This is a genomic window from Vibrio sp. zbq_1 (assembly GCF_043102935.1).
Lineage (GTDB): Bacteria > Pseudomonadota > Gammaproteobacteria > Enterobacterales > Vibrionaceae > Vibrio > Vibrio parahaemolyticus.
On record NZ_JBICJH010000009.1, the window covers coordinates 1 to 57671 of the forward strand.

The window sequence follows — 57671 nt, forward strand, 5'->3', positions numbered from 1 at the left end:
ACCAACGATAGCCGTATTGTTTTCATTAACGATAAGTTTCGAGCAAAGTATTTTAAGGTTTATTTCTACCACTTTGGTTTCATTCGGGATGATTAGCTTTTTAACGTATTGGCTGGTGTTAGGTGTAGAAGAAAAGAAAATGATAAGACTAAAGGTATAAGAGCATGACAGCGAAAAAGTTGGTGATGGTTGGCTATACACATGACACAAACCTTGGTGATCAAGTGATAGCAGATAGTGCAGAATATCTTATAAAGAAGAATATTATAGATAATGAATTCTCTGTTGAAAGGTTTAACCTAAATTATTCAAACGAATTTAATAGTTTTAAAAAATTAAAAAGAAAAGTAATAAATAAAATTTTAAGCAGACTATCTTCTAGCTCATCGTTTGATTATAAAGTTGGCTGTTATAAACGAGATTATAAAAATAAATTTAATGATGCGTCTGCAATTGTATTTGCCGGCGGAGGAATGATCAAGTTTAAGTACCAAGATTGTTGGGCGCATATTTCTGCTTTAGTTGACACGGTTGCGAATAAGCCATGCCCGATTTTTTTCAACGCTGTGGGCGTCGAAGGTTATGACCAAAGCAACTACAAATGTCGATTGTTAAAAGAAAGTCTGAATCATAGTGCTATAAAAATGGTTACGACACGTGATGATTTGAGCTTGCTCAATGATGGCTACATAGAAAACGGGTACGTCAAAACCGCTCAAGTAGCAGATTCAGCAGTTTTCAGCTCAGAAGTTTATGGGATACAGAAAAAATCGCGAGATGTTGTCGGGCTTGGATTGGTGCGTGCAAGGATCTTCAAAGATAACGGTATTGATCTGGATAGAACGCAAGTTATCGAGCTATATGCCTCGCTTATTTCAGAACTGGAAGCTCGAGGGCAATCTTATCAGCTATTTACTAATGGCTTGAAAAGCGACGTAGATATTCTAGAAGATCTGGAGACCTATCTAGGGAAGCAACTAAACGTTATTGAGCCACAAACGCCAAGAGAGCTGGTTGAGCTTATTTCAACATTTAAATGCACAATCGCCGCTCGACTTCATGCCTGCATTATTTCTTATTCGTTGACTGTTCCTGTTGTAGGGCTTGTTTGGAACAACAAAGTCAAAATGTTCGGTGAGTGTATAGGTTATCCAGAACGTTTCTTTTCTCATCAAGATTTTGATGCAAATGAGATCATTGATCGCTTAACCCTGTCTGTCGCGGAAGGTTACGAACCTAATCACTATGAGCGATATAGAGAGACTGTGAACACTAGCATTAACAAAATGATATCTATGATTTAGGAGTGAATTATGAATGTTGCCTTGATTTTTGCTGGTGGTGTCGGAACCCGAATGCAAAACAGCACTAAACCGAAGCAGTTTTTAGAGCTATATAACAAGCCAGTAATTATATACACACTTGAGAAGTTTGAAGAGAACAAAAACATTGATGCCATTGTTGTGGTTTGCGTTGAACCGTGGATCGATTATTTACGCAAACTGTTGTTCAAATTTGATATTCAGAAAGTGAAGTTTGTTATTCCCGGTGGTGAAACTGGCCAGGAGTCTATATTTAACGGCTTATGTAAGATAGAAGAAGAATTTGATCATAACTCTGTTGTTTTGATTCATGATGGCGTTCGACCTTTAATCAATGACGAAATTATCAACCGAAATATCGAAGCGGTCAAAAGTCACGGTAGTGCGATCACTACTTGTCCTCCAGTAGAGACCTTTGTCCTTGTCGACAATGAAGACGTCGTGAAAGACGTTCACGATCGTTCGTTATCTCGATTAGCGAAAGCGCCACAAAGCTTTTATTTGCGCGATATTCTTAAAGTACATCGTCAAGCGCGTGAGGACTGTTACACCGAAGCGATCGATTCATGTTCGTTGATGACAAAGTACGGATACGATGTCCGCCTAGTCTCTGGCATTTCTGAAAACATTAAAATCACGTCACCCATCGATTTCTTTATTTTTAAGGCAATAATCGATACGCAGGAAAATCTACAGGTTTTTGGTTAATTATATGAAAAATAATCGGATTAACATCATCAGTGATGATAACGAGCAATTGTACTTGAGCCAAAAGTCATGGGGTTCGTTGCGAAATAAAACTGTACTTGTTACGGGTGCGACAGGAATGCTTGCAGCTTGTATGGTTCGCTTTTTTGTTTATCTCAATAGAAAAGATCAACTGAACATCAGAGTTTTGCTGTTAGCCCGTAGTGAACAGAAAGTTCAAGACTTATTTGGTGAGCTGACCGGTGAATTTGAATGTTTTTACCAAGATGTTTGCCAGCCGATTGAGTTTGATGACGAAGTCGATTTCGTTATTCATGCGGCGAGCAATGCAAGCCCATATCATATCAAACATGATCCTGTTGGGATTATTCAGGCCAACGTTGTTGGAACCATGAATTTGCTTGAGCTCGTTAAAAACAAACGAGTAAAAAACTTTTTGTTCATGTCCACTCGTGAAGTGTATGGAAACTTAGAGAGTCAAGAGCTGATCCGCGAAAGGGACTTTGGCAGCTTTGACCCATTGGACTCAAGATCTTGCTACCCAGAGAGTAAAAGAATGGCTGAGACATTGTTACAAAGCTACGCCATTCAGCATGACGTTCCTTTCACTGCAGTGAGAATCGCTCATTCTTACGGGCCAGGTATGTTCCTAAATGATGGACGCGTGATGTCAGATTTAGTTGGTTGCGTGATAGATAATCAACCAATAGTGCTGAAAAGCGATGGAAGTGCGCTGCGCTCATTTTGCTATGTCACAGATGCTGTATCAGCAATGCTTTTGGTGTTGTTAAAAGGTGAGGTAAATACTGCGTACAACATTGCCAATGAAACGGAAGAAGTTTCGATATTGCAACTGGCAAACCTTCTTTCGGACCTAGGTGGTGGCATTTCTTCTGTTAAGCATGAAATATCTAACGACAATGCGTATTGTCAATATAAAAGAACCAAGTTGTGTACGGAGAAAATTGAAGCTCTGAGCTGGAAGCCAAGGGTTGATCTGAAATCTGGTCTAGAGAAAACCATCGAGTTTATTAGGTAAGTTAAATTGAAAAAACTAACATTTGAGCAGCTCAGAAGCATACAGATGTCTATTTTAGATAGAGTGCATCTGTTTTGTGAGCGTCACGATTTGGAGTACTCGCTGGCGGGTGGAACGCTGTTAGGGGCGATACGCCACAAAGGTTACATTCCTTGGGATGATGACATCGATATTATGATGCCAAGGGAAGATTACGAATACCTGTTGCAAAATTTTGCCAAAGAGTATCCTGATTTCACGTTTTTCAATTTGGACACCAAGCACAATCCTTATCCGTTTTTGTTCAGCAAGCTATCTCTGAATGATTCTGTTATTTCGAACGGGCGAATTAAAGGCGTCGGGATCAATATTGATATATTTCCTATTGATAGCCTTGGTAAAGAGAAGGGGGCAGCAAAGTTACGCTTCTCATTAATGAAAGCGATCAACTTTTTCGCTCGTATTCAACGTTCGAGACATGATAGGGCAAACCCAATAGTAAATATCGCATTCCGGTTGTTTCAAAAGTGTTTAAAGCTTTTGCCTAAAAAATGGTTTCTATCAGCAATCAAAGGGTTGTGTTCAACATGCTCAGTTAATGATGATGGTTATGCCGTGAGCATTGGCAGCAGTTACCTTGCTAAAGAGTTTACGGAGTCATCGCTTTATCATGATTATACTTCGTGCCCATTTGAAGATCGTCAATATAAATGCATCGCTAGATACGATGATTACCTATCCATGATTTATGGTGACTACATGCAGTTGCCAAAAGAACAGGATAGAGAAAACCACGATAACGTAGGTTTTATCAAAGAGCACTTGCTTCCTATGTAGTCTCGTTATGCCTAGCTTCTCTACAAGGTTAGGCAATAACACAACAATTTATCCTTGTTAAAGTTGCGTACGGTCGACTGTTATTGGTATTACAGATTGATAAAAGCTAGAATTGGCGCCTTTATTTTGTCATAGCAGACTTAACACTCATGCATCCGTCACTTCGATACATTCAAGGCTATCCTCAGAACATCGTTGAGCAGGTGAGCTCATTGGTCGACAATAGAAAACTGATCCCTTGGTTCGAAAAGCGCTATCCAGATAGACACCAAATCAAAAGCGAGAAGGCTCTCTACGAGTATGCAATAGCGATTAAAAACCGCTATATGAAGAAAGCCTCACCAATCAGTAAAGTAGTCTACGATAAGAAAATTCATGCGGTGAACAACGCGCTGGGGCTTCATAGTGTGATCAGCCGAAATCATGGCGGGAAGCTAAAGTCAAAAAACGAAATTCGCATTGCGAACGTTTTTAAAGATGCGCCGGAGGCATTATTGCGAATGTTAGTGGTGCATGAGCTGGCTCATACTCGCGAGAAGAATCACGATAAAGCGTTTTACCAACTGTGTTGTTACATGGAACCTGAGTATCACCAACTCGAATTTGATGCTCGTCTGTTTATGATTTACCTCGATTTAAAAGCGAATTCGAATGAAGAACAATAGCCACAACGCGAAACAGGCTCCGTCTAAAGCAGCTAAGCCAAAGCATGATAACGACGTTAACAAGGCCAAGCCGAAGCGTGTAAAAAAGAAAGCAGCAGTGAAAGCGAAACTATCGGCAGAAAAGAGAGATGTGGATTTCGTCAAGATTGCTAAAAGTGGCTTGCATGAAAGTAATGCGCATCGTGGTCGCTATGATTTCAAAAAGCTAATCGCCAGTGAGCCTGCGCTGGCATCGTTTGTTATCAAGAACCCTAAAGGCGAGGATTCAATCAACTTCTCTGACCCGAATGCAGTGAAAATGCTGAACAAAGCGCTTCTTGCTGCTTATTACGACATTGATTTTTGGGATATTCCTGAGCACTATTTATGCCCACCAATTCCTGGTCGAGCGGACTACATTCACCGAGTGGCAGAACTGCTTGATGGTGAAGTCAAAGGGAAATACCGTCATCAGAACGTACGCGCGTTGGATGTGGGTGTTGGAGCAAACTGTATTTATCCGATCGTCGGTGTTACTCAATACGGCTGGCACTATACGGGCAGCGATGTAGACCCGAAATCCATAGAGTCAGCCACCGATATCGTTGAACGCAACGTCGCGTTAAACGGGAAAATTGAACTCGTACAACAAATGAGCGAGTCACACATCTATCGCGGTGTAATTCAGCCAAATGATCGCTTTGAGGTGACGACCTGTAACCCGCCGTTTCATCGTTCAGCAGAAGATGCGGCGATGGGCAGTCAGCGTAAACTCGACAACCTAAAAGCAAACCAGCGCAAAAAAGGGGTCAAGCCGCAAAATAGCCCAGTGAAGCAGGGCAAGCCAACGTTGAACTTTGGTGGTCAAAACGCCGAGCTTTGGTGTGAAGGTGGAGAAGCGGCATTTATTCGTCGAATGGCCAATGAAAGCCAAGCATTCAGCTCTCAAGTGCTGTGGTTTACGACGTTGATTTCGAAAAAAGACAACGTGCGTCCGATGCGTAAGCAGCTAGAAAAGCTAGGAGTTAAAGCGATTCGTGTGGTGGAAATGAGCCAAGGCCAAAAGATCAGTCGTTTTATGGCTTGGTCATTCATGGACAAGCAGCAAAGAAAGACTTGGATTGAGCTGAAATAATTTTATCTAGTTGTATTTGTTCAGCAGAATAGATAAGAAAAGCCCGCAATTTTCAGCGGGCTTTTTGATCAACGTTTGGTGACTGGTTCACAATTCAGTGCTGTTAGTGGCACAAACTGGTCTGTTTTCGCGTAGAACAGTCCGCAGGTTGTACCGCGAATCTGCAATGTGTACTGGTCAGGAAAATCGGTATAGCTACCGTCTAGTAGCACGTTATCCTTGCCTTTAACTCTGCCTTTCTCAATCAACAAGTGCGGAGACGATTCAAATACGTTGCTTGCGATTCTCGGTGCTGGCGTACCTTGAATTTGTGCAATCGCAGCTTGTACTTCCGTTACGGCCTCCGTCGTGGTTTTAGTGCTTAAGGCTTCAACAGGTTCTCGTGACATTGCTTCACACCCCAAAATCGGTAGTGTTAGTCCAAGGCAAGCACAAAGTCTTATAGCTGTTGCGCGCCTTGATCTAGTTGATCTCAACATGAATAGCCTCTGTTCTTAGTGGTGAACGGTGATCCTTAAGTGCTGGAGAGTCGCTGTTAAGTGGCATTGTGTTGAAACTCGCAGGCGACACTTGTGGACAAGTTCCTGTATCCATGTAGTTGAGTGCGGCAGATAGCATGCGCTCGGATGTATCGCCTAGCGGCTTCGTTAAGTCGTCATCTACCCAACAACCTTCAACTCGATTATCTAAACCAAGGTTGCTGCTAATTTGGCTCTTAGGTGTTGGAACAAAACCGTCGGCAAAGTCGCCAAATTGTTTTTCGTTCGCAGATTTAAACTGAATGGTGTAGTACATGGTGCCACAGTTCTGCTCGGGTGCGAATCCATAAGGTTTACCCATTGTGGTTGAGCCAATTTGGATAACATTAACATCAATACCGCGCAGTGCATTCATCAGTAATTCACTTGAAGAGGCAGTACCGCCAGAGGTCAGCACATAAACTTGCTGCTTGCCTAGAGTAGGCAACATTTGGTCTGAGAACTTGCCTGCTGCCCAGTCGATGGCTACGTTAGTAAATGGGTATATATTGTCGCCATTAGGTATGGTTTTCATGATCTTATCGTTGTGAATAAGCTCACTAAAGACACGATTTTTATCCGCGCCGCTGAGCATGTATCCAACTTGAGAAGATTGCAGCACTAAACCGCCGCCGTTGTATCGTAAATCGATAACAATTTCATCAACCTGAGCTTCTGCCAATTTATTAAAGGCGTTAATGAGCGGTGTTTGTGCACTTGGCTCGAACGAGTTGTATTGCAGGTAACCGACTTTTTTACCGTTGTGCTCGATGACTTTCGTATTACGAACCGGAGAAGTCGCAACATCTGCGGCTTTCAGTATTACAGACTTTCTGTATCCATCTACGGTTTCAAATGTAAACGAATACTCTTTATTTATTTCTGGACTAAATAGCGTGGTATTAATCGTGTTAATTTCTGCGTTGTTTGAAGTATTAACCACATCGATTGAGCCAATCTTTATTAACTTATCTCCACGAACAATACCGTTTAATGCGGCTGGAGAGTTGTCTTCCGTATAAGAAATACGAACGTCTCGAGGCTCCGTCGCTTGAATGAACGACCAATTAAATCCAAACCCAGCAACCAATCCCGATTGTGAGGATTTCATTTCATCTTCATAAGGAATAGCGAAGTGAAAGCGATCTTTCGTTTTTCCCGTTGCGGTTGTTTCAGAACTCACGAGTGAGTGGAAATAAGCGATGACACTACTGTAAAAGCTTGGGTTTCTATCCGGTACTTCATCGTACCAAAGGTAGGTTTCATTGGTAAAAGCACGTAAAAAGAGTTTTTCTTGCAACGCTGAACCTGCTTTGTCTGGGTATGGTTGGTAACCCGCGTACGGATCTAAGCCCGTTCTTGGCGTTTCACATCGGTTGGCAAATTCGTTAGAGGTTTTACTGTAATCGCCTTGCGTCCATGCCGAATTGGTTGACGTATTGATGGATGGAGAAGCGCCGTCGCCACCACCACAGCCTTGTAATAACGCTAGAGTAACTGCCGTTGCAATAGAATACTGAAATTTCATATTTGTATGTCCCTACAAGTGATGATTTTATAATTATTTAATCTGCTTATTTTTATTTCCTTAGCATTGATGAATGTATAAATTTCAACTGTTTATGCGCAAATTTATATTTAAATATTGTGATAGGTTTAACGGAAGGTAGGTTAGTGTTTTAGCAGTATATTTATATGTGGATATTTAAATGACGTGTTTTAACAGAATTTAATGTCAATTAAATGGATTGGTTTGAACAAGTATACTGACTTGTTCAATTTATTTTAAGTTTGGAATTAATATTGGTATGTGCGATTTAATTTAAATACGTTGATTGAGCTGAGAAACATACTTTAATAAATCCCCATCAATATTGGGTAATCCGTCAGAGAAAAATATTTGTGTTCCTGGAGTACAACGCATTAAAACGTTAGTCAACTCGCCATCTTGGTTGGAGGTATTGAGCGCATTGAACTTGACCAGCTTATTGTAAACATCATCTTCTAACTGCAATCGCTGCGCTTCGGTCAGACGAATACGGCCAATACAAATACCGGGGCTGACTTCATGCGAAAGCGATTCTTTCTGAAAACGTTCACGAAATAGAGAGTCGAGATCTGAGCCTTCTTCCATCAAAAATCGGCGGCCGGAACGATAAAACAAACCATCACCAAAATCTTCCACATAACCGAGAATCTCCGCAATGCGGAGATAAAAACGCAGGCTTGTCTCTGTTAGGTTGTACATTTCCGCAATCTTTTTCGGCTCAAGATTTCGAGATGTTACCATATAGATGAAGTCGAGGAGGTAAGGGTGTTCGAGAAAGAGTGCACTTTGTTCATCCGTCAGCATTTGTTCGTTTTCATGCTGGAGTTGGTTGGCTAAATTGGCTAGCTCGATCAGGTCAGTATTTAGGTAGTTTAGGTAGAGGAGAATTTTATCCAATCCGAGAGAGGGATTGTGAAGGTGGCGTTTAATACTCGAGAGAGGAATGCCACTTTTCTCTGATAAAGAGCTGTAACACAGCCCTTCGTCTTTTATTTTTTGTCGCAGCGCCGCCAACAGAAATTTAGGTCCAACATTCATCCGTGATTCCCCTAAATTATCTGTTTAGTTATTTGGGCTCTGTCTTTCTAACAGCAAGTTACGAATAGCTGTACCTGCTTCTAGAATGTGTTTTTTCAGCAGATATTTTGCGCCATCAATATCTCTGTTCTGGCACATTTCAAACAAGGTCAAATGTTCTTGTTCTGCTTTTTTAATGCCTGTGGTGAATAACAACTGCATACGAATGTAGCGATCGCATTTGGTATTTAAGTTGTAAATCACATCCATGGTTTCTGGCATGTTGGCAGGTGCGTATAACGCTTTGTGGAATTCGTAGTTATAGTTACTCCATTCTTCCACTTCGTCGCCACTATTTACCACCGCTTCAAAACGTTCACGAACTTCACGAGCGCGTTCTAGATCTTCATCCGTCATGTTTTGAATCGCACGTTCCAGAATGTGGCATTCCACAACCGCACGCAGTTCAAATAGCTCATCGATTTTATCTGGAGACAGTTCAGTCACTGTCGCGCCTTTATGTGGCTCGAAACTGACTAAACCCTGCGCTTCCAATTGTACTAGTGCTTCACGCACAGGAATTCGGCTGACATTGAACTCTTTTGCTAACGCATCCTGACGTAAAGGCTGACCAGTTTTTAACTCGCCCTTCAGGATCTGAGTTCGAATTGCTTCTTCAACGAGCTGAGTACGCGTCTTAAAAACAGGTTTTTGTGACATTGAAGGCTCCCCTCAAAAATAAATATTGTATCCAATCCATTTAACTCTAGTAGTTTATTGTTTTTCCGGCTTAAGCCAACTACGAAATAAGGTTTTGAGAAGTAGAGTGAATTAAAAGGCACCAACTGGTGCCTTTTTGAACCATTTAGCTAAGAGTATGTTGCCTGTTATGACGTTTTACCGTCGATAGCGCGTTGGATGTTTAACGGGTTAGACGTTTTTAATGAATCGGGCAACAAGCTTTCTGGCAACGCTTGGTAAGCGACCGGGCGTAACCAACGGTGAATGGCCTCTGCTCCGACAGAGGTTGATGCCGCATGGGTTGACGCAGGATACGGCCCACCATGAACCATCGCATAACCAACCTCTACGCCAGTTGGCCAGCCATTGAACACCAGGCGTCCGGCAATTTCTTCCAGGCATGGAATCAACTGCTCAGCGAGTGATGAATCTGCTTCAGTCGCGTGGATGGTAGCGGTGAGCGTGCCGCTCAGTGTTTCACTTAGATCGAGTAAGTCCTCGAAGTCCTTACAGACAACAATCACTGATTGAGGGCCGAAAATCTCTTCTTCCCATTTTAGGTTTGTGCGCCAGTTTTGGCTGTCGGTGACAAACAGCGCAGAGGCGACATTTGGAGAGTCAGCCTGAGAGTAAGTCACGTTAATACCCTGATCAGCGGCCCGCTTGACGACTTCGTTCTCATAGGTTTCTCGGATACCTTGAGTGAGAAGCGTAGAAGGGGACTGTTGACGAATCAAAGCCTGAGCGGTTTCGATAAAGGCTTGTGTTTCTGGAGTATTCAACGCGAACACTACTCCCGGTTTTGTACAAAACTGGCCGCAGCCCATGGTCATTGATGCGACAAACTGCTCTGCAAGTGAAGCGTTGTTCTTCATCGCTTCTGGGAGAATAAAGGTTGGGTTAATGGCGCCGAGTTCTCCATAAAAAGGGATCGGCTCAGGTCTCTGTTGAGCAAGGTTGAATAAGGCACGCCCTCCACTAACTGAGCCTGTGAACCCAACGGCTTTAATCTTTGGATGTGTCACTAACGCTTGGCCAAGTTCACGTTTGTTACCTTGAAGCAAAGTAAAAATAGCTGAAGGCAGGTCTTCTTTATTCAGTGCGTTTTCAATACATTCGGCGACGATTTGGCTCGTTCCCGGGTGCGCGGTATGACCTTTAACAATAACCGGACATCCAGCCGCAAGTGCAGATGCGGTATCGCCACCCGCGGCTGAGAATGCCAGCGGAAAGTTCGAAGCACCAAAGACGGCAACAGGGCCAATGGCAATTTGTTGGCGACGAATGTCAGGCTTTGGTAGAGGTTGGCGTTCAGGATTTGGCGTATCGAAGATGGCTTGATGATAACTGCCAGATTTTACAACCTCTGCGAACAATCGTAGCTGGTTAGCCATTCTGCCGACTTCTCCCTCTAAACGTGCCTGTGGAAGCGCTGTTTCTAAATGCGCACACGCGACAATATCTTCACGTCTTGCTTCCAACTCAGACGCAATAGAGCAGAGTAGGTTGGCGCGCTTTTCGTTGCTGAGGCGGCGAAAGCTGCGTGCAACTTTATCTGCTGCTTCTGCAGCTTGGTTAACTTCCATCTCTCCATGGACGGGAAACGGCGTCGTTAATCGTTCACCGGTAAAGGCGTTGGTGGCGTAAAACACCTGTGAGTTTTGCGAATTCATTGTTCTTCCTTACTGTCCTTATTTCACTTCAAATCCGTACGCGTACGGGTCTTCGTCATCGACCCAAATGGTGTTGTGGCCATACACTTGTGCCCAACCTTCAATGCTCGGCAAAATCGCCGTTTGCCCGTTTACTTCGGTGATGCCCTCAATACGGCCGTTAAATAGGCTGCCGATGATGCTTTCATGCACGAAATCTTCGCCTGATTTGAGTTTTCCTTTCGCGTGCCATTGCGCCATGCGTGCGCTCGTGCCGGTTCCACATGGCGATCGGTCGAGCGCTTTATCGCCATAAAAAACGGCATTGCGAGCCGTTGCGCCGTCTTGCGTTGGTTTCCCTGTCCAAAGTACATGGGAAACGCCGCAAACCGTGGGATCATTTGGATGGATGCATTCCACTGCATTAGAAACGGCGGTGCGCACTTTGGGGGAGAGCATTAAAATCTCATCAGGGGAGTAGTGTTCGAGTCCCGCATAATTTTCTTGTGGATCAACAATGACGTAGTAGTTGCCGCCGTAAGCGACATCTACCGTGATTTCTCCCAAACCTTCGATTTCAACCGTGACATCTTGATGCGCAAGATAAGCTGGAACATTAAAAATCTTTACTGACGTGACCTTGTCACCTTTGGTTTGGTAGTGGACTTCTATCTGGCCGGCTGGCACGTCGAGGATCAAACGTCCTTCTTTTTTCGGCGTAATCAAACGATTTTCAATGGCGGTGGTCACGGTGCCAATGGTGCCGTGTCCACACATAGGCAGGCAGCCGCTAGTTTCAATAAAAAGGATGGAAGCATCTGCATTGTCGCTGCAAGGCGGTAAAACAATGGAGCCCGACATGATTGAGTGGCCACGCGGTTCAAACATCAGTGCTTTTCGAATCCAATCATAATGCTCTAAGAAATACTGACGCTTTTCACTCATCGTGTTGCCCTCAAGTGGTGGAACACCACCAGCCACCAATCTCACTGGGTTTCCACAGGTATGGGCATCGATACAGAAAAAGGTTCCTTGTCTCATTTTTCTCTCCTTGCTGAAGAAATGGGTTGAATCGAACGAGCTTGATGTTATCGTAATGTAAAATATATTGTATACAATCTGCTTTTTCAAATGTGACTTGGAGCATATTCATGTTGGGTAAGGAAGAACTCAGAAATCAAAGCATCGCGGTTATAGGGGCGGGGATCATCGGTTTGTCGATTGGCTTAAAACTGCAACAGCAGGGGTATCACGTCACCATTTTTGATCCGAATGGGGTAGGCAACGGTTGCTCGAAAGGAAATGCAGGCCACATCGCAACCGAGCAAGTTTTTCCTCTTGCCACGCCGGCCTTGATCCCTCAATTACCCAAGATGTTATTGAGTTCGACAAGTCCAGTTTCTATTCGTTGGCAAGACTTGCCCAATACCGTCGGTTGGATGATACGTTTTTTATTGAAAGCGAAACCTTCAGCGGCAGAAGCTTCCACGCAGGCGATAACAAGCCTTAACACGCGAGCCGTTCAGAGTTGGAATCTGCTATTAGATTCGATCGGAAAAAGTGGGCTGATTAAGATGGATGGTTCACTGCTGACGTTTGAAAGCGAAAGCTTGTTTGAAGGTTATCAAAGTACGCTTGATGCGTTAGCGGAACAAGGTGTTCGGTACGAGCTTTGGACGCAAAACGAAATCCGACGTCGGCTTCCTGAACTCAGCAGAAAGGTTCGGTTTGGCGTCTTTTTTCCAGAAACAGGCCATACAATAAATCCTTATGCACTCTGCGTTGAGCTAAGTGATGCATTTGAAAAACTCGCAGGTTCACTTGTCCATGAAGAAGTAGACGCAGTAAGTAAAAACGGCGATGTCTTGGTCAATACTCAGCGAATGTCTTTTGACAAAATTGTGGTCGCAGCGGGTGTTCATTCTAAAGCTTTGGTTCGCCAGTTAACTGGTGTGAATGTCCCGATGCAAGCTGAGCGAGGTTACCATCTCATGATGAATGACAAGCGTGAGTCCTTGCCGTTTCCTATCAGTTCTGCCGACAGAAAGTTCATTATGACGCCTATGTCTGAAGGCTTACGTTTGGCGGGAACGGTCGAGTATGCCGATGTGAAATCGCCACCAAACATGAAGCGCGCAGAGATGTTGTATCAGCAGGGGAACGCGATGTTTGAGTCCGGTTTAAATCCGTTGAAACAGCAGGAAAAATGGATGGGAAATCGACCTTCAACAATCGACTCGTTGCCGGTAATCGACCAGTGTTTTAATGGCAAGATATTGCTGGCATTTGGTCATCAGCACTTGGGATTGACTCAAGCGGCGATCACTGCAGACCTAATCTCTGAGCTCGTTGCAGATAAGCCAACATCGGTGAATATTGCGCCGTTCACACTACAACGATTTGCCTAAAAAATTTTAAAATTAAATATTGTATAAAATATATTTAATGCCAGTGTTAACGAAAATTTAACAAAAAGTGGTGTCCAACAGCCGTAACGGATACCTCCAGAAAAACAACCAAAGGAGTAAACCATGTCACGAATGACGAAAACACCACTGGTGATGTTGATTTCGGGAATGCTGTTGGGTACCTCGGCATACGCTGAAGATAAACTAACGGTCGTCTCATGGGGTGGCGCGTTCACCAAAAGCCAAGTAGAGGCTTACCATAAACCATTCATCCAAAAGACTGGTGTTGAGATCGTATCGGAGGATTTCAGTGGCGGTTTGGCGGAGATAAAAGCGCAAGTAGAAGCAAACAACGTGCGTTGGGATTTGGTCTCGCTGGATAAACCAGACATTGTTCGAGGCTGCGCGGAAGGGCTTTTGGAACCCGTCAACCCGAGTATTCTGCCTCCCGGCGCTGACGGGACACCAGCAAAAGAGGATTTCATCGATGGGGCGATCCACGAGTGTGCGATTAACACCATCGTCGTATCGACCGTCTTAGCGGTGAACGAGGATGCTTTCAAAGGCAAAACGGCTCCAACCAAGTTGACGGACCTTTTTGATTTAACAAACTTTCCCGGTCGACGAGCACTACAAAAGCAACCTCAAGGTAACCTTGAATGGGCATTATTGGCCGATGGCGTTAAACCTGACGAAGTTTACCGCCTACTAGAAACTGAAGAGGGGCGAGCACGTGCCTTTGCCAAACTCGACACCATCAAACCGCAAGTGCTTTGGTGGACGACAGGTGCGCAGCCACCACAAATGTTGGCAGATAAAGAAGTGGTAATCGCGTCTGCTTTCAATGGCCGGATACACAACGCGCGTAAAGATGAAGGCCAACCATTTCGCATCATTTGGGATCACCAAATGGGTTATATGAACGGCTGGGCCATTCCTAAAGGAAGCGCGAATACCAAACTTGCCCTCGATTTCATTGCTTTTTCTTCGGGTACTAAGCCTTTGGCAGATCAAGCTAAATACGTCGCGTATGGCCCAACTCGTAAGTCTTCTTCCGCAGAAGTAAGCCCAGAGATTCTGGCGAACCTGCCGACTGCGCCTCAGAACTTTAAAACGGCGTTTTTGATTAACGACGAATGGTGGTCTGATTATGCCGATGAGTTGAATGAAGAGTTCAATACTTGGCTGCTTAATTAGGCGTTAACTGTAGGGGTTTATTTATCGATTGATGAGTTAAACCCCAAATTGGAACTCAACGTACCTATTTTGGAGAAGTGATGAAAGTCATCGATGCACAACAAGTTGCGCAAAGTTTGAGTATGCACTCTTTGATTGAAACCATGCGAGACATCTATGCGCAGCCTGCCACGATTCCGCAGCGCAGAGTGATGTCATTAGAAGAGGGGAAGTATGAAGCTTTTGCTTTACTGCCCGCATGGAACCAAGAACTGATTGCCGTTAAGGCATTTACTTACTTTCCTGAGAATCCTCTGCAAGGCAAAGATACTTTGGCATCTAAGTTGTTGGTCTTCAAACGCGGAGATGGTGAACCTATCGCGCTGGTGGACGGTAAAGTCTTAACTTTTTGGCGCACAGCTGCCGCATCTGCTTTAGCCGCCGATTACTTAGCGCGAAAAAATGCCTCCCGCTTGTTGATTTGTGGTACTGGCAACTTAGCCCCTTATTTTGCGTGGGCTTACGCGGCGATTCGACCACTCAAACAAGTTTATGTTTGGGGACGAAACCCAGAAAAGGCTGCCGCAACGGTGGATCAGATTCTGTCTTCCTCTGAATATCAATCACTGCCAGAAGCGCGCCAGTTCTCTGTGTCTGTGGTCGAAAACGTTGAGCAAGTGATTGATCAAGTCGACATCATCAGTTGCATTACTGCGTCTGCTCAGCCTTTGTTTAATGGCTCTGATGTGCCGTCAGGAACACACATTGATCTGGTCGGTAATCACGACTTAGACAAGCGTGAATGCGATTCTGTCTCGGTGCAAAGAGCGAATGTGTATGTCGACAGTCGCATTAATGTGTTGGCGGAAGCGGGAGATTTGCTGATCCCAATACAAGAGGGTGTATTCACACCTGAAGACATTTATGGGGAGTTGCCTGAGCTTTGCGCTCAGCAAGTGCAAGGGCGTCAAAGTGACGAGGTGATTACCTTATATAAATCGGTTGGCAGTGCCTTGGCTGATTTAGCCGCAGTAAAAGCGGTGTTGTTAAAACATGGCGTTGAAAGCCAAATTTGAGCATTTTCGCTCGTCTTTATAAATTGCATACAATATACATAAAGGAAAGGAAGTTCATGAAAGTAGATTGGAAAGGTGTTTATCCGGCGGTCAGTACGCAGTTTCGTCAAGATCAATCCATTGACCTAGACGCAACACAAACCGTTATCGATAACCAAATTAAAGATGGTGTGAACGGCATTATTTGCCTTGGTACGGTCGGTGAGAACTGCGCGCTATATCCGGAAGAAAAGCGTCAGGTGCTACAAGCTGCCAAAGAAGTGGTTAATGGTCGTGTCCCTCTTATTGCTGGTACGGCAGAGTCAATTACCACTGCGGCTATCGATTACATGCAAGACGCGCACAAAATTGGTATCGACGGGTGTATGGTGATGCCTGCGATGGTTTACCGCACGTCTGAAAGCGAAACATATGATTACTACCGCACGCTGGCAGAAGCGACACCAGAGATGCCTATTATGATTTACAACAACCCTGTTGCGTACGGCGTCGATGTAAATCTCGATATCATGGCGAAGCTGGCTGAGTTTGACAGCATTGTTGCAATCAAAGAGTCGACTACCGACACGCGTCGTATCACTGAGCTTTACAACAAGTTCGATGATCGTTTTACCGTGTTCAGCGGTGTTGATGATATTGCGCTTGAGTCGCTGATGTTAGGAGCGACAGGCTGGATTTCTGGCTTAACCAATGCGTTCCCAGAAGAATCCGTTGCAATTTACAAACTGGCGAGCCAAGGCCGTTATGCAGAAGCGTTAGAAATTTACCGTTGGTTCTTACCGCTGCTGCGTCTCGACACCATTCCTACGCTGGTTCAGTGCATTAAGCTTGCTGAACAAGTGTGTGGCCGTGGTTCAGAGCAAGTTCGTGCACCGCGCCAACTGCTTAAAGGTGAGGAGCGTCAACAAGTGATCCAGATGGTGGAGCACGCGCTTGCTACCCGCTTAGACCTATCAAAATACAATCTGTAATTGAGCTAGTGAGTAGGGCGCTTTGTGGCGCTCTACTTATTTTCGCTATACAAAAATGAACGGAGGGATGTCATGAGCACTGCAAACAAGGATTATGTGAGCTTTCAACATGTTAAGAAAACCTACGACGGTGCAAACTTGGTGGTTAAAGACTTCAACTTAGACATCGCACCCGGAGAGTTTGTCACCATGTTGGGGCCTTCTGGATCAGGCAAAACAACGTGTCTGATGATGCTGGCGGGTTTTGAAACGGCAACAGGCGGAGAGATTTACATTGATGGCGTTCCGGTAAACAATCTCGCGCCACATAAACGCGACATCGGAATGGTATTTCAAAACTACGCGCTGTTTCCTCACATGACGATTGCGGAGAATCTCGCTTTTCCTCTAAAAGTGCGTAAGCTCGATAATCAAACCATTCAAAATAAAGTACAGAGCGCACTGGACATGGTCGAGTTGGGGCACGTTGCCAGCCGTTATCCAAAGCAGTTATCTGGCGGGCAGCAACAACGTGTCGCGTTGGCGAGAGCGCTTGTGTTTGAACCGAAACTCGTCCTGATGGATGAGCCTTTGGGCGCGTTGGACAAACAACTTCGTGAGCAAATGCAGATGGAGATTAAACACCTGCACGAAAAGCTCGGCATTACGATTTTGTATGTCACGCATGACCAAGATGAAGCGCTCACTATGTCTGACCGAATCGCAGTTTTTAATCAAGGCGAAGTGCAGCAACTTGCCCCGCCAACGGAGCTGTATGAATCTCCGAGTAACGCGTTTGTCGCTCAGTTTATTGGTGAAAACAATCAGCTTTCTGGTGTGGTAAAAGAGTGGCAATCAGAGCGATGCCAAGTCCAGGTCGGCCCCGCTCACTTCGTTGCCAAACCGGTTCGAGTGACCCAAAACGGCGAGCGCACCACCTTGTCTATTCGACCAGAGAAAATTTCCATCCAGCCTGATGACGAATCGTGTGATAACCAAATTGAAGGCGTACTGCGTGAGCTAATTTATCACGGTGATCATTATCGGTTAGTGGTCGACGTTGAACTGGTTGGTCAGTTTGTTGTGAAAGTGCCGAACGACAACCGAACGCATCTGAACCTTATTCCGGGAAAGGTTTGTCGAATTGGGTGGCAAAGTACAGATTGCCATGCGCTAGATGCGATTCAACCAGAAACCGAAGAGGTGGCGGCATGAGTCGAGAGCTAACCTCGTTAGATTCGGTGCTGGAAATCGAACGACATGTGAATCACCAAAAGAGCGATCTCAGAGCCCAACTGCAAAAAGCGGAGCGCAATAAAAACCTACGCTCAATCATGCTGACGTTGCCGTTGGTATGCTTTATTTTGCTCACATTTGCGTTCCCTATTTTAGAAATGCTTTATCGCAGTGTCGACAACCGAGATATTCCGCAGGCCTTGCCGAAAACAATCCAAGCGTTAGCGCATTGGGATTATCAAGGATTGCCAGATTCCGAAGTGGTAGAGGCATTTTCGGTTGAGCTGCTGGCACTGTATGAGGCCAAAGCTCTTCCTAAAATCGCCAATCGCATGAACATAGAAGTCTCTGGCATGCGCAGCTTGATGATGAAAACGGGACGAAAATTGTCTCGTTTAGAAGTGCTTCCTACGTCAATAAAAGAACTGAGTAGGCTCGATAAACGCTGGGCGGATGCAAAACATTGGGTTGCTTTTAAGAACCTGAGCGGTGCGATAACCGTCAACCATTACCTTTCGGCATTGGATATGCAGGTGAACGAAATGGGCGAGATTGAAGCGCAACCAGAAAAACGGCAGATCTACGTTGACCTTTTCTTTAAAACCTTTTGGATGTCGATCTTAATTACCGTGATTTGTTTGTTGATGGCTTATCCCGTTGCGTATCTGTTAGCAAACTTGCCAGACAAACGCGCCAACTTGCTGTTGATTGTGGTGCTACTGCCTTTTTGGACGTCACTATTGGTCCGTACGACCTCTTGGATTGTGTTGTTGCAAAATCAGGGGGTGATTAATGATTTACTGATTTGGTCTGGTTTAACGTCTGAGCGAATTCAGATGATACACAATACCTTTGGTACGGTTGTTTCTATGGTACACATCTTATTGCCTTTTATGATTCTGCCGCTCTACAGTGTAATGAAAGGCATCAGTCCAACGTATTTCCGCGCTGCTCGTTCCTTAGGGGCGTCCCCTCTTGTTGCATTCGTCAAAGTCTACATGCCGCTTACTTTACCGGGTATTGGCGCTGGAGCGTTGCTCACGTTCATTCTTTCGATTGGTTTTTACATTACGCCAGCACTCGTGGGTGGAAGGAGTGGGCAAATGATCTCCAATATGATTGCGTACCACATGCAAACCTCGCTCAACTGGGGAATGGCGGGGGCGTTAGGTGGGCTGCTTTTGTTTGTCGTGCTCGCGCTGTTTTATGTGTTTAACCGTGTGGTTGGCATAAATAACATTAAGGTAGGAGGATAACCATGGCACTACCAAACTACGCTTCAAAAAGTGAGAGAATGGCTTACGCAGGCTACTTGGTATTTTGTGGACTGGTGCTGTTCTTTCTCATTGCGCCTATTCTGACAATCATCCCCTTGTCGTTTAATGCCACCCCTTATTTTACGTTTACAGAAGGTATGCTGAACTTGGACGCAGACGCCTATTCTGTACGCTGGTATCAAGAAATGTTCACCAATGAGCAGTGGTTATTAGCACTCAAAAACAGCACGTTTATTGCGCTCATGGCTACCTTGATCGCGACGGGTTTGGGTACGTTAGCCGCATTGGGACTAGCCAACAGCAATTTGCCGTTTAGAAATGCCATTATGGCGTTGCTGATCTCTCCAATGATTGTGCCTGTGATTATTTCTGCCGCTGCGATGTATTTTTTCTACACTCGGTTGGGTTTATCTCAGACTTATTTTGGCATTATCTTAGCGCATGCCGCGCTAGGTACGCCTTTTGTCGTGATCACAGTGAGCGCGACGCTGAGTGGTTTTGATCAAAGCCTCGTCAAAGCGGCGGCCAGTTTGGGCGCAAATCCGGTTTATACCTTTAGGCACGTGACTTTTCCGTTGATCCGTCCCGGCATGATTTCCGGTGGATTGTTTGCGTTTGGCACGTCGTTTGATGAAGTGGTCGTGGCGTTGTTTTTAACGGGCGCAGAACAAAAAACCGTCCCAAGGCAGATGTGGTCAGGGATCCGAGAACAAATCAGCCCGACAATTTTGGCTGTTGCAACCTTGCTGATTTTTATGTCCGTGTGTTTGCTCGTGACGTTGGAGATCTTACGCAGACGCAATGTCCGTATTCGTGGGATTCAAGAATAAATAAGCCTTTTTCGGTTGCTCAGAGCTTTCTCGTCCAGGAATTACTCACCCTTTGACCGAACGCGCCTCCTTGTGGGCGCTTTTTTACGTCTGCGGCTCGATAGGGGGGCTATTTGATTTGTTGAATTTCTATTCCCGCTTGCTCAAAACGGGCGAATACAGGCTTGTGATGCTGCTGATACCAACTCGCTGGCATGTTGGGTTTAAGTTGTAGCTTCTCCTGTTTGCTGATCACCACATGGTGCAAAAACGCGTTAAGCGTAGCCGTCATTACATCAAACGTCATCTCTCCATCTTTGCTGATGGCTTTGAGCAAACCAACCACGGTTTCTTCAGGAATTAAAGGCTCAATAACCGCCTGTTTACGAGTTTTAAGGCTGATAGAGGCTGGCAACACATCACGGGCGGTTTCCCAACAAACCTTGTTGTTTTTATTTACTAAATTGTTTTTATAGCAGTAGTAACTGAATAAAAAACGGGACACATTTTGCCAGCGTTGCGTTTGGATTTCTAACCACAGGTGCTGAAGTTCGATATCGGCATCGGTCATAGATTTCATTCTAAATATGTTGGGAGAGCGACAGTGTAGCTTGGTTTTTTCATAACGCCAAAATCCTTCGTTGTAGCGTCTTTAAGTGCTAGTTCATCAAAGTCTATTGAGCAAATCGATTTTAATAAAGTTCGTAGTGTGGCGAATTGGGTACTAAAAAGTGATACCGCTAAATTTGTTTGTTAATGAATTGTTTATTTTAAAGCTCAATCAGATTTATATGAGGGTGCTCTTCGTTGGAAAAGAGCACGAAGTGATGTCACGTGGTATCGGCATTTAAGGAACACATGATATAGAAGAACAAAGATGGAACTGAAAACCCTCAGCGTCGCGATTGCGGCAACCTTGAGCAGCACTGCTGCGTTCGCAATGAGCGAGCCAGTAGCGCAAGTCACAGAGAAAGTTGAACATCATCAGCACGAACATGGTGTAGAAACGGCGCAGCCTGAGTATGCACCGACTGAATTGTTACCACAGCTACCGAAACAGACGTTACGTACGCGGGCTACCCAATCGGTTGAAGCGGCAAGCGTGGTTTGTGACGTAGAATCGTTCACAACCACCAACAGCAACGACTTGATCAACGCGATAAAAACTCAAGGTGCAAATTGCATCAACGAGCTGTTCTCTGCTCAAAGCAGAGTGCAAGAAGCGGCGTTTGATTCTGACCACATGTACAACGTGGCAAAGCATACGGTGACTTTGGCAAAAGCCTATACTGGTGGCGGTAGTGATGAGCTTGAAGCCTTGTACTTGTATTTGCGCGCTGGCTATTACGCCGAGTTTTACAACAACAATATCTCGTTTGTTTCTTGGGTCACGCCCGCAGTGCAAGAGGCGGTAGACGCGTTTGTAAACAACGCTAATTTTTACGAAAACAGCGACCCGCACGGCAAGGTATTAAGTGAAGTGATCATCACGATGGACAGTGCGGGGCTGCAACACGCTTATTTACCGCAAGTGACGGAGTGGCTGACGCGCTGGAATGACCAATACGCTCAAAACTGGTACATGCGCAACGCGGTGAATGGGGTGTTTACCATATTATTTGGTGGTCAGTGGAACGACCAATATTTGCAAACCATCGGTAACCAAGCCGAACTTGCAAAAGCATTGGGCGACTTTGCGTTGAGAGAGTCCTCGATAGGAGCGAGCGACGAGTTTATGGTGGCAAATGCGGGTCGCGAATTGGGGCGTCTGACCAAATATTCGGGCAGCGCTGCCACAACGGTGAGTAGCAAGTTAAAAGATATTTTTGCTCGCTACGAGATGTATGGAAAAGGGGATGCCGTTTGGCTTGCTGCTGCGGATACGGTCTCGTACTACGCCGAATGCAGCGAGTACGGAATTTGTGATTTCGAAACCAAGCTCAAAGGTTTGGTGTTATCGCAAACCTACACTTGTAGCCCAACCATCCGTATTTTGTCGCAAAACATGACGCAAGAGCAGCATGTGGCCGCTTGTAGCAAAATGGGATACGAAGAAGGGTATTTTCATCAATCTTTGGAAACTGGCGAGCAGCCAGTCGCTGATGATCATAATACACAGCTTCAAGTGAATATTTTTGATTCCAGTGACGACTACGGAAAATACGCGGGGCCAATCTTTGACATCAGTACCAACAACGGCGGCATGTACCTTGAGGGTGATCCGTCCAAGCCGGGCAATATTCCTAACTTTGTCGCTTATGAAGCGTCTTACGCCAACCCTGACCATTTTGTTTGGAACTTAGAACATGAATACGTGCATTACCTAGATGGCCGATTCGACCTTTATGGCGGTTTTGGTCATCCAACTGAAAAGGTAGTGTGGTGGAGTGAAGGCATTGCAGAATACATCGCAAACGAAAAAGACAATCAAGCGGCGTTAGATACGATTCGAGACGGCTCAACTTACACCTTGAGCGAGGTTTTTGAAACCACGTACGATGGCTTCGATGTTGACCGAATTTATCGCTGGGGCTATCTGGCCGTTCGATTTATGTTCGAGCGACATAAAGATGATGTAAACCAAATGCTGGTGGAAACACGCCAAGGTAATTGGAGCAATTACAAGGCGACCATCAATCAATGGGCAAACCTATACCAGAGCGAGTTTGAACAGTGGCAACAGTCATTGGTTTCAGGTGGCGCTCCTAATGCAGTAATAACCGCAAACAATGAGGGAAAAGTCGGTGAAAGCATTACATTCAGCAGTGAGAACAGTACGGATACAGACGGGCAAATCGTCAGTGTGTTGTGGGACTTCGGTGATGGCACGACCAGCACACAAACCCAGCCGACGCACCAATATGGGAGTGAAGGTCAGTACACGGTCAGTTTAACAGTGACAGATAATGACGGTTTGACAGCTACCGCGACCCACAATGTGACGGTTTCGGCGACTGGCGGTAGTAGTACGCTTCCGCAAAATTGCGCGGTACAAAGCAAAGTGAGTGGTGGTCGTTTAAATGCTGGCGAGCCTGTCTGTTTGTCAAATCAGCAAACCATTTGGCTGAGTGTGCCGGCAGTTAATGAACATGCGAATATTGCTATCTCAACTGGCAATGGCACGGGTGACCTCAAAATTGAATACAGCAATCTAGGCTGGCCAGATGGTTCAAACCTACATGGTTGGTCAGACAATGCTGGTAACAAAGAGTGCATAACCGTTTCAAACCAAGCCAATTATTGGGGCTATATCAAAGTCTCTGGCAGTTTTGAAAATGCCGCGATTGTTGTAGATTTTGACGCGGAAGCTTGCCGAGAGTAACGCGCATTTTGACACAAATAAACGCCCTGTCATATTGGCAGGGCGTTTTTGTATCTGGTCATCGGCGGAGCGTATTTAGTGCTTTCTGTGACGACTAATGAGTGTTAATCATATTTATTTGTGCAAAGAAAAGCTTTCAGCAACAAGAAGAGGTGCGCACATAGGCGGATAAAAAAAGCCAACCCGAAGGCTGGCAATCAAACAGGGAGTTTGAAATGAAAATGAAATCGGGAGATAGGGCGGTTTGTCTAAAGCTCTACAAACTGAGTTGCGCGCTGAAGCCAAGCTTTGTCGTGCTCATCAAGAGATGGGCTGAGTGCTTGGTAGACGCGAGAGTGGTATTGATTTAGCCAGTTAATTTCGTCATGGCTTAGCAAAGAGACATCAAGCATGTTCGTGGCGATTGGTGCCAGCGTAATGGTCTCGAAGCCATAAAAAATACCGAACTCATTTTGCTCGACTTCAACCACTTTCATGATGTTTTCGATCCGAACACCGTATTCACCTTCACGGTAAACACCGGGCTCATTGGTGATCACCATACCAGGTTTTAGCTCAACTTCGCGGTGGCTTTGCGAGAAGTTTTGTGGCCCTTCATGGACATTCAAACAAATACCCACACCATGTCCTGTACCGCATTTGTAATCAATACCATGTTGCCACAGCACACCTCGCGCCATGATGTCGAGATTGGCACCCGTAGAGCCTTTCATAAATCGAGTCTGAGTCAGTCGGATGACCGCTTTCAGCACTAACGTGTAGTCTTTACGCTGTTTAATGGTCGGTGATCCGAAGTGGAAAGTACGGGTGATGTCTGTTGTGCCGCCAAGGTATTGACCGCCAGAATCTACAAGGAAGAAATTGCTTTCATTGACAACGGCATTGCTTTCTTCATCGGCGGCGTAGTGCATTTTCGCGCCATGTGCGGCGAAGCCTGCAATCGTGCGGAAACTGTCGCTCACATAATGGCGAGTTTGACGGCGATAGCTTTTCAATTGAGCCTCGGCTGACAGCTCAGTAACAAGCCCGCTTGGGACTTGGTCTTCTAACCAGCTCATGAACTTCACGACAGCCACACCATCGTCCGTCAATGACTGTTCGAGATTGGCTAACTCGGTCTGATTTTTGATGGCTTTCATGTCGGTGACGGGGCGAGCCATTGGCTTTAATGAAAGGTTCTGCTCAATGGAGTTAACCAATAAGCTGTCGGTATAAACCGGGCTAAAAGCAAGCGACAAGCCTTCACATTGCTGATTCAAATACTGGCTGACGTACTCGTAGTGACGAACGCTCACACCTTGCGCAGTCAGCTTCTTCTCTATCTCGGCTGGTAACTTTTGTTTATCGATGAACGCCGTCGCGCGGTCTCGCTCGACAATAAGGTAGGATTCTGAAACCGGGCAGTAAAGCGTGTCACCGCCACGAATATTCAGTGTCCACATCACATCGTCAAGGGTTGAAACCAATAAACAGTCCGCATGGTTTTCATTGAGCCATTTACGAATATCTGCGAGTTTTTGTTTGGTTTCTACACCAGAAAACGCAACCGGATGGTCAAAAATTTCTGCGCTCGGTCTGCTCGGGCGGTCAGTCCAGATTGGCGTTATCAGATCGAGGTCGAGAACAATCTCGATGTTCTTTGGCTCAAGCGCTTGTTTAAGTTCTTGGTAAAATGCGTAGCTGATCGAGCGTCCATCCACGGCAATCGCGCTGTTTTCGTCGAGGGTATTCGCAAGCCATTTAGGAATGGTGGGGGTTTCCGGCTGACGCGCTTTGAAAAGGTCTAGCCCTGTTCCATGCAATTGTTCTTCTGCTTGAATGTAGTAGCGACCATCTGTCCACAATCCACCGCCTTGTTGAGTTATGACGACATTACCAGCCGAGCCAGTAAAGCCAGAAATCCACGTGCGTCCAGCCCAATGGTCAGCGGAATACTCACTATTGTGGGGATCATTGTTTGTGACGATGTAGGCCGAAACCTTGTAGTTTGCCATTGCGTCGCGTAGCGATGAAAGGCGTTGGTTAACCGAGTTTGTTGTATTCATGAAAACGTCCTAAATCATGTTTGAACAGTAAATATGATGTTGCTCAGTGCCTGTTTTGACTGGGCTTTGCTGCCCACATAGTTCCGTAGCTTCTGGGCATCGGGTTCTAAAAACACAACCGCTGGGTGGGTTGAGCGGAGAAGGGAGGTCTCCGGGCAACAATTGGATGTCGCGGTTGCGTGCTAGTTGCGGATTGGCAATCGGTACCGCAGAAAGCAATGCTTTTGTGTAGGGATGCTGAGCATCGTCGAACACTTGGTCGTAGCGTCCCACTTCCATTGGTTTGCCAAGGTACATCACCATCACTCGGTCGCTGATATGGCGCACAACGCTTAGGTCATGAGCGATCATCACCAGTGTCAGTCCCATTTCTTGTTTAAGGTCGTCGAGCAAATTAATGACCTGCGCTTGAATCGAGACATCCAATGCACTGACGGGTTCATCACACACCACTAAGTCCGGATTGAGGATTAAGGCGCGCGCGATGCCAACACGTTGGCACTGACCGCCAGAAAACTCATGCGGATATCGGTTACGTTGGCTTGCCAACAGACCCACTTTGTCCATCATCGCAATGACGCGTTTTTCGACTTCGGCGCGTTTGAGTTGAGGTTGGTGTGTGAGTAACGGCTCTGCGATACATTCTGAAATCGTCAATCTCGGATTGAGGCTCGCCGATGGGTCTTGGAATATCATCTGAAATTCTTGGCGACGACGTGCTAACTTGTTTTTGCTGAAGCCACGCATGTCTTCACCTTTCCAAGTGAGCTTACCGTGCGTGGGTTCAACTAAGCGCAGCAGAGCACGCGCTAAGGTGGATTTTCCGCAGCCTGATTCGCCAACAATGCCGAGCGTTTCGCCTCGATAAACATCCAAATCGATGCCGTTGACGGCTTGTACGATCTTTCTTCGGCTCGGAATGAGGTGTCGCGAAACAGGAAAATGCACTTGCAGGTCGCGAGCGGACAATAACACTTCTTTCTGATTCATAACGTTTCCTTAAGCCGACTGGTGGATGAGTGAAATGCTGCTTTGGGCTTTGACATGGCAGGCGATGGATTGACGACCATTGAGCGGCATAAACTTCGGCGTTTCGGCTTGGCAGCGAGCGAGTCGGTAATCACAGCGATCTCTAAACGGGCAGCCTTGGTGGTTAATCAAGGCGCTCGGTGGATTGCCAGGGATGGTTGGCAAACGAGGCATGTCTTCGGTGATCGACGGAATTGCTCTCAGTAAGCCTTGGGTATAAGGGTGTGCGGGCTGAGCAAAGAGGGTGTCCGTATCCGCTTGTTCCATTTTTTGTCCACCGTACATCACCAACACGCGGTCACACATTTCGGCAACAACGCCCATGTCGTGCGTGATCAGCAATATCGCGGTATTGAACTCTTTTTGTAACTCACGTAACAGAGTCAAAATTTGGGCTTGTACGGTCACGTCCAATGCGGTGGTTGGCTCATCAGCGATGAGCAGCTCTGGTTTACACAGGAGCGCCATGGCAATCATCACACGTTGGCGCATGCCACCAGACAGCTCGTGCGGGTATTGATTCAGGCGAGTGTCCGGCGATGGGATTCGCACCGCATCTAACATGTGTATTGATTCCGCGATGGCTTGCTTGCGACTCATGCCTTTGTGCACCATCAACACTTCGCTTAGCTGTTTACCTATCTTCATAAATGGATTCAGAGAGGTCATGGGATCTTGGAAGATCATGCCGATTTTCTCTGCGCGAATACGGTTGAGCTGTTTCTTGGACATTGAGAGTAAGTTCTCGCCATGAAATAAGGCTTCACCGGAGACATTACCGTTGTCGGCGGTGAGCCCCATCAGCGCAAATACCGATTGGCTTTTACCAGAGCCTGATTCACCCACAATGCCGAGCGTTTCTCCTGCTTTAATAGAGTAGGAAAGGTTACTGACCGCTTGCACTTGTCCGTCTGGCGTATCGAAGCGCACGTTCATGTTTTCAATAGATAGCATGGAGTTGTCCTTATCGATCTTTTGGGTCAAGAGCGTCGCGTAAGCCATCGCCGATGAAGTTGAAACAGAATAGGGTTGTGACCAAGAACAGGGATGGAAAAAGCAGCATCCACAAGGCAACGTCAATGGTTTTTGCACCTTCGGAAATCAGTATTCCCCAACTGGTGTCTGGCGGTTGAACACCTAAGCCTAAAAAGCTTAAGAAGGATTCAAACATGATGAAACCGGGCACCATGAGCGATGAATAGACCATTACAATTCCCAATACGTTTGGCAGCACGTGACGACGAACGATGGTGAACTTTGACACGCCAATGGAATGTGCCGCTTCGATGAACTCGCGCTTTTTAATCCCGAAGGTCACGCCGCGTACCACGCGAGCGATTCCCAGCCATGACACCATGCCAATTACGATAAAAATCAGGTAGATGTTGTTGCCAAAGAGGGTGACGAAAAGGATGACCATGAACATAAATGGTACTGAATCCAACACTTCGATGATGCGCATCATCACGCTATCTACAACGCCGCCTAGGTAGCCTGAAATGCTGCCCCAAATCGTTCCGATAACGACGGCGACTAACGCGCCCACAAAGCCAACTAAAATTGAAAGGCGACCGCCTTGCATCGTGCGGGCAAACAGGTCTTGGCCGAGATCGTCGGTACCAAAGTAATGGCCGCTGCTAAGTGATGGCTTCCCTAGTTCGTATGGGTCGGCGAGTACGTCCCAATCAATCTCATCGTGTCCAAAGGCCGCAATCGAGGGGCCAAACGTGATGCACAAAGTGATGAGCGTGAGCACATAAACCGATGTCATCGCGGCGCGGTTTTTTCGAAAACGAGCCCAGGCGTCTTGCCACAAACTACGACCTTCCACCGCTTCGATATTGTCTACGACTTGGTCTTGTAAGGATTGAGTATCCGGTTTCTTAATCGATAACATGTTTGACTCCTAAACTCGGATACGTGGGTCGATCACCGTGTACAACAAATCGACCACAAGATTAAAGAAGATGGTGAGTGAGGCGACAATTAAGGTGATGCCCATTACTAAGCCGTAGTCGCGATTCAGTGCACCAGAGACAAAGTGCTGGCCCATACCACCAGTGCCGAAAAAGATGTCGATGATGACAGAGCCCGTCACGACAGAGACAAACGCAGGCCCGAGCATAGCGACGACGGGGATCAATGACGGACGCAGTGCATGGTGGAACAAGATGTAGGCGGTCGATAATCCCTTCGCTTTTGCGGTGCGAATGTAAGGCTGATTGAGGGTTTCAATCATCGCGCCTCGCATGACACGCGCGATGCTAGCGACTGATCCAATGGCGAGACTTAATACCGGCAAAACAAGAAAAGCTAATTGCCCACCTTCCCAGCCACCAGCGGGGAGCCAACCAAGCTGAATCGCAAAAATGGTGACAAGCACGGGAGCCAAAACAAAAGCAGGAACAACCACGCCCGTCATCGAGAGTGTCATTAATCCGTAGTCCAAACGGCTATTGCGCTTTAATGCGGCAATAGTGCCGAGCAGCATCCCAAGTGGGACTGAGATGCAAAAAGAAAGCATCCCAAGCATTGCCGATACGGGCCAAGATTGGGCAACCAGTTGAGTGACAGAGAAGTCTTGGTAAACAAAGCTTGGGCCTAAATCACCCTGCACAAAGTTTGTAATGTAAATCCAAAACTGAACCAGAAACGGTTCATCAAGGTGGAATTTTGCTTCGATGTTGGCGCGCACGATTTCTGGCATTGGGCGTTCCATATCAAACGGGCCACCCGGCGCGATGTGCATCAACCAGAAAGAAACCAGCGCAATAAACAACAAGGTTGGAACGGCGATGGCTAGCCGTCTCAGAATGTACCAAATCATGATCCATCATCCTTTGGTAAAACGACGCCACATCCCGCCGCGTCGAATAAAAGGTGAAAAAAATTGGCCTGTGCTCATTACCGAGGAAAGAGAGGTTCGAGAAGGTATGCCATGTATTGGCAATGTAAGTGCTAGTTACCTTATCGACACAGGCCGAAACATGCCTTTAGTGAACTTTCACATAGACATTCTTGCGGTAGTACGAGGACTCGGGGTTAGTGCGCTCGTAGCCACCGACATAAGGCTTGATCAGGTATTGATCGTTGCCGGGACGGTAAACTGGAATTATCGCCATATCATCAATCAACATGCTTTCTGCTTGTAGATATAGGTCAGATGGGTCGCTCAGGGTCTTAGATTGCGACATCAACTCATCGTATTTCGGGTTGTGGTAACGTGAATCGTTGTACTCGCCATTTGAGACGAAGATATCTAACCAAGTCGATGCCTCGTTGTAGTCGGCTGTCCAACCGCCGCGCGTAATTTCTGTGGGTTCTTTCAAGGCATAGAAGACTTTAGGTTCCAACTGCTTAATGGTGACTTGTGCGCCTAAACGGCTCTTCCACATGCCCGCCATGGCTGTCGCCATTTTTACATCCATCGAGAAAGTCGGGACGGTAAACGTCAACTTAAGTGGGTTACTTTGGTTGTAGCCTGCCTCTGCTAACAAACGCTTTGCTTCGTCAATTCGTTGGATCTGGTCCCACTTTGAATATTCCGGTGTGTGCGATTGAAACCCATCGGTTTGCGGTGGTACTAGCGTGAACATCGGAATGCCACCATTTCTTAAAATCGAATCAGTCAGTAGATTGCGATCAATGGCGTAGGAGAGGGCTTGGCGAACTCGACGATCTTTGGTCGGCCCTTCTTGCGTATTTAGGTAGTAAAAAGTCGAACCTAGCGAAGCACTTGTATCAGCCACATCTTGAGGCAGTTTGCTTATTAGTTTCCTTTTTTGTGCGGCAGGAATCGACATGACCTGATCAATTTCGCCTGCTAGGTAGCGATTTAGCACGACATTCGCATCACCGATCGGCAGCCAAGTGATTTTATCTAGGACGACGTTGTTTGCATCCCAATAGTGCGGGTTTTTCTTCATTACCATCTTCTCGTTTACCTTCCACTCCGAAACGGTAAACGCGCCGTTGGTTACGATGTTTTCTGGTTGTGTCCAGTTACTGCCGTGTCTCTCTACCGTTGTTTGATGAACCGGAGCAAGAACGGGGTGGCTCAGGAGTTTTATGAAGAACGGAATTGGCTGCTCCAAAGTGACTTGGAAGGTTTTTTCATCCAACGCTTTCACGCCCAATGAATCAGGTTTTGCTTCGCTTTTCATAATGGCTTGCGAGTTTAGGATATTCGGTATGGCGGCAAACCAAGCGTAAGGTGATGCCGTGTTAGGGTCGAGCAATCGTTGCCAACTGTAGACAAAATCTTGAGCGGTCACTGCGTCGCCGTTTGACCATTTCGCATCGCGCAAGTGGAAGGTGTAAACCGTATTGTTGTCATTCACCGTCCAAGATTTTGCAATCCCAGGAATCGTTTTGCCTTGTTTGTCCTGAATGGTTAAGCCTTCAAACAAGTCTCGACCAAGGTTGAACGCAGGTTCCGCGGCTTGTTTTGCAGGATCGATAGAGGTGACTTCCGCACCATTGTTGAGCGTAATTTCTTGCGTCTCTGCAAGCGTCACACCAGCCGGATACGGCACTGCGTAGCTCGGTGTAGCCAGTATCGGACTCATTATCGATGCTAGCAAAAGTAGTTTAGGTAATTTCATCCTTGTCTCACTCTATTCATCCTGAAAGGTGCTCAAAATGTATATTGTATAAACTGTCTGCACAATCGAGTTTTAACATGGTTGTAACAAGGTGCTGAAAGTCGGGCTGTTCGGTCTCAAAAAGTGAGCTGGTAGAATTTTTATCGCGGTTGATTGCCAAGTTGGCATTAAGGGAAGAATATTTATGGAGGGCAAAAATAAAAATCCCCTTCGCGCAGGGCGAGAAGGGGATGAAAGTCGGAAGTTAATCTAAATATTTGAGTGAGGCTACTTCACCAAAAAATGCTTAACGAACTCAGAGATTTTTACCATATCGTCAACGGCGATGAACTCTTCAGTGGTGTGCACTTTAGCCATACCCGTAGATAGATTCACGGTTGTCAGACCTTTCTTGTTGAAGTTGTTCGCATCGCTGCCGCCGCCAGTGCCTTTCGTGAACGCTTCGATACCCATATCTGCAAACGCCGCTTTGATTGCGGTTACGTGCGCATTGTCTTCTTCGATAACAAAGGCGTCGTACGCGCGGCTAGATTCGATTTCGACTTCTGCGCCATGTTTTTCGCATACCGACTCAAATGTTGAAATCATGTGGTTGACTTGGGCTTCTAGCTTCTCTCCATTTAGAGAGCGAGCTTCAGCAACGATTTTAAGCTCTGGCATCACAATGTTGGTTGCCTGACCACCGTTGACCATACCGATGTTCGCTGTGGTTTCTTCGTCGATGCGAAGCAGTTTCATTTGGTTGATTGCATCTGCCGCAACCATGATCGCGCTGATGCCTTCTTCCGGCGCAAGACCTGCATGTGCAGGGCGGCCTTTGATGGTTGCGACGATCTTTTGTTGGCCCGGAGCAGCCGTTACGATAGTTCCAATTGGGCCACCTGTGTCCAGTACGATCGCTTCTGTTGAGGTTACGTGAGACATATCGAAGTATTCAGAACCGAACAGGCCACCTTCTTCATGTACGGTGAACGCCAATTCGAGCGTTTTGTGTTCTAGGTTTTCAGCTTGGATGCAGCGCACTGCTTCCATGATGGCAGCGATGCCCGATTTGTCGTCACCGCCAAGAATGGTGTTGCCTTTCGAGCGGATGATACCGTCTTCGATGATCGGCTCGATACCAATGCCCGGCGTTACCGTATCCATGTGACAGCTCATTAGGATTGAGCCTTCTTTTTTTCCTTCTAAACGTGCGTACACGTTGAAGCCATTAGAAATGTGTTCTGGTACAGGAAGTTTGTGAACCGTAAAGCCTAGTTCGCCCAGTTGCTCAGCCAGCGTTTCTGCAATTTGTTTTTCATTCATAGATTCGCTGTCGATACGAACCAGTTGGCAGAAATGTTCAACTAGACGTTCTTGATTAATTTGTGTCATTTGGGTGTCTCTTTCTTTTGGGGTCGAGGGCGATACCGAGAAACGATGTGAATTCGAAATCAATGGCACGGACTCGAAAGGGAACAGAATCTCTTTTATTGCACAGCTTTATGTAGGTGAAGCTGCGTTGAATCAAAGAAAATCACTGCCTGACACGATTCTGACCGAGGATAATGCCAGAAGTGACGACGCAATCACGAAAGTGGTTTAGCACGTGACAATTTGGTAATTGAGAGCGGAGACAGTAATGCACTATGGCTCGAAGCAAATATGTAACTGATGAAAGCAGTCAATAATTGCTGCAAGGTGCACTGTAAATAAGTAGGGTGTATTTGAAGCAAAATCACATTTGTGGATTAATGACGTCTCTGTTTACTCATATCCTCGCACTGCCAACTGGATAGGCCAAGTTCAATAAGAACTTGGCCGCTTTTTACGTGCGCTTTGTTGTCTTGAAATTCTCGCTTGTTTCACTCTCTCCAACCTCTCTTTAAATGAAACCAAAGACTTATCTAAAGTCGCTAGGTGCCAATAAAAATCACCATGGTAACAAGTTGTTTACATTTGGTGGTATGGCGTAAATCGAAAAATATCAACCTAATTGATTGAAATTCAATTTGATTTTGGTTTGTTTTTAACCAGATGCATTGATGGTTTTGTGGTGTAACATTAATTTTACATTTCTCCGTAAGACCCATCGAAATAGAGATTTCGGCTGATGTATTCCAATTTCTCTCTACCTGCGCCAAGTTAGAAAAATCAGTTCAAACAGCTCAGTGAGGCTGTAAACAAATTAGTGACGCAAGGAGAAAGTCATGGTGGACACATACAACCCATTAGGTACAGACGGATTTGAGTTTGTTGAATACACAGCTGCTGACAGCAAAGGCATTGAACAACTAAAAGCGTTATTTACATCGCTAGGCTTTGCTGAAATAGCCAAACATCGTTCGAAAGAAGCATGGTTGTATCGACAAGGTGACATCAGCTTTATCGTGAACGCCCAGCCTCATAGCCAGGCGGAGGAGTTTGCTAAAGTTCACGGCCCATCTGTATGTGGTATGGCGTTTCGTGTGAAAGACGCGACGGTTGCGCTTGAACATGCTATTCAAAACGGCGGCACAGAATACAAAACTGAAATTGGTCCGATGGAACTGAGTATCCCTGCCATTTACGGTATTGGTGAAAGCTTGCTTTATTTCGTTGATCGCTATGGCAAGCAGAGCATTTACGACGTCGATTTCCGTTTTTATGATGATGCAGACGATCGCTTAGCAAAATCAGACGTTGGCTTGTACGAGATAGACCATCTCACGCACAATGTTAAGCAAGGTAATATGGATGTTTGGTCTGGTTTTTATGAGCGCATCGGGAACTTCCGAGAAATTCGATACTTCGATATCGAAGGTAAACTGACAGGCCTTGTTAGCCGCGCAATGACGGCGCCGTGTGGCAAAATCCGCATTCCAATCAATGAATCCTCGGATGACAAATCGCAGATTGAAGAGTTTATCCGCGAATACAACGGCGAAGGCATTCAGCATATCGCACTGACAACGGATGACATCTATCAAACGGTGCAAACGTTGCGTGACCGCGGTATGGACTTTATGCCAACGCCAGACACCTACTACGAGAAAGTCGATGAGCGCGTTGAAGGCCATACTGAGGATGTCAGCAAACTTCGTGCTTTGCAGATCTTGATTGATGGCGCGCCAATGAAAGACGGAATCTTGCTGCAAATCTTTACTCAGACGGTTATTGGCCCTGTGTTCTTTGAAATCATTCAGCGCAAAGGCAATGAAGGCTTTGGTGAAGGTAACTTCAAAGCGCTCTTTGAATCGATTGAAGAAGATCAAATTCGCCGAGGAGTACTAAGCGATGCATAAATGGATCACATTTCCGCATCGGGAGGGAGTGTGCTCTAAACAAGCACATGCGGATTTCCCGGATGAGGCAATTTATGAACGTGAAGCTGGCCGAAGTGGATTCTTCGGCCCTGCGGCACATTTTCATCATCAACATGCGCCAACCGGTTGGTGTGAGTGGGAAGGTGACTTACGCCCACGCGCTTTTGACTTCACCTTAGTAGATAAAGCCAGTCAAATCTCTCCTTGGTCAGTACCGCACCTATTGCACAACGCTAACTGTAAAATACGTGTATGGCGCATGGATGAAAAGATGGATTTCTTGGTAAGAAATGCCGATGGCGACGAGCTGCTGTTCATCCACCAAGGCACGGCAGATCTTTACTGTGACTATGGTCATCTGAAAGTGAGCGAAGGGGATTACGTCATGATCCCGCGCTCAACGAGTTGGCGTTTAGAGCCGAGTGAACCCATGTTCATTCTCATGATTGAAAACACCGATGCAGCGTACTCCTTACCTGAAAAGGGCATGGTAGGGAATCACGCGGTATTTGACCCAGCGGTGTTGGAAGTTCCATCTATCGATGATGAGTTTCGTGCGCAATATTCTGAAAACCGCACCGAGGTTCAGGTAAAACGCCACGATAAAGTTAGCGTGATTACCTATCCGTTCAATCCTTTAGACGCGATTGGTTGGCATGGCGACTTAGCAGTAGTGAAAGTGAATTGGCGTGATATACGTCCACTTATGTCACATCGCTACCACTTACCACCGTCGGCGCATACTACATTTGTAGGAGCGGGATTTGTAGTGTGTACGTTTGTTCCTCGTCCAATTGAGAGCGACCCGGGAGCACTTAAAGTACCGTTCTACCATAACAATGATGACTATGACGAAGTGTTGTTCTACCACGCAGGTGACTTCTTTAGTCGCGATAACATTGAAGCGGGTATGGTGACGTTTCATCCGGCAGGCTTTACTCATGGTCCGCATCCAAAAGCGTTTAAAGCGGGTCGAGAATATAAGAAGAAGTTTACGGATGAGGTCGCAGTCATGATCGATACCCGTCATGCACTCCAGTTCTCGGATGAACTGGATAAAGTAGAAAACAAAGAATACGTCTATAGCTGGCAAGAGAAGTAAGGGGCAAGGATGAAATTAGCAACCAAGAAAAATGGCACTCGTGACGGTCTGTTGATGGTCGTGAGCAAAGACTTAACGCGCTGCGTGCCCGCAACAGAAGTTTTCCACCCGAGAAATCTAGCACCGACTATGCAAGTCGCGCTCGATAATTGGGAAGCTGTTGCACCACAGTTGGAAGAAATTTACACCGCGCTGAACAATGGCACGGTCACTGGGTTTGAAGAGTTTGAGGCGCATTATTGTGAGTCTCCGTTACCTCGCGCTTATCAGTGGGCGGATGGCAGTGCTTATGTCAACCATGTCGAGTTGGTTCGTAAAGCGCGCGGCGCAGAAATGCCAGAGAGTTTTTGGACTGATCCTTTGATGTATCAAGGTGGTTCAGATGCGTTTATTGGCCCTTGCGACAATATTGAGTTTGCCAGCGACGAATGGGGTATCGATTTTGAAGGCGAAGTTGCCGTTGTAACTGGCGATGTGCCAATGGGCGCAAGCATTGCTGAGGCACAAGAATCTATTCGTCTCATTATGTTAGTGAACGATGTCTCGCTACGTGGTTTGATTCCTGCAGAGCTCGCAAAAGGGTTTGGTTTCTTCCAATCTAAACCGTCTTCGGCGTTTTCTCCTGTAGCGGTTACCCCTGATGAACTGGGCGATGCATGGTATGAAAACAAAGTTCATTTACCATTGGTTTCCACTTACAACCACAAGCCGTTTGGTCGCCCTAATGCTGGCGTTGACATGACTTTTGACTTTGCAGACTTAATCGTTCATGCCACAAAAACGCGCCCACTATCGGCTGGCGCAATCATCGGTTCTGGCACGGTGTCCAACAAGCAAGGCACTGACCATGGCACATCGATTGAGGAAGGTGGCGTTGGTTATTCATGTATCGCGGAAGTCCGTATGATCGAAACCATTCGTGATGGCAAGCCAACGACAAACTTTATGTCGTTTGGTGATTCGATCAAACTTGAGATGTTTGATGTTGAAGGTAATACTATTTTTGGTGCTATTGATCAGCAAGTTAGTCAATACTTGAAACATTAAACAGCAAAATAGGGACAAGCCATGGGCGATGACATCATTCTTTATGGATATTGGCGATCTTCGGCGGCATATCGAGTGCGTATATGCTTGAATTTAAAGCAACTGGCGTATGATTCAGTGTCTGTTCACTTAGTTCGCAATGGCGGTGAACAGCACAATGAGCAATACCACGATCTTAACGCCTCAGAGCTGGTCCCTGTGCTGGTGGATGGCGACTTACGCTTAAATCAGTCACTCGCGATCATTCAATATCTTGAAGAAAACTACCCAGATGTGTCGGTCATTCCTGAACAAACGCCATTACGTTATCAAGCGTTGGCGATGGCGCAGGATATTGCCATGGAAATTCATCCTTTAAACAATCTGCGTGTCTTGCAGTACCTGGAAGGAACATTAGGTTGTGAACAAGCGCAGAAAGAGGAGTGGATTCATCACTGGATCAAACAAGGCTTTGCTGCGTTAGAAGAGAAACTGGCCAAATATCGAGAAGAGCATGGAAACTGTAAATACAGTGTGACTGACTCGCCATGCATCGTTGATATTTGCCTTGTGCCTCAAGTCTACAACGCGCAACGTTTTGGAGTTGATATGTCGCCTTATCCGGTTATCAACGCAATTGTAGATGCTTGCAACCAACTGCCAACTTTCATTGATGCCATGCCAGACAATCAACCAGACGCTAACACTTAATGATTGTTAATCAGGCACAACGTACAAGAGCCAATCCCTAGAAAGATTGGCTTGTTTTTGCTTATCCTCCGTGAACTTTTCTTCATCGCTTATGTCATCGCACCTCAAAATTGATAGGTTTTGTTGCTCTGTATAGCATTTCCATTTACGCTTTGAGCAACTAGTTGTTTTGGGCGCACTTTATCTATGACCAACATCTTTATCATTGTTGTTCTTCTGGTTGTATTCTTCATTATTATTCAAAAGTACGTGATTAAGCACGACGACACGCGTGACTATCCATATCGTGCGAAAGGCCCGTTACTAAGAGGGCAAGAAGGTGCTTTTTTCAATGCGCTAAGAGCCGCAGTTGGAGAGCATGCTGTCGTATTTGCCAAGGTGAACATGTCTACTTTGGTTGCTCCGAAAGACATCAAGAATAAAAAGCAGTTTTTCGTGGCCAATAATCGCATCGCGCGCAGTTATTTCGACTACGTAATTTGTGACCCAAGAACGTTAGAACCGCGCGTAATTATCGAGTTTGATAACGGGCAACAATTGAATAAAGGTAAGGTGGAGCGTCAGAAGTTGCTGATGCACGTATGTAAATCTGCCAACTTGCCTCTGATCGGGACTTCAGTAAAACACAGTTATCAAGTGGGGCGTTTACGTCGTTTGTTGGCGGCTCATATTGATTTGATCGAGCCTGAGAAAGAAGTGCGTTTTTGTAAGAAATGCGGCAGTCCGATGATCATCAAAACCGCCAGCCAAGGTGAATTTAAAGGACGACGATTTTTCACCTGCAGTCGTCAACCTAATTGTACTTACACTGAAAACTACAATGTGGTGTTTGAGTCTGACGACTAATACAACCAATCAAACGATAAACCTAAAGGCTTTGATTTGTGTAGATCGAAGCCTTTTTTGTATCGCCCAATACGCCAAGACCTATACTTTGAGAAAGAAAGCAGAATAGGGAAGTCGTATGCGATATGGATGGATATTTGCACTGTTGCTGCTAGCTCCACATGTGCAAGGAATGCAGAGCTTAAAGCCGCTGGAGTGCAAACTGACAGAAACGCCACAAGACCACTTTTTGTTTTATCGTGAACAGATGGTTTATCACAGCGAGCAGTTTGTGATTTTCCAAAACTTTAAAGGCAGAGTAAGTACTCAAGTCGATGTCAAAACGGGTAAACTGATCCGCACTACCTACATTGGTGAGCCATTTGAGCCTAAATATCAAATTCTGTTTGGTTTTTGCCCTGATATTTCCCAGACATTACAAATTTGGATGTTAAGTGAAGTGCCTTACGACAATTGAACAAAATCGTAAAAGTTATATAGATCACACTTTTATCCCCAATAGACGAAGGGCTTGCCGATAAAATCATCTGAAAACGGGTGTTGAGTTTACATTTTCACCAAACGATTCAAAGTTGATGAATTTATGCTTGCACCCCTGATCGGATATAGCTAATATCCTTCTCGTTCCAGAGATATGCGTCCGTAGCTCAGCTGGTTAGAGTATCGCCTTGACATGGCGGGGGTCGGTGGTTCGAGTCCACTCGGACGCACCATTCTGAATTGAATGGTCAGGAATGAAAAATTTGGGTCCGTAGCTCAGTTGGTTAGAGTACTACCTTGACATGGTAGGGGTCGGCGATTCGAGTTCGCCCGGACCCACCAAATTTTAGAAAAAGCCCACCTTTCTGGTGGGCTTTTTTGTGCCTGTAACTTATTGATATTCAAGTGAAATTCCTTCTTTTGTCCTTTTTCTCCCCTTGTTATTACTCTGCGTTAGTACTGAGTAAAGTTCGAGGGGGTGGTAAAAGGGTGGTAAAATACAGTAGTTTGTACAGCGCTTGAAATGGGCTATATTGCGACGCTTATGGCTGGTACTTCATGCCATTCTACGTCGTGACTATCAGTGCAAATCTGAGTGGTTTTATCACTGGCATGTGCCATGCGTTGGCGAGGATTTACACCCATTTCATCAATGAGATTTGTTGACTGATGTGAATGAGCTAACGTCAGTAACCGATGTCTAGAATCAAAAATAATGTAAGCAAAAAAGGAGACCAGTACCACATACTCGCATGCCATTGACGGACAATGAACACTTGATAGAGCAAAGCTGCAAACAAAACCAATTCAAAAAATAATTGAAAAGGAAATATCAGCAGCGCATAAACTATTCCATACCCAGGAGCTTGACCTGCTGTGCTCGCATTATTCATTACACCTTCGATAAAATTCTCAAAATACAAGTAAATAAAATGGTTCAGCGTCAATGCGACTAAAACAACCCTCACGATACTTATGCTCCAAATATTCCGTTTGAAGCAGTATTTGGATTAGGTCTGCTACTGTCGAGCATCAAATATTAATAAAATCGACGCTAATCTCAGTTTGGTTTATTTAACGCCGTATTAGGTTGTGAGTAACGCTACCGACAAATTGTGCCATAAATACGAAGCTCAACTTTGGAACTAAAATGCAAAGTGTTAGGAATCCATCTTGAATGTTGTGTTATGCGCCGCAATCGTTATTTAGTTCTGTCTTCTATTTCGTCGAATGCTTCAACCGAAACACGTTTTGCAATTTTACGCATCTGTTGCATCTTTTCTGGGTTACGATTTCCCCAAAATAACTCCCAGTCTTCACGTGTGTTCCACTTAGCAATGGTCAGAACTTTTTCAGGTGTATCATAGGAGCGCAACATAAAGCTACCGAGCGCACCTTCAACTGAATGATGAATTGATTCTGTCGCCGAGCGCCAGACATTTTGAAACTCATCCATTTGCTCAACCGGCACATGCCATTCATAGACAACTCTAAACATAAAACTCCCTTTATTTTGGGTCTGAAAATGTATCTAATTTTCAGGTTAGTGCTTTTTGAGCAATTTGAATTTTTGGCTCTATACCGGCTTTACGGTACAAACCCAAAGCGGATTTATTAAAGGAATATACCTCTAACCACAACTCTTCTCCGCCGTCATAAATGGCATTTGCCTCGAACGCCTTTATTAGCGCTAATCCAACCCCTTGATTCCTATAGCATGAGTTCACTACAATCTGTTCAACGCTTGCGACTTTTCGCTGTTTTAACGTCCAAGACTTACGAACCCATAGCTCACCAAAAACAAAACCAATTACCTTCCTTTCGCTTTCAGCAACGAGAAAAATGGAGCTATCACTTTCGATAATTTTGTGTAAATCGATTTTCTGTTCAATTTCTTCCGGTGTTAGGTAGTCATCTGGAAGATTAGCTTGATGGTATTCATTAAGTTGAAACTGCAGCCTCTTCAGAGTCGTTATATCTTCTATACAAGCTTGACGAATATTTAGCATATAAATCCTTTTAACTTACCGTTGCTGCCTGGTCGCCTATCCAACAGTTATCAGCAATGGTTATTGGCTTCGCAAATTCTAAACCGCAATTCCTTTCCTGCAGGTTTAGCGTATGTGCTGCGGTATAAATTCCAACTTGAGTAGTTATGACCAAATGTGATTTTCGCAACATCCAAAATCACACAGCCGAAGTTAGCGATCACTGATAGCGACTTTACCTGCTAGCCCAATAAGCAAAACGCCCGATACACCTTCTAGCGCACGCGAATAGCGTTGAGAATTTGAACGACTAAATACCCAACTTCCGACTGAAGCGTACAACACGTTACACATTGTTGCTAATGCACTGAATAGCAAGCCAAGGACTAATAGTTGTGTTGATGCGGAGCCTGTCGAAGTGTCGATAAATTGAGGTAGGAAAGAAAGGAAGAATAGCGCTACTTTCGGATTCAAAACACTAACAATGACACCTTGTACAAATACGTTTTTGTTGCTTCCAATGCTTTCGCTGACCACGAGTTTGCTCTTACCACGCCACATGGAAAGTAGCGCTTGGACACCTAAATAGACCAAGTAGGCTGCTCCTAGCCATTTTACTGCTGTAAAAGCTACCGCAGAGCTGAGAATTATTGCGGATAAACCCAAACACGCTGCTAATGTATGAATAAAGTAACCAATGCCGAGCCCAATCGCTGCCTTCATTCCACTGGCCAGTTTACCTTTCATTGTGTTCGAAACAATGTAGATTACATCTGGTCCGGGTATCATATTGATGGCTAGGCAAGCGATGACAAACAGCACTAGTGAATTTAAATCCATTTGTTTTCCTCCATATTGAATACACTATTATGAGATTTTCAAAGGCTTAGCTAGTAAGCCATAGATTGCGGAATCCGACACAACGCCATTAACTTCCCATCGTTGTCTCAGAAAACCTTCTTTTACAAACCCTAATCTCTCCAAAGCCTTGCCTGAAGCGATGTTGTCTGGATCTATTTCAGCTTCGATACGGCGCAATTTTAGAGTATGAAATGCGTGCTCAATTAGTGCTGAACCAGCCTCAAGAACAATACCTTTTCCCCAGAAATCGCAGCTGACGCCAAAACCGATTTCCGCACGTCTAGACTCTTTGGCAAAGCTAAATAGCATTATCTTACCTAGAAGTTGCCCTGTGCTTTTTAAGTAGATACCTAGAATCACTTCTGTATTGCTATCCATAGCTCGAACACTGTTGGTTATAAATGTTTTTGCCTCATCAACAGACACCCAAGGTTCAGTATTCCAATATTTCATGACTTCATTGTCTGAGAATATACTAAACAAGTCTCCCGCATCTTCTGCGACTAAAGCTCGTAGTATTAATCGTTCTGTTTCAATTTTTGTGGTTAACATCGAAAGGTCTACTTCTTCATTTACTATTGACGAACAACGCCTTGCTGAGGGGAGAGGGGGTAAGCAATACTATTGCTACTACATGCCTCTTCAATCACCAGAGCCATTTGTTAAAAATCCCAAGCCTGGGAAGTTACTCTTAAACGCTTTGTTGTATGCGTACTAAAGGTACACCACGGACTCCACATTATTACCCTCGGGATCAATCAAAAACGCTGCGTAGTAATTTGGAGCGTAGTGACTTCGTAAACCAGGTTTCCCGTTACATTTGCCTCCAGCAGACAACCCCGCTTCGTGAAATGCTGTAACTTGTCGTTTGTCTAATGCAGAAAAAGCGATGTGGCATGTTGAATTGCTGACACCTTTTTCAATGAGAAATCTTACATGTGGCTCGCTCGAAAGCCCGAAACCAGCAGCATTTTCATCTGACCATTTGAGTTCAATGCCTAATGGCTCAAGCACATTCATGTAAAAAGCACGACATTCTTCGAATGCCGCTACTTTAATTTCAAAATGATCTATCACTTTTTATCCTTTAGAGTCAGTTACAATTTCCCTTGAAGTGCACAACTCCAATGATGGGGTGAGGCATGTCATATCGGTGCTTTTATACAATTTAGCGATTTAACCAGCGCATAGCTCACGCAAGATCTGCTTCTGTAAAGTTAGTTTTAAATGTGAAAGCAAAGGGCGTATCTCCGTTATCGCGCAAATGTTGAAGGCGGAATAAAGCTTCTTGTGGTGTTGGTATATGGCCATCTTCAACCCACCATAGAACATAGCTATCTTCTGTTAATCGATGAAACCATTCGCTTTTTCTGCGCATGAAATCTCTATGGTCAGTACGGAACATAAAGTTTTTGAGTGCGTCAGTACTTTCCCAGACAGACATGTTTACAATCATGTTTGGGTCTTCAAACAATTTAATGCTGGTGGCATCACCGGAGTCGTCTTTTAAACGCCAAACAAAGCCTTCACTCTCTTCAGCAATACCATTAACTAAGTCTAAATTGTCTACAAATTCTTTAATTTCAGGCGCATCCAAAGGATATTTGGCAAGCGCAATATTTAACTGTGCTAATTTCATTTCAGACCCTCCTTGGTCGGTAATTTAGTGCTATAGCGGTAAGCGGTTTCTTATAATGCAATGTATTGCGTATCCCTTCAAAGATAAATTAGAAAGTTAGTGATTTTGACTGCCAATTACGTTGTAAAAATCGGTTTGGTACATTGGTCTTGTTGAATTCAAGACGGTACCGATAACGAGAGATTTCTTAGAGACAAACCATCCCATTTGTGCGAGAGTATTTTTAGTCGATTTGACTATCTATTTGATTTTTAATTTATATTTCGAGTTGCTATGAATTAATTGCGCAAGTATCACTCGGCGTGTTCAGTTCAAGACGAGCAATACTTAAAGGAGTCGCTATGTATTTTTGGGATGTACAAAGTCTGAAGAACGATATTCGAGCCAACAAACTGTCGGAAAAAGATAAGTTCTTGTATATGTTTTTAAGCATAGCGTTTGTGACTATTGGTATTGAGCTTATTTCCATCTCGCCACTCGAACCACAAAATGTATGGGATGCTGTCGAATCTGTGTCTTATATTCTGATTGTCTTGTTTGGTACGTACTGGGCGTATAAGGCCAATGGTTCCGAACATGGTACGGATTTCCTTGGGCGATACTTTAGTATCAGCTTTGTTGTGTCAGTGCGGTTTTGTACGTTATTGATTCCGATATCTGTATTTTTGCTTGCCTACTACATGACGGTGATGCCTGAGGATGGCATTGTGGTGAGCTCGTCCGTCGATGTTCTGCCATTCATCGTTTGGTATGCCTTACTTTACGCCAGTATCATCAAGCATATTAAAGCGGTGCAGGTTTAGTTGAGGTTCTGTCTATTTCCGCTTTGGATGTTTCGCCAAACTAAAAAGCCCTGCTCATTGGTGAGCAGGGCTTTTTCTTTTAGGGCTAATCTTAACCGATGATGAAGAAGAAAATCGCGGTTGCAACAATACCAATCAGCGCATAAGGGAACTGTGTCGTCGCGTGTTGCATGGACGTACAACCAGAGCCTTGTGCAGACAACACGGTAGAGTCACTAAAGAAACAAGAGTGGCTACCGGCCGCTGATGCCGAAAGTAGAGCCGCAACGGTTAAGTGTAGTGGCACGCCAAGCTGTTCACCCAAAGGCAGAACGATTGGCATCGCTACCGCGAATGTTCCCCAAGAAGATGCCGTAGCAAAGACCAACGCACCAGTAATCATAAAGATAATCGCAGGGAAGTAAGACGCCGATAAGTAAGGGCTTACGGTCTCAATCACGTATTGCGTGACACCTAGCGAGTCATTGACGGATTTCAGCATGAAGCCACCAATTACGGTTGCAAGCGGTAGTAGCATGACTTTAATGCCATCATAAACAGCCTCGAACATATCGTTCATTGAAATCAGTTTTTGTGCGCCGTAGAAGCTAATGGTGAAGATCAGCGCGACGAAAACCCCCGCCAGTAGGTCGATACCAAAGTACCAGCTGGCAGCAACAAGGACGATCATCGGTAAAAGGAAGTTGATCAGACCCATTGTCGGATTGGTGTGCGCAGAAACGTCAGAACCAAAGTCCACATCGGTTGCGCCGTCTGGACGAACTTGACCATTCTTCGCACGCTCTTCTGCTTTTTTCATTGCGCCGAGGTCAGGGATTTTTTCCATCGCAACGAGTAAAACAATCACCAAGGTTACCCAGCCGTAAGCCATGTAAGGAATTGCTTGCATGTACGTCTGAATACCTTGACCTGCTTCTGCGACGCCGTTTGCTTCTAGCAGTGAGCTAAAGAAGATGGCCCAAGTTGAAATTGGCACCAGAATACAGATAGGTGCTGCGGTTGAATCCACTAGATAAGAGAGCTTTTCACGAGAGATCTTGTAGCCGTCAGTGACTTTTTTCATTGATGATGAAATCGCAATTGCGTTTAAGTAGTCATCAATAAAGATCAGGATACCCAGAGCAAATGTCATCAACATCGATTGCTTGCGGCTTTTGACCTTGGTGACAAGCATATCGGAGAAGCTCAAAATACTGCCGCCTTTCTCCAACACGGCAATTAGACCGCCCATCAAACCACATACGAGGATGATCCATGCGATGGTTTCATCCATCATCACACTCATCGAAATATCGACAATTTGCTCGACCGCTTCAGTTGGATTGAGCAGAAGTACCCCAGCAATTGCGCCACTAAAAAGGGCTTCCACAGTTCGGTGTGTCGTGAGGGCAAAGACCAAAACCAACGCGGTTGGCAGAAGACTCATCCATCCGTAGGCTTCGCCTTCCTCATGATTTAATCCGATTGTGGTAAAAAAGATAAACGTCGCAACTGAGATTAAAGAAACAATAATATGTTGAGTATTGATTTTAAGCGGCGCATCCAGCGCCTTGGTTTGCGTTGTCATAAAGTGCATTTCCTTTGTTTATGCCGAGTGCAACATCCAGTCGATTTCCAATGGAGTAATCGCTCGCTCAAATTCTGCGAGTTCACTCCGCTTGCAAGCTAGATACAAGTCAATAAAGTCTTGTGAGATGTATTGAGCCAACTCGCTGTGCTCCAGTCGCTCTAGCGCTTCTGACATACGCAGCGGCAGTTCAACAGCATCGTCACTTAAGGTTGGCGGACATTGGTCTTTGGTGTAGTTATCACTCGCTAATACTGCGGAAAGTACTACTGCAGCGAGAATGTAAGGGTTAACGTCAGCGCCAGCGATACGATGCTCAATACGACGGTTTTTACTGTCGCTAATCGGCACACGCAGCGCCACGCCTCGGTGGTTTTCTCCCCAGTCAGCTTTTGTTGGCACATATGCACCCGGTAAAAAGCGGCGGAAGGAGTTAACGTTCGGACAAATCAAACCCATGGCATCGGAGGTTTGTGACAACATGGCTGCCATGGTTTGATAGAAGAAGGGACTAGCTTGACCATCGGTTTGACTAAAGTGGTTGTTACCATCTTTATCAACCAAGCTGAGGTGAATGTGCATGCCATTACCCGCTTGTTCACCAAAAGGTTTCGCCATAAATGTCGCATCAAACCCGTGCTGGTGAGCCACTTGGCGAATCAAACGTTTTGCAATGATGATTTCATCACACGCTCGCAGTACGTCTTTGGAATGGTTGAAGTTGATTTCGAACTGTCCCGGTGCAGACTCAGAAAGAGCGCCGGACGTATTCAACCCTTGCTCTAATGCGATTCGATTAAGATCGGTCAAGAAATCCGCGTAGTCATCTAATCCATCAAGGTCGTAAACCTCGGTGTCTTTTTCTCGTGTTTTCTTCGTTGGATTAATTGCCGTTAATGGTTCGCCATTTTCCCCGCGAGTTTTGTCGATTAAATAGAACTCTAACTCTAGCGCGACACATGGGTACTGATCTTTGGCATGCAGCGTTTGCAACATAGACGCGAGAATGTTGCGGATGAACAGTGGGTTAGGGTGTTGCCCGGTTTCATCCATCATACTAAGCAGTAGTTGGCCAACTTGTTCCTTTGCCGTTGGCATCAAGGTACCGCTGATTGGGTAACAGAGGTGATCTGGCTCTCCGAGATCTTCGCCCAAGCCTGCAGTTTCAACGACGTTACCTTTAGTATCGAGGGTGATGGTCGAGAGGGGGAGTGCTACCCCTTTATCAAGCTTCTCTAGTGCGTCTATCGGGATGCGCTTTCCTCTTGGAGTGGCATTGATATCGGTAAAGATAAGGTCAATAAACTCTATATCGGGCCATTTTTGTTTAAAATTTTGTACTTCCTGTAGATACGATTCCATTTTCTTCTCCAAATAGCCTGACGAGTAGAAATTAGAAATAACCAAATTAACAAATAAATTACAGTGTTTTAATTAAATCGTTTGTTTTTCAGGTTATTTTTAATTTAAACATGCACTTATACTGTGCTTTTGGTGTTTAACGGCTGGTTTTTATGTCTTTCCGTTAACTATTTTGTAACAGTTGGTTTTGTTTTGTTCAATATAATGAGCATAAATATTCAATTTAGTGGCCTAAATAGTGCGTTAGATCACGTTGTGACGATAATAACGAATATCCGTGTTGATAATTTTGTACATGGTTTGTAGGGTAAATGTTAAATAAATCGAACACGGAAATGTCATGTCAGGAACACGCAAACCCATCATTGGTGTGGTTAGCTGCACTAAAGAGTTAGGTGGCTATCAGATACAAGCGGTCAACGACTTTTACTTACGCGCCGTTAAGGATTTTGGAGGGCTACCGATTATGTTAGCTCCAGAAATGTCGGGAGACGACGTAGCCACCATATTAGACATGTGTGATGGCTTCCTATTTCCTGGTAGTCATTCGAATGTTGCTCCGCATCGATACAATGCAACACATGAAGAAAGCCATAAAGATGAAGCGCGTGATGAACTATCACTGACGTTAATTCGTCACGCGGTAGACCAAAACATTCCGTGCCTTGGTATCTGTCGCGGTTTCCAAGAGATGAATGTTGCACTAGGCGGCTCATTAAACCCAGCCGTTCACGACTCAGGCTTTAATGATCATCGCGAAGCGACTGTTGAAGATTTCGAACAAAAATACGCGCCCGCTCATGCGGTATTAGTGCAAAAGCAGAGTTTGTTTGAACAATGGTTGGTACAAAATCACTGGGAAAATACCACCTTTTTTGAAGTGAACACGCTGCACAATCAAGGCGTCGATCAGCTTGCTCCTCAACTGCAAGTTGAAGCTAAAGCCCCGGATGGCCTAGTAGAAGCATTTAGTCTTCCGCAACAAAAATTTTTCGTTGGCGTGCAGTGGCACCCAGAATGGAAAGCAAAAAACAATCATTTCTCTCAAATTTTATTCAATGAATTTATGATGGCAGCCTCTCGTTAAACGTTTGGAGCTGCATGAATGGACAATCATGAGATTGGTAAAAATATTGTTCAGTTACGTAAAAAACATGGATTGTCACAAAGGGAATTAGCCGAACGCGCTGGTATTACCCACAGTGCAATCTCGTCCATTGAAAATGGCAAAGTGAGCCCGTCGGTCAGCTCACTACAAAAAATCGTCAACGTATTTTCTTTATCACTGTCGGAGTTTTTCATTTTTGAACAATCTTCGAATGATGAAGTGAAAGTGGTCTTCAAACCGTCAGATCTCGTGGAAATTGGGAGCGAGACGGTATCCATGAAACTAGTGACGAATGGCGACAAAGATCAAGTTATTGGATTCTTGATCGAAGAATACGCACCACATGGAACAACAGGTGCGGCGGAAATCAGACACGAAGGCGAAGAGGTCGGCACGATTTTAGAGGGAGAAATCACTCTAGAGTACAAAGGCCAATCCTACGTCCTTACAGCCGGCGAGTCGTACATTATTGATACGACGAAGCCACATCGATTTACGAATCACACAGACAAGGCTTGTCGATTGATAAGTGCGCATACGCCAACCACATTTTAGTGGGGGCTTGCCTTGTGTGATCACAAGGAGAGCGTATGAAAACCCAAGAGCAATGGATTGAGCTAAAAAACAATCTAAACATCGAAAACAGGGCGTACATTAACGGTGAATACAGTGCCGCTTTAACAGGGCAAACCATCCCGGTAGTTAACCCAGCAACAGACGAGATATTCACCGAAATCGCCCGTTGCCAAAGTGAAGATGTCGACCTCGCGGTATCATACGCTCGCCAAGCATTTCAATCTGGTATCTGGAGTGAAAGCAGCCCAGCTCATCGCAAAGCAGTGCTTAAACAGTTTGCTGACCTGATTGATCAACACCAAGAAGAGTTAGCACTATTAGAAACTCTCGATACTGGTAAACCTATCTCTCACAGCTTCTCTACCGACATTCCTGGCGCGGCGAGTTCTTTGCGCTGGTACGCCGAAGCGATCGACAAAGTGTACGGTGAAGTTGCCCCAACAGAAAAAGACGTACACGCTTTTATTTCTCATCAGCCAATTGGCGTGGTTGCCGCGGTTGTGCCGTGGAACTTCCCACTTTGGCTCGCGTGTTGGAAGCTTGGCCCTGCTTTAGCAGCTGGTAACAGCGTGATCTTAAAACCTTCAGAGAAGTCATCACTGACCGCGATATTCTTAGGCCAGCTTGCATCTCAAGCGGGCTTGCCAACAGGCGTTTTCCAAGTCGTGACGGGTTTTGGTCATGAAGCTGGCGACGCGCTGGCGAAACACCAAGATGTAGACTGCATCGCCTTCACTGGCTCAACGCGCATTGCAGGTCAACTGATGGTCAGCTCGGGTGAGAGCAATCTAAAGCGTGTGTTTGCAGAAGCGGGCGGCAAGAACGCGAACATCGTGTTTGAAGATTGTGATGATTTAGACCGCGCAGCAGCAGAAACCGCTGCAGGGTGTTTCTACAACCAAGGAGAGGTGTGCGTCGCGGCAACCCGCTTGCTTGTTCACGAAAGCATCAAAGATCAGTTCATAGAAAAAGTTATTCAAGCGTCGAAAGCGTTCACGCCAAAAGACCCAATGAACCCAAGTTCATCCATGGGCGCGCTTATCGACCAAGATCATAAATCAAAAGTGTTGGAATACATCTCGTTAGGTGAATCAGAAGGTGCAAACGTGCGTTGTGGCGGCGATGTCGATGGGCAGGGCGCATTTGTTTCCCCAACCATTTTAGACAACGTCGACAACAAGATGCGTGTCGCCCAAGAGGAAATTTTTGGTCCGGTGCTATGCGTCATTCCATTCAAAGACGAAGCGCACGCAATCGAGATCGCTAACGATTCGAAGTATGGCTTAGGTGCTGCACTTTGGAGTAGCAATATCAACCGTGTCCATCGCGTAGCAAAACGACTGCAAGCCGGCTCGGTTTGGGTCAACAACTACAACGAAGGTGATATGACGGTCCCATTTGGCGGATTCAAAATGAGTGGAAATGGTCGAGACAAGTCTCTCCACGCGATTGAAAAATTCACCGAAACCAAAACCACTTGGATTCGCCTCCATCCTTAAGCCTGCTGACGATTACGATAAATAAAGGAATAGTTCTATGAACAAGCATACGGATTCGTTCTACGCGCACTCTGTGCCAAACATGCCGGAATACCCACAACTGCAAGACAACATCGAGTGCGATGTGTGTGTAGTCGGTGCGGGATTTTCTGGTCTTTCTTCTGCGCTGCACCTAGCAGAAAAAGGTTTTAAAGTCGTTGTGTTAGAAAGCGCAAAAGTGGGCTTTGGAGCAACTGGTCGTAACGGTGGCCAAATCGTTAACAGCTACAGCCGAGATGTTGACGTGATTGAAAGCCGTTACGACCAAAACCAAGCCAAAGCTCTGTGCGATATGATTTTTGAAGGCGGCGATATCATCCGTGGCCTGATTGACAAATACGACATCAACTGTGATTACAAGCAAGGTGGCTTGTTCACGGCACTGAATAGTAAACAACTCAAAGGGCTAGAAGAACATAAAAAGAACTGGGAGCGTTACGGCAACGACCAACTGACTCTGCTTGACGCAGGAGAGGTAGAACAAGCGGTAGGTACGAAAGTATACACCGGCGGTTTGCTGGATATGCGCGGTGGTCATATTCACCCGCTTAAACTGGCATTAGGTGAAGCCGCTGCGTTCATTTCTCTAGGTGGTCAAATCTTTGAGCAGTCGGCGGTCGTGTCGATTGATAAAGGGATGAACCCAGTAGTTAAAACTGCGCAAGGCAGCGTGAAGAGCAAGTACGTGGTACTGGCAGGTAACGCCTACCTTGGTGGTTTGGCACCAAACATCAGCAATAAAGCGATCCCGTGCGGCACGCAAGTGGTGGCGACTCAGCCTTTGAGTGATGAGCAGTTAAAACAAGTGCTAACCAGTGACTACTGCGTTGAAGACTGTAACTACTTGCTTGACTACTTCCGCTTAACCGCCGACAAGCGTTTGTTATTCGGAGGTGGCGTGGTTTATGGCGCACGTGACCCAGAAAACATTGAAGCATTGATTCGTCCGAAGATGGAGAAAGTCTTCCCACAATTGAAAGGCATCAAGATTGATTACACCTGGACGGGTAACTTCTTACTGACTTACTCACGCATGCCGCAATTTGGCTCGTTTGCAGACAACATTTACTACCTACAAGGCTACAGCGGTCACGGTGTAACGTGTACTCACCTAGCAGGTAAGTTGTTGGCTGAAACCTTGACCGGACACGCAGAACGCTTTGACGCGTTTGCGGCTCTAAAACATTACTCCTTCCCGGGTGGCCGCCACTTCCAAATTCCGTTTACGGCAATGGGCGCGGCTTACTACAACCTACGTGACAAACTGGCGATTTAAGAGATAAGGAATATCCAATGAGCAAAGTAGTGAAATTTGCAGCCCTTCAACTGACGAAAAGCTGGGATCTGGAAGAAAATCTAGCTAAAGCCAAAAAGGCGATTCGTGAAGCAGCACAAAACGGTGCGAACGTGATTCTTCCTCAAGAGCTGTTCGCCGCGCCTTACTTCTGCAAAAAACAAGAAGCGAAGTATTTCGAGCTCGCAGAAGAGACGGCAAATAGCCACCTTATTCAGGAAATGAGCGCACTGGCGAAAGAACTCGGCGTGGTTATTCCTGTTAGCTACTTTGAAAAAGCGGGCAACACGTTTTTTAACTCGCTAGTGATGATAGATGCCGATGGCACGGTACTAGATAACTACCGCAAGTCACACATTCCTGACGGTCCGGGCTACAGTGAAAAGTACTACTTTAGCCCTGGCGATACCGGTTTCAAAGTGTGGCAAACCAAGTTCGGTAAGTTCGGTGCCGGCATTTGTTGGGACCAATGGTTTCCAGAGCTTGCGCGCAGCTTGGCTCTGCACGGCGCGGAAGCGATTTTTTACCCAACTGCAATCGGTTCTGAGCCTCAAGACCCAACACTGGATTCTCGTGATCACTGGCAACGTACAATGCAAGGTCACTCGGCAGCCAACTTAGTTCCAGTCATCGCGTCAAACCGAGTGGGCACTGAGGTCGATGATGGCATCGAGACCACGTTCTACGGCTCTTCTTTTATCACTGACCACACTGGTGCAAAAATTGCCGAAGCACCACGTGAAGGTGAAACCATCATTTACGCAGAAATCGACCTCGCTGCGACAGCGAAAGCGCGTCACGCGTGGGGCTTGTTCCGCGACCGTCGTCCAGACCTTTACACCAGCGTTGGCAAACTAGCTGTTTAAAGAGGCGTTAAAATGAAGTTATCGACAACACCAGCGCAAGATGGCTTCTATTTTCCGGCTGAGTTTCAGCCGGTTAGTGAAGTTTGGCTAGCATGGCCAGAAAGGAAAGACAACTGGCGTGATGACGCATTACCCGCGCAAGAAACCTTTGCCAGAATCGCGAACTTAATCGCGGAAGTGACCAAGGTGTGCGTGGCGGTATGCTCGCACAACTTTGACCGAGCGCGTCAAATGCTCCACTCAGACGTACGTTTGGTGGAAATCCCATTTAACGATGCGTGGATGCGCGATATTGGACCGACCGTGCTCGTGAATCAGGCAGGAGAGCGCCGTGGGATTAGTTGGCAATTTAACGCGTGGGGCGGCGAGTACAACGGGCTTTATGATAACTGGCAGCAGGACGATCTTGTCGCTGGCTCGGTGTGCGACATCATAGGTATAGATTATTACCGCGCACCGTTTGTACTTGAAGGAGGGGCGATTCACACCGATGGTGAAGGCACCCTTTACACCACAGAAGAGTGCTTACTTAGTCCGGGGCGAAATCCGCAATTGAACAAAGCGCAAATCGAAGAGCAGTTAAAGGCGTATCTCGGTATCGAAAAAGTCATTTGGTTGCCAAATGGTTTATTCAATGACGAAACAGACGGCCATGTTGACAACCTGATGCACGTTATCGCACCGGGTAAGGTGGTACTAAGTTGGACCGATGACCCAAGCGATCCGCAATACGCGTTGTCTCGTCAAGCGGAACAAGTACTGAAATCTCAGCACGATGCGAAAGGGCGCGAGATTGAAATTGTCCGTTTGCCATTACCAGGTCCGTTGCATTACAGCGAGCGCGAAGCCAATGGCATTGACGCCAGTTCAGGAATGAGCCGACAAGCTGGTGAACGCCTAAGTGCCTCTTATGCGAACTTTCTTATCGTCAACGGCCATGTGTTCTTACCGATGTTGGATGAAGACACCGACGCCATTGCGATCGATATTTTGCAAAACGCGATGCCGGAATACCAAATCATCGCGATACCGTCTAGAGAGGTTCTACTGGGCGGAGGGAACATTCACTGCATTACGCAGCAGATCCCCGCTTAAACACAAGCTCGCCGCTGACTCAGCGGCGATGATGAGTTGTCAAAAGGAATGACCATGCAACAGATACAAAACCAAAGCCTTGTTTCGTTTATGGTAGCGAACCCACAACAGGGCATTGCAGTGACTAATCCGGCGACCGGAGAACTCCTCGGGTACGCACCAGTCTCAACCGAAAACGACATTTTAAATGGCATTGAACGTGCCAGTGTGGCGCAGAAAAAGTGGGCGGCACTGCCAGCAAAAACGCGCGCTGGCATGCTCAATCGTTGGTTCCAACTTCTGTTAGAAAACAAAGCCGACCTTGGCCGCTTAATGACGTTAGAGCAAGGTAAGCCGCTGGCTGAAGCTCAAGGTGAAGTGCTTTACGGCGCGAGTTTTATCGAATGGTTTGCTGAAGAAGCGAAACGTACCTACGGTGAGACGATTCCTGCGCCAAGTGCAGATAAGCGTTTGGTGACCATCAAACAGCCAATTGGTGTTGCCTGTGCGATTACACCTTGGAACTTCCCAATTGCGATGATCACGCGCAAAGCAGGGCCAGCTTTAGCGGCAGGCTGTAGCTTTGTCGTAAAGCCATCTGAATCCACGCCGTTGTCTGCGTTTGCGGTTGCAGAGCTCGCCTACCAAGCAGGCATCCCGCGCGATGTGCTGCAAGTGGTTCTGGGTGAAAATTCCCGTCAGGTAGGCGCTATCTTCACTTCGCATCCGTTGATTCGTAAGTTGTCGTTCACTGGCTCTACTCAAGTTGGTCGCGTGCTGATGCAGCAAAGCGCGGCTGACATCAAACGTACCTCAATGGAGCTAGGTGGCAACGCGCCATTTATCGTATTCGATGATGCGGATATTGATGCAGCCGTAGCGGGCGCGATGGCGTCGAAATTCCGTAACGCAGGTCAAACGTGTGTGTGTGCGAACCGTTTCTACGTACACAGCAAAGTGTATGACGAGTTCGTTGCTAAGTTCGACGCGGCGGTTCAGCAGCTCAACGTCGGTAACGGCTTAGAAGAGGGTGTAAACATCGGCCCTGTGATCAGCGAATCGGCAAAGCAAGGCATTCAAGCGCTTATCGACGGTGCTATTGAACAAGGCGCGAAGCCAGTCTCAGAACTTAAAAAGCTCGATGGTCTATTTATGCAGCCAGTGGTTCTCAAAGACGTTACTCACGACATGAAGATTGTCTCTGAGGAAATCTTTGGCCCTGTCGCACCAGTGATTCGCTTTGACAGCGACGCACAGCTGATCGAAATGGCGAACGACACCATCTATGGCCTCGCGTCGTACTTCTACAGCCAAAACATTCACCGTGTTTGGAAAATCGCAGAAGCGCTCGAATACGGCATGGTCGGCATTAACGAAGGCATGATCTCTACTGAAGTCGCTCCTTTCGGTGGTGTTAAGCAGTCCGGCATCGGACGCGAAGGAGCAAAACAAGGTATTGATGAATACATGGACGTGAAATATCTCTGCTTTGGCGGCAACTAATTAAGGACAAGACAATGACAAACCAACAACTACACGAAAGAAGAAGCCAAGTTATCGCTCAAGGCATGGGCGCACTGTACCCACTTTACGTCGAGAAAGCAGAAAACGCTTACGTGTGGGATATTGAAGGCAACAAATACATCGACTTTGCAGCGGGCATCGCGGTAACTAACACCGGGCATTCTCACAAACGTATCAGTGAAGCGGTAAAAGCTCAGTTGGACAACTTTTCGCACACGTGTGCGATGGTCACGCCGTATGCGTCATTCGTTGAGCTCGCGGAAAAGCTGACAGAACTTGCACCAGGTGAGACTAAGAAGAAAGCGATCTTTCTAACCACTGGCGCCGAGGCGGTCGAAAACGCTGTGAAAGTAGCGCGCGCTCATACGGGTCGTAGCGGCGTGATAGCGTTTAAAGGGGGCTTTCACGGTCGCACAAACATGACGATGGGGTTAACCGGTAAAGTTGCGCCATATAAAGCAGGCTTTGGTCCTTTCCCGAACGAAATCTACCACGCGCCGTACCCAAATGCGTTCCACGGCATCAGCGTTGAACAAAGCTTACAAGCGATCGACGATCTATTTGCTTGCGATATCGAACCTTCACGCGTTGCGGCGATCATCTTCGAGCCAGTGCAAGGTGAGGGCGGCTTCTACAAAGCACCTGCAGCGTTTGCACAAGGCTTGCGTCAGCTGTGTGATAAGCACGGTATCATGCTGATTGCCGATGAAATCCAAACAGGGTTTGCTCGTACCGGTAAAATGTTTGCCACAGAATACCTAGGCATTGAACCAGACCTAATGACAATGGCGAAAGGCATTGCTGGTGGTTTCCCAATCTCAGCGGTGGTTGGGAAAGCGGATGTGATGGACTCTGCGCTGCCGGGTGGTTTAGGTGGCACTTATGCGGGCTCGCCACTTGGTTGTGTTGCTGGTCTTGAAGTGCTGAAAATCATCGAAGAAGAAGATCTGTGTGCTAAAGCGATGGGCATCGGTGAAGTAGTCAATGCTCGTATGACGAAACTGCAACAGTCAGTGCCTGCTATCGGAGAAATCCGTACCACGGGTGCGATGATGGCGATTGAATTTACTGACCCAGAATCAGGTAAACCACTGCAAGAGATGACTAAAGCGGTGATTTCTAAAGCGCAAGAAAACGGCCTTATCCTGCTTTCTTGTGGAGTAAAAGCGAACGTGATTCGCTTGTTGCCGCCACTAACCATTGAGCCTGAAGTGCTTAGTGAAGGCTTAGATAAGTTGGAAAAAGTGATTCTTGAAGTGGCGTAATTCACGCGCTTTTAAATAGCAATAACAAGTAAAGGAAACGGTTGGCACCAATCGTTTCCTTTTTGTTTTTGGAAAATCGTCTCTCGCTTGTCTAAACGTCCTGTTTAAGTTGTAAGCGGAATCGATAAAAAAGTGTGTATCGACTCGAAAAACGTTTGCGATTCCAAGAATATCGGGTGAATTGGTAACTCGAAAAAATTACATTTGAATCAATGGTCTATGCAGTACCAATAGTAACTTACCACTCACCATTAAGGACTCAAATGAAACGTTCACTACTTGGATTAACCATGATTGCCTCTTTCAGCTGTTTGGCTGAGGGCGCTTTGGATCTCACCACGCTTTCAAACAATAATACCGACAACCTCGTATGGGTTGGACATTTGAGCCCAGACACCGATAGTGCCGTTTCCGTTATCCTTGCGTCACACATCTACGGCGGAGAAGCAGCGCTAACAGGCGAAGCGAACCCAGAAAGTAAGTTTGTGTTTGAATTTTGTGGCATGGACGCGCCAAAAGTGAAGGTGGACTTCTCTTCTCACCACATTGGTTTGGTGGATTTCAACCAATCGACTCAACTTGCAAAATCGGTTGATCCAACTTCCATCGTCGCAATCATCGACCACCATGCGATGGGCAGTTCGCCAATCAGCATGCCGCAAATCGTCACGATGGACATTCGTGCTTGGGGTTCAGCGGCAACAATTCTTACGGCAAATGCCGAGAAGTTAAACGTTAAACTGCCTAAGAATATTGCGTGTGCAGGTTTAGGAGCAATTTTGTCGGACACGGTTGTGTTCCAATCTTCGACTACCACTGAATATGACAAACAGTACGCGCAAAAGCTGGCGGACATTGCAGGCATCAAAGATATCAAAGGTTTTGGTGAACAAATGTTGTTGGCAAAATCGGATCTGAGCCATTTCTCAGCAGAGACGATTTTGACGATGGACTACAAGAACTTTGAATTCGCAGGTAAAAAGGTAGGCATCGGCGTAGCTGAAACGCTCAACGCGCAGCAGTTGATTGACCGAAAACAGGACTTCAACGAAGCCATTCAAGCGTATAAGAAAGCTCAGAATCTTGATTACTTGTTCTTCTCGATCACAGATACCAAGCACAAACGTGCAAACATGCTTTGGGCGGATGACGCAGATAAGAAAGTGCTATCAAAAGCTTTTGATGTGAAAATTGACAATGACATATTGGTATTGGATGGCGTGACGTCTCGCAAGCGTCAAATTGGTCCTGCAATTCAACAAGCGATTGAATCACTCTAGTGACTAAGCCACACTGAAAATAATGAAAAAACCACCGTTAAAGGTGGTTTTTTCGTTTTTGGCAAGACAGAGTCGGAAATTTAGATTCAACGCAAAAGAGCAGAAGAAAACAGTCTCCCGCTTGCGATAAGCCATTGCGTATATAATAAAGGTCAATTGCTATCATTATTAGCTCATAATCTCATGCGAGAGAGTTGTAAAAGCCAATGTGCAGCAGTAGTCTCTGCAAATAATTGCCGCTCAATCACTTATTCTTTGCGATTGAGAGTCCATCCCCACTTTTCCACTTATTAAAGTGAGATAGTGAACCTGCTTACTGAAAATTGTTCGTGGCAGAACATTAGGAGGAGTTTTGGCTAATAAGACAATAAGAAATGCCATCTTAATAGGGCTAGTCCCCATCA

General features: G+C 45.9%; 53 protein-coding genes and 2 tRNA genes (1 of these 55 running past the window's edge). 33 read left to right on the forward strand and 22 right to left on the reverse strand.

What is annotated here, in order from left to right; all coding sequences use genetic code 11:
* The first annotated feature begins 164 nt into the window (after positions 1-164).
* The 6 genes from ACF8CV_RS06120 (at position 165) to rlmF (ending at position 5664) form a co-directional block, all read left to right on the forward strand.
* Positions 165-1304 carry a polysaccharide pyruvyl transferase family protein gene (locus tag ACF8CV_RS06120; protein WP_138937480.1) on the forward strand — a complete coding sequence of 380 codons (1140 nt, stop codon included), beginning with the start codon at positions 165-167 and terminating at the stop codon, positions 1302-1304.
* Positions 1305-1313: 9 nt separating this feature from the next.
* The gene (locus tag ACF8CV_RS06125; protein WP_005454982.1) at positions 1314-2030 is read left to right on the forward strand and encodes an IspD/TarI family cytidylyltransferase; all 717 of its coding nucleotides are present in this window, start codon (positions 1314-1316) and stop codon (positions 2028-2030) included.
* 4 nt (positions 2031-2034) lie between these two features.
* Positions 2035-3069 carry an NAD(P)-dependent oxidoreductase gene (locus ACF8CV_RS06130; RefSeq protein ID WP_005454819.1) on the forward strand — a complete coding sequence of 345 codons (1035 nt, stop codon included), beginning with the start codon at positions 2035-2037 and terminating at the stop codon, positions 3067-3069.
* Positions 3070-3075: 6 nt separating this feature from the next.
* Positions 3076-3885 (forward strand): phosphorylcholine transferase LicD, encoded by an 810-nt coding sequence (locus tag ACF8CV_RS06135; RefSeq protein ID WP_138937481.1) that lies wholly within the window; start codon positions 3076-3078, stop codon positions 3883-3885.
* 149 nt (positions 3886-4034) lie between these two features.
* On the forward strand, positions 4035-4550 hold the full coding sequence (locus ACF8CV_RS06140) for a M48 family metallopeptidase (RefSeq protein ID WP_021454252.1): 516 nt from the start codon (positions 4035-4037) through the stop codon (positions 4548-4550).
* A complete protein-coding gene (gene rlmF, locus ACF8CV_RS06145) occupies positions 4537-5664 on the forward strand; it encodes a 23S rRNA (adenine(1618)-N(6))-methyltransferase RlmF (protein ID WP_021453920.1) in 1128 nt (375 codons plus the stop codon). The genes ACF8CV_RS06140 and rlmF overlap by 14 nt, the downstream gene beginning before the upstream one ends.
* Positions 5665-5732: 68 nt before the next feature.
* Here rlmF and ACF8CV_RS06150 read toward each other — a convergent pair whose 3' ends face one another.
* From ACF8CV_RS06150 to ACF8CV_RS06175, 6 genes are all read right to left on the reverse strand, one after another.
* Entirely contained in the window at positions 5733-6053 is a 321-nt protein-coding gene (locus ACF8CV_RS06150) for a hypothetical protein (RefSeq protein ID WP_021453875.1), read from the reverse strand.
* Between the two features lie 73 nt (positions 6054-6126).
* A complete protein-coding gene (locus ACF8CV_RS06155; protein ID WP_138937482.1) occupies positions 6127-7710 on the reverse strand; it encodes a S41 family peptidase in 1584 nt (527 codons plus the stop codon).
* A 294-nt stretch (positions 7711-8004) separates the two neighbouring features.
* Positions 8005-8769 (reverse strand): hypothetical protein, encoded by a 765-nt coding sequence (locus tag ACF8CV_RS06160; RefSeq protein ID WP_021822822.1) that lies wholly within the window; start codon positions 8767-8769, stop codon positions 8005-8007.
* A gap of 24 nt (positions 8770-8793) precedes the next feature.
* Positions 8794-9468 (reverse strand): GntR family transcriptional regulator, encoded by a 675-nt coding sequence (locus tag ACF8CV_RS06165; RefSeq protein ID WP_005480641.1) that lies wholly within the window; start codon positions 9466-9468, stop codon positions 8794-8796.
* 167 nt (positions 9469-9635) lie between these two features.
* The gene (locus ACF8CV_RS06170; RefSeq protein WP_138937483.1) at positions 9636-11162 is read right to left on the reverse strand and encodes an aldehyde dehydrogenase (NADP(+)); all 1527 of its coding nucleotides are present in this window, start codon (positions 11160-11162) and stop codon (positions 9636-9638) included.
* A gap of 18 nt (positions 11163-11180) precedes the next feature.
* A complete protein-coding gene (locus ACF8CV_RS06175) occupies positions 11181-12182 on the reverse strand; it encodes a 4-hydroxyproline epimerase (protein ID WP_138937484.1) in 1002 nt (333 codons plus the stop codon).
* 110 nt (positions 12183-12292) lie between these two features.
* Here ACF8CV_RS06175 and ACF8CV_RS06180 point away from each other — a divergent pair, with 110 nt between their 5' ends.
* The 7 genes from ACF8CV_RS06180 to ACF8CV_RS06210 all read left to right on the forward strand — a co-directional run bounded on the left by ACF8CV_RS06180 (position 12293) and on the right by ACF8CV_RS06210 (position 20094).
* Positions 12293-13549, forward strand: coding sequence for an FAD-binding oxidoreductase (locus tag ACF8CV_RS06180; RefSeq protein WP_025574865.1), 1257 nt, complete (start codon positions 12293-12295; stop codon positions 13547-13549).
* Positions 13550-13672: 123 nt separating this feature from the next.
* Positions 13673-14746 carry a polyamine ABC transporter substrate-binding protein gene (locus ACF8CV_RS06185; protein ID WP_005480736.1) on the forward strand — a complete coding sequence of 358 codons (1074 nt, stop codon included), beginning with the start codon at positions 13673-13675 and terminating at the stop codon, positions 14744-14746.
* An 80-nt stretch (positions 14747-14826) separates the two neighbouring features.
* Positions 14827-15801, forward strand: coding sequence for an ornithine cyclodeaminase family protein (locus ACF8CV_RS06190; protein WP_005454854.1), 975 nt, complete (start codon positions 14827-14829; stop codon positions 15799-15801).
* Between the two features lie 56 nt (positions 15802-15857).
* Entirely contained in the window at positions 15858-16772 is a 915-nt protein-coding gene (locus ACF8CV_RS06195) for a dihydrodipicolinate synthase family protein (RefSeq protein ID WP_005454899.1), read from the forward strand.
* A 72-nt stretch (positions 16773-16844) separates the two neighbouring features.
* On the forward strand, positions 16845-17966 hold the full coding sequence (locus ACF8CV_RS06200; protein ID WP_138937486.1) for an ABC transporter ATP-binding protein: 1122 nt from the start codon (positions 16845-16847) through the stop codon (positions 17964-17966).
* Entirely contained in the window at positions 17963-19243 is a 1281-nt protein-coding gene (locus tag ACF8CV_RS06205) for an ABC transporter permease (protein ID WP_023623932.1), read from the forward strand. Before ACF8CV_RS06200 ends, ACF8CV_RS06205 begins: the two co-directional genes overlap by 4 nt.
* 2 nt (positions 19244-19245) lie before the next feature.
* Entirely contained in the window at positions 19246-20094 is an 849-nt protein-coding gene (locus ACF8CV_RS06210; protein ID WP_005455010.1) for an ABC transporter permease, read from the forward strand.
* Positions 20095-20203: 109 nt separating this feature from the next.
* On the opposite strand, the gene ACF8CV_RS06215 is transcribed toward ACF8CV_RS06210, so the two are convergent.
* Entirely contained in the window at positions 20204-20644 is a 441-nt protein-coding gene (locus tag ACF8CV_RS06215; protein WP_171055881.1) for a hypothetical protein, read from the reverse strand.
* 306 nt (positions 20645-20950) lie between these two features.
* Here ACF8CV_RS06215 and ACF8CV_RS06220 point away from each other — a divergent pair, with 306 nt between their 5' ends.
* Positions 20951-23395: a collagenase gene (locus ACF8CV_RS06220; protein WP_155006970.1), complete on the forward strand. Its 2445-nt coding sequence runs from the start codon at positions 20951-20953 to the stop codon at positions 23393-23395.
* A 248-nt stretch (positions 23396-23643) separates the two neighbouring features.
* Here the strand turns inward: ACF8CV_RS06220 and ACF8CV_RS06225 are convergent, their stop codons facing one another.
* The 7 genes from ACF8CV_RS06225 to ACF8CV_RS06255 all read right to left on the reverse strand — a co-directional run bounded on the left by ACF8CV_RS06225 (position 23644) and on the right by ACF8CV_RS06255 (position 32447).
* Positions 23644-25440 carry an aminopeptidase P family protein gene (locus tag ACF8CV_RS06225; RefSeq protein ID WP_138937489.1) on the reverse strand — a complete coding sequence of 599 codons (1797 nt, stop codon included), beginning with the start codon at positions 25438-25440 and terminating at the stop codon, positions 23644-23646.
* A 9-nt stretch (positions 25441-25449) separates the two neighbouring features.
* The gene (locus tag ACF8CV_RS06230; protein WP_005454798.1) at positions 25450-26430 is read right to left on the reverse strand and encodes an ABC transporter ATP-binding protein; all 981 of its coding nucleotides are present in this window, start codon (positions 26428-26430) and stop codon (positions 25450-25452) included.
* 9 nt (positions 26431-26439) lie between these two features.
* A complete protein-coding gene (locus ACF8CV_RS06235) occupies positions 26440-27423 on the reverse strand; it encodes an ABC transporter ATP-binding protein (protein ID WP_023623929.1) in 984 nt (327 codons plus the stop codon).
* A gap of 10 nt (positions 27424-27433) precedes the next feature.
* Entirely contained in the window at positions 27434-28366 is a 933-nt protein-coding gene (locus ACF8CV_RS06240) for an ABC transporter permease subunit (protein ID WP_025789241.1), read from the reverse strand.
* A gap of 9 nt (positions 28367-28375) precedes the next feature.
* Entirely contained in the window at positions 28376-29296 is a 921-nt protein-coding gene (gene oppB / locus ACF8CV_RS06245) for an oligopeptide ABC transporter permease OppB (protein WP_005454907.1), read from the reverse strand.
* A 166-nt stretch (positions 29297-29462) separates the two neighbouring features.
* A complete protein-coding gene (locus ACF8CV_RS06250; RefSeq protein ID WP_138937490.1) occupies positions 29463-31073 on the reverse strand; it encodes a peptide ABC transporter substrate-binding protein in 1611 nt (536 codons plus the stop codon).
* Positions 31074-31340: 267 nt separating this feature from the next.
* The gene (locus tag ACF8CV_RS06255) at positions 31341-32447 is read right to left on the reverse strand and encodes a M20/M25/M40 family metallo-hydrolase (protein ID WP_025516695.1); all 1107 of its coding nucleotides are present in this window, start codon (positions 32445-32447) and stop codon (positions 31341-31343) included.
* Between the two features lie 815 nt (positions 32448-33262).
* Between ACF8CV_RS06255 and hppD the strand changes: the two genes are divergently transcribed.
* The 8 genes from hppD to ACF8CV_RS06295 all read left to right on the forward strand — a co-directional run bounded on the left by hppD (position 33263) and on the right by ACF8CV_RS06295 (position 38864).
* Positions 33263-34336, forward strand: coding sequence for a 4-hydroxyphenylpyruvate dioxygenase (hppD, locus tag ACF8CV_RS06260; RefSeq protein WP_120416611.1), 1074 nt, complete (start codon positions 33263-33265; stop codon positions 34334-34336).
* Positions 34329-35459: a homogentisate 1,2-dioxygenase gene (locus ACF8CV_RS06265; RefSeq protein WP_025501786.1), complete on the forward strand. Its 1131-nt coding sequence runs from the start codon at positions 34329-34331 to the stop codon at positions 35457-35459. Before hppD ends, ACF8CV_RS06265 begins: the two co-directional genes overlap by 8 nt.
* A gap of 9 nt (positions 35460-35468) precedes the next feature.
* Positions 35469-36506 (forward strand): fumarylacetoacetate hydrolase family protein, encoded by a 1038-nt coding sequence (locus ACF8CV_RS06270; protein WP_017448595.1) that lies wholly within the window; start codon positions 35469-35471, stop codon positions 36504-36506.
* 21 nt (positions 36507-36527) lie between these two features.
* Positions 36528-37196, forward strand: coding sequence for a maleylacetoacetate isomerase (maiA, locus tag ACF8CV_RS06275; RefSeq protein WP_005454866.1), 669 nt, complete (start codon positions 36528-36530; stop codon positions 37194-37196).
* A gap of 186 nt (positions 37197-37382) precedes the next feature.
* Entirely contained in the window at positions 37383-38042 is a 660-nt protein-coding gene (locus ACF8CV_RS06280) for a DUF2726 domain-containing protein (RefSeq protein ID WP_005495434.1), read from the forward strand.
* A 118-nt stretch (positions 38043-38160) separates the two neighbouring features.
* Positions 38161-38499: a hypothetical protein gene (locus ACF8CV_RS06285; protein ID WP_005495432.1), complete on the forward strand. Its 339-nt coding sequence runs from the start codon at positions 38161-38163 to the stop codon at positions 38497-38499.
* A gap of 179 nt (positions 38500-38678) precedes the next feature.
* Positions 38679-38755, forward strand: a tRNA-Val gene (locus ACF8CV_RS06290).
* A gap of 32 nt (positions 38756-38787) precedes the next feature.
* A tRNA-Val gene (locus ACF8CV_RS06295) sits at positions 38788-38864 on the forward strand.
* Between the two features lie 859 nt (positions 38865-39723).
* Here ACF8CV_RS06295 and ACF8CV_RS06300 read toward each other — a convergent pair.
* The 6 genes from ACF8CV_RS06300 to ACF8CV_RS06325 form a co-directional block, all read right to left on the reverse strand.
* Positions 39724-40020 carry an antibiotic biosynthesis monooxygenase gene (locus ACF8CV_RS06300; RefSeq protein WP_065779477.1) on the reverse strand — a complete coding sequence of 99 codons (297 nt, stop codon included), beginning with the start codon at positions 40018-40020 and terminating at the stop codon, positions 39724-39726.
* A 40-nt stretch (positions 40021-40060) separates the two neighbouring features.
* Positions 40061-40531 (reverse strand): GNAT family N-acetyltransferase, encoded by a 471-nt coding sequence (locus ACF8CV_RS06305; RefSeq protein ID WP_138937492.1) that lies wholly within the window; start codon positions 40529-40531, stop codon positions 40061-40063.
* A gap of 192 nt (positions 40532-40723) precedes the next feature.
* Positions 40724-41350, reverse strand: a complete 627-nt coding sequence (locus ACF8CV_RS06310) for a LysE family translocator (protein ID WP_021486436.1) — start codon at positions 41348-41350, stop codon at positions 40724-40726.
* 27 nt (positions 41351-41377) lie between these two features.
* Entirely contained in the window at positions 41378-41923 is a 546-nt protein-coding gene (locus tag ACF8CV_RS06315; protein ID WP_138937493.1) for a GNAT family N-acetyltransferase, read from the reverse strand.
* Positions 41924-42085: 162 nt separating this feature from the next.
* Positions 42086-42448, reverse strand: a complete 363-nt coding sequence (locus tag ACF8CV_RS06320) for a VOC family protein (RefSeq protein ID WP_138937494.1) — start codon at positions 42446-42448, stop codon at positions 42086-42088.
* A 115-nt stretch (positions 42449-42563) separates the two neighbouring features.
* Positions 42564-43010 carry a DUF3291 domain-containing protein gene (locus ACF8CV_RS06325; protein WP_005500348.1) on the reverse strand — a complete coding sequence of 149 codons (447 nt, stop codon included), beginning with the start codon at positions 43008-43010 and terminating at the stop codon, positions 42564-42566.
* Between the two features lie 341 nt (positions 43011-43351).
* Here ACF8CV_RS06325 and ACF8CV_RS06330 point away from each other — a divergent pair, with 341 nt between their 5' ends.
* Complete coding sequence (locus ACF8CV_RS06330; RefSeq protein ID WP_005500350.1) at positions 43352-43813, forward strand: hypothetical protein; 462 nt, start codon at positions 43352-43354, stop codon at positions 43811-43813.
* 91 nt (positions 43814-43904) lie between these two features.
* Here the strand turns inward: ACF8CV_RS06330 and ACF8CV_RS06335 are convergent, their stop codons facing one another.
* Both ACF8CV_RS06335 and ACF8CV_RS06340 read right to left on the reverse strand, forming a co-directional pair.
* The gene (locus tag ACF8CV_RS06335; RefSeq protein ID WP_171055874.1) at positions 43905-45380 is read right to left on the reverse strand and encodes a Na+/H+ antiporter NhaC family protein; all 1476 of its coding nucleotides are present in this window, start codon (positions 45378-45380) and stop codon (positions 43905-43907) included.
* A gap of 18 nt (positions 45381-45398) precedes the next feature.
* On the reverse strand, positions 45399-46742 hold the full coding sequence (locus ACF8CV_RS06340) for a glutamine synthetase family protein (protein WP_005500353.1): 1344 nt from the start codon (positions 46740-46742) through the stop codon (positions 45399-45401).
* Between the two features lie 340 nt (positions 46743-47082).
* Here ACF8CV_RS06340 and ACF8CV_RS06345 point away from each other — a divergent pair, with 340 nt between their 5' ends.
* The 10 genes from ACF8CV_RS06345 to ACF8CV_RS06390 form a co-directional block, all read left to right on the forward strand.
* Positions 47083-47829, forward strand: a complete 747-nt coding sequence (locus ACF8CV_RS06345; protein WP_005464627.1) for a gamma-glutamyl-gamma-aminobutyrate hydrolase family protein — start codon at positions 47083-47085, stop codon at positions 47827-47829.
* An 18-nt stretch (positions 47830-47847) separates the two neighbouring features.
* A complete protein-coding gene (puuR, locus tag ACF8CV_RS06350) occupies positions 47848-48405 on the forward strand; it encodes an HTH-type transcriptional regulator PuuR (protein ID WP_015296870.1) in 558 nt (185 codons plus the stop codon).
* Positions 48406-48440: 35 nt separating this feature from the next.
* The gene (locus tag ACF8CV_RS06355; RefSeq protein WP_138937496.1) at positions 48441-49925 is read left to right on the forward strand and encodes an aldehyde dehydrogenase; all 1485 of its coding nucleotides are present in this window, start codon (positions 48441-48443) and stop codon (positions 49923-49925) included.
* Between the two features lie 37 nt (positions 49926-49962).
* Positions 49963-51240 (forward strand): FAD-binding oxidoreductase, encoded by a 1278-nt coding sequence (locus tag ACF8CV_RS06360; RefSeq protein ID WP_005464517.1) that lies wholly within the window; start codon positions 49963-49965, stop codon positions 51238-51240.
* 17 nt (positions 51241-51257) lie between these two features.
* Positions 51258-52124: an N-carbamoylputrescine amidase gene (aguB, locus tag ACF8CV_RS06365; protein ID WP_005485617.1), complete on the forward strand. Its 867-nt coding sequence runs from the start codon at positions 51258-51260 to the stop codon at positions 52122-52124.
* A gap of 12 nt (positions 52125-52136) precedes the next feature.
* Positions 52137-53219 (forward strand): agmatine deiminase, encoded by a 1083-nt coding sequence (aguA, locus tag ACF8CV_RS06370; RefSeq protein WP_025635410.1) that lies wholly within the window; start codon positions 52137-52139, stop codon positions 53217-53219.
* A 54-nt stretch (positions 53220-53273) separates the two neighbouring features.
* The gene (locus ACF8CV_RS06375; RefSeq protein ID WP_171055875.1) at positions 53274-54701 is read left to right on the forward strand and encodes an NAD-dependent succinate-semialdehyde dehydrogenase; all 1428 of its coding nucleotides are present in this window, start codon (positions 53274-53276) and stop codon (positions 54699-54701) included.
* A 14-nt stretch (positions 54702-54715) separates the two neighbouring features.
* On the forward strand, positions 54716-55987 hold the full coding sequence (gene gabT / locus ACF8CV_RS06380; protein WP_120458762.1) for a 4-aminobutyrate--2-oxoglutarate transaminase: 1272 nt from the start codon (positions 54716-54718) through the stop codon (positions 55985-55987).
* A 263-nt stretch (positions 55988-56250) separates the two neighbouring features.
* A complete protein-coding gene (locus tag ACF8CV_RS06385; RefSeq protein ID WP_162935435.1) occupies positions 56251-57267 on the forward strand; it encodes a manganese-dependent inorganic pyrophosphatase in 1017 nt (338 codons plus the stop codon).
* Between the two features lie 352 nt (positions 57268-57619).
* Positions 57620-57671, forward strand: the start of a protein-coding gene (locus tag ACF8CV_RS06390) for an EAL domain-containing protein (protein ID WP_025508951.1). 1457 nt of this gene lie beyond the right edge of the window; only the first 52 of its 1509 coding nucleotides appear in the window; it begins with the start codon at positions 57620-57622; its stop codon lies off the right edge, out of view.

What these genes read in the sequence shown, in the direction of transcription:
- ACF8CV_RS06120 (WP_138937480.1), top strand. Translation starts at nt 165, where the DNA reads ATGACAGCGAAAAAGTTGGTGATGGTTGGCTATACACATGACACAAAC.
- ACF8CV_RS06125 (WP_005454982.1), top strand. Translation starts at nt 1,314, where the DNA reads ATGAATGTTGCCTTGATTTTTGCTGGTGGTGTCGGAACCCGAATGCAA.
- ACF8CV_RS06130 (WP_005454819.1), top strand. Translation starts at nt 2,035, where the DNA reads ATGAAAAATAATCGGATTAACATCATCAGTGATGATAACGAGCAATTG.
- ACF8CV_RS06140 (WP_021454252.1), top strand. Translation starts at nt 4,035, where the DNA reads ATGCATCCGTCACTTCGATACATTCAAGGCTATCCTCAGAACATCGTT.
- rlmF (WP_021453920.1), top strand. Translation starts at nt 4,537, where the DNA reads ATGAAGAACAATAGCCACAACGCGAAACAGGCTCCGTCTAAAGCAGCT.
- ACF8CV_RS06150 (WP_021453875.1), bottom strand. Translation starts at nt 6,053, where the DNA reads ATGTCACGAGAACCTGTTGAAGCCTTAAGCACTAAAACCACGACGGAG.
- ACF8CV_RS06155 (WP_138937482.1), bottom strand. Translation starts at nt 7,710, where the DNA reads ATGAAATTTCAGTATTCTATTGCAACGGCAGTTACTCTAGCGTTATTA.
- ACF8CV_RS06160 (WP_021822822.1), bottom strand. Translation starts at nt 8,769, where the DNA reads ATGAATGTTGGACCTAAATTTCTGTTGGCGGCGCTGCGACAAAAAATA.
- ACF8CV_RS06165 (WP_005480641.1), bottom strand. Translation starts at nt 9,468, where the DNA reads ATGTCACAAAAACCTGTTTTTAAGACGCGTACTCAGCTCGTTGAAGAA.
- ACF8CV_RS06170 (WP_138937483.1), bottom strand. Translation starts at nt 11,162, where the DNA reads ATGAATTCGCAAAACTCACAGGTGTTTTACGCCACCAACGCCTTTACC.
- ACF8CV_RS06175 (WP_138937484.1), bottom strand. Translation starts at nt 12,182, where the DNA reads ATGAGACAAGGAACCTTTTTCTGTATCGATGCCCATACCTGTGGAAAC.
- ACF8CV_RS06180 (WP_025574865.1), top strand. Translation starts at nt 12,293, where the DNA reads ATGTTGGGTAAGGAAGAACTCAGAAATCAAAGCATCGCGGTTATAGGG.
- ACF8CV_RS06185 (WP_005480736.1), top strand. Translation starts at nt 13,673, where the DNA reads ATGTCACGAATGACGAAAACACCACTGGTGATGTTGATTTCGGGAATG.
- ACF8CV_RS06190 (WP_005454854.1), top strand. Translation starts at nt 14,827, where the DNA reads ATGAAAGTCATCGATGCACAACAAGTTGCGCAAAGTTTGAGTATGCAC.
- ACF8CV_RS06195 (WP_005454899.1), top strand. Translation starts at nt 15,858, where the DNA reads ATGAAAGTAGATTGGAAAGGTGTTTATCCGGCGGTCAGTACGCAGTTT.
- ACF8CV_RS06200 (WP_138937486.1), top strand. Translation starts at nt 16,845, where the DNA reads ATGAGCACTGCAAACAAGGATTATGTGAGCTTTCAACATGTTAAGAAA.
- ACF8CV_RS06205 (WP_023623932.1), top strand. Translation starts at nt 17,963, where the DNA reads ATGAGTCGAGAGCTAACCTCGTTAGATTCGGTGCTGGAAATCGAACGA.
- ACF8CV_RS06210 (WP_005455010.1), top strand. Translation starts at nt 19,246, where the DNA reads ATGGCACTACCAAACTACGCTTCAAAAAGTGAGAGAATGGCTTACGCA.
- ACF8CV_RS06215 (WP_171055881.1), bottom strand. Translation starts at nt 20,644, where the DNA reads ATGACCGATGCCGATATCGAACTTCAGCACCTGTGGTTAGAAATCCAA.
- ACF8CV_RS06220 (WP_155006970.1), top strand. Translation starts at nt 20,951, where the DNA reads ATGGAACTGAAAACCCTCAGCGTCGCGATTGCGGCAACCTTGAGCAGC.
- ACF8CV_RS06225 (WP_138937489.1), bottom strand. Translation starts at nt 25,440, where the DNA reads ATGAATACAACAAACTCGGTTAACCAACGCCTTTCATCGCTACGCGAC.
- ACF8CV_RS06230 (WP_005454798.1), bottom strand. Translation starts at nt 26,430, where the DNA reads ATGAATCAGAAAGAAGTGTTATTGTCCGCTCGCGACCTGCAAGTGCAT.
- ACF8CV_RS06235 (WP_023623929.1), bottom strand. Translation starts at nt 27,423, where the DNA reads ATGCTATCTATTGAAAACATGAACGTGCGCTTCGATACGCCAGACGGA.
- ACF8CV_RS06240 (WP_025789241.1), bottom strand. Translation starts at nt 28,366, where the DNA reads ATGTTATCGATTAAGAAACCGGATACTCAATCCTTACAAGACCAAGTC.
- oppB (WP_005454907.1), bottom strand. Translation starts at nt 29,296, where the DNA reads ATGATTTGGTACATTCTGAGACGGCTAGCCATCGCCGTTCCAACCTTG.
- ACF8CV_RS06250 (WP_138937490.1), bottom strand. Translation starts at nt 31,073, where the DNA reads ATGAAATTACCTAAACTACTTTTGCTAGCATCGATAATGAGTCCGATA.
- ACF8CV_RS06255 (WP_025516695.1), bottom strand. Translation starts at nt 32,447, where the DNA reads ATGACACAAATTAATCAAGAACGTCTAGTTGAACATTTCTGCCAACTG.
- hppD (WP_120416611.1), top strand. Translation starts at nt 33,263, where the DNA reads ATGGTGGACACATACAACCCATTAGGTACAGACGGATTTGAGTTTGTT.
- ACF8CV_RS06265 (WP_025501786.1), top strand. Translation starts at nt 34,329, where the DNA reads ATGCATAAATGGATCACATTTCCGCATCGGGAGGGAGTGTGCTCTAAA.
- ACF8CV_RS06270 (WP_017448595.1), top strand. Translation starts at nt 35,469, where the DNA reads ATGAAATTAGCAACCAAGAAAAATGGCACTCGTGACGGTCTGTTGATG.
- maiA (WP_005454866.1), top strand. Translation starts at nt 36,528, where the DNA reads ATGGGCGATGACATCATTCTTTATGGATATTGGCGATCTTCGGCGGCA.
- ACF8CV_RS06280 (WP_005495434.1), top strand. Translation starts at nt 37,383, where the DNA reads ATGACCAACATCTTTATCATTGTTGTTCTTCTGGTTGTATTCTTCATT.
- ACF8CV_RS06285 (WP_005495432.1), top strand. Translation starts at nt 38,161, where the DNA reads ATGCGATATGGATGGATATTTGCACTGTTGCTGCTAGCTCCACATGTG.
- ACF8CV_RS06300 (WP_065779477.1), bottom strand. Translation starts at nt 40,020, where the DNA reads ATGTTTAGAGTTGTCTATGAATGGCATGTGCCGGTTGAGCAAATGGAT.
- ACF8CV_RS06305 (WP_138937492.1), bottom strand. Translation starts at nt 40,531, where the DNA reads ATGCTAAATATTCGTCAAGCTTGTATAGAAGATATAACGACTCTGAAG.
- ACF8CV_RS06310 (WP_021486436.1), bottom strand. Translation starts at nt 41,350, where the DNA reads ATGGATTTAAATTCACTAGTGCTGTTTGTCATCGCTTGCCTAGCCATC.
- ACF8CV_RS06315 (WP_138937493.1), bottom strand. Translation starts at nt 41,923, where the DNA reads ATGTTAACCACAAAAATTGAAACAGAACGATTAATACTACGAGCTTTA.
- ACF8CV_RS06325 (WP_005500348.1), bottom strand. Translation starts at nt 43,010, where the DNA reads ATGAAATTAGCACAGTTAAATATTGCGCTTGCCAAATATCCTTTGGAT.
- ACF8CV_RS06330 (WP_005500350.1), top strand. Translation starts at nt 43,352, where the DNA reads ATGTATTTTTGGGATGTACAAAGTCTGAAGAACGATATTCGAGCCAAC.
- ACF8CV_RS06335 (WP_171055874.1), bottom strand. Translation starts at nt 45,380, where the DNA reads ATGACAACGCAAACCAAGGCGCTGGATGCGCCGCTTAAAATCAATACT.
- ACF8CV_RS06340 (WP_005500353.1), bottom strand. Translation starts at nt 46,742, where the DNA reads ATGGAATCGTATCTACAGGAAGTACAAAATTTTAAACAAAAATGGCCC.
- ACF8CV_RS06345 (WP_005464627.1), top strand. Translation starts at nt 47,083, where the DNA reads ATGTCAGGAACACGCAAACCCATCATTGGTGTGGTTAGCTGCACTAAA.
- puuR (WP_015296870.1), top strand. Translation starts at nt 47,848, where the DNA reads ATGGACAATCATGAGATTGGTAAAAATATTGTTCAGTTACGTAAAAAA.
- ACF8CV_RS06355 (WP_138937496.1), top strand. Translation starts at nt 48,441, where the DNA reads ATGAAAACCCAAGAGCAATGGATTGAGCTAAAAAACAATCTAAACATC.
- ACF8CV_RS06360 (WP_005464517.1), top strand. Translation starts at nt 49,963, where the DNA reads ATGAACAAGCATACGGATTCGTTCTACGCGCACTCTGTGCCAAACATG.
- aguB (WP_005485617.1), top strand. Translation starts at nt 51,258, where the DNA reads ATGAGCAAAGTAGTGAAATTTGCAGCCCTTCAACTGACGAAAAGCTGG.
- aguA (WP_025635410.1), top strand. Translation starts at nt 52,137, where the DNA reads ATGAAGTTATCGACAACACCAGCGCAAGATGGCTTCTATTTTCCGGCT.
- ACF8CV_RS06375 (WP_171055875.1), top strand. Translation starts at nt 53,274, where the DNA reads ATGCAACAGATACAAAACCAAAGCCTTGTTTCGTTTATGGTAGCGAAC.
- gabT (WP_120458762.1), top strand. Translation starts at nt 54,716, where the DNA reads ATGACAAACCAACAACTACACGAAAGAAGAAGCCAAGTTATCGCTCAA.
- ACF8CV_RS06385 (WP_162935435.1), top strand. Translation starts at nt 56,251, where the DNA reads ATGAAACGTTCACTACTTGGATTAACCATGATTGCCTCTTTCAGCTGT.